The organism is Nitrospinaceae bacterium, from assembly GCA_018669005.1.
GTDB lineage: Bacteria > UBA8248 > UBA8248 > UBA8248 > UBA8248 > UBA8248.
This window is the reverse complement of record JABJAL010000072.1, coordinates 344,740-388,354: the sequence shown is the minus strand read 5'-3', so window position 1 is coordinate 388,354 and position 43,615 is coordinate 344,740. Positions and strand designations below refer to the sequence as shown.

General features: G+C 56.5%; 43 protein-coding genes (1 of these 43 cut by a window edge). 24 read left to right on the top strand and 19 right to left on the bottom strand.

Going from position 1 to position 43,615, the window contains the following annotated elements; genetic code table 11:
- The 4 genes from HOJ95_11515 to HOJ95_11500 all read left to right on the top strand — a co-directional run.
- The coding region (locus tag HOJ95_11515) for an SDR family oxidoreductase (protein ID MBT6395327.1) at positions 1-253 on the top strand (253 nt) is incomplete at its 5' end.
- A 47-nt stretch (positions 254-300) separates the two neighbouring features.
- Positions 301-612, top strand: a complete 312-nt coding sequence (locus tag HOJ95_11510) for an NIPSNAP family protein (protein MBT6395326.1) — start codon at positions 301-303, stop codon at positions 610-612.
- A 100-nt stretch (positions 613-712) separates the two neighbouring features.
- The gene (locus HOJ95_11505; GenBank protein ID MBT6395325.1) at positions 713-1,561 is read left to right on the top strand and encodes a cupin domain-containing protein; all 849 of its coding nucleotides are present in this window, start codon (positions 713-715) and stop codon (positions 1,559-1,561) included.
- A 10-nt stretch (positions 1,562-1,571) separates the two neighbouring features.
- Entirely contained in the window at positions 1,572-2,840 is a 1,269-nt protein-coding gene (locus HOJ95_11500) for an ATP-grasp domain-containing protein (GenBank protein ID MBT6395324.1), read from the top strand.
- 13 nt (positions 2,841-2,853) lie between these two features.
- On the opposite strand, the gene HOJ95_11495 is transcribed toward HOJ95_11500, so the two are convergent.
- The 9 genes from HOJ95_11495 to HOJ95_11455 all read right to left on the bottom strand — a co-directional run bounded on the left by HOJ95_11495 (position 2,854) and on the right by HOJ95_11455 (position 11,645).
- Positions 2,854-3,402 (bottom strand): iron-sulfur cluster assembly accessory protein, encoded by a 549-nt coding sequence (locus HOJ95_11495; GenBank protein ID MBT6395323.1) that lies wholly within the window; start codon positions 3,400-3,402, stop codon positions 2,854-2,856.
- 235 nt (positions 3,403-3,637) lie between these two features.
- Positions 3,638-4,003: a response regulator gene (locus HOJ95_11490; protein MBT6395322.1), complete on the bottom strand. Its 366-nt coding sequence runs from the start codon at positions 4,001-4,003 to the stop codon at positions 3,638-3,640.
- Between the two features lie 31 nt (positions 4,004-4,034).
- Positions 4,035-5,093, bottom strand: a complete 1,059-nt coding sequence (locus HOJ95_11485; GenBank protein ID MBT6395321.1) for an alcohol dehydrogenase catalytic domain-containing protein — start codon at positions 5,091-5,093, stop codon at positions 4,035-4,037.
- Between the two features lie 22 nt (positions 5,094-5,115).
- Positions 5,116-5,973 (bottom strand): cupin domain-containing protein, encoded by an 858-nt coding sequence (locus tag HOJ95_11480; protein ID MBT6395320.1) that lies wholly within the window; start codon positions 5,971-5,973, stop codon positions 5,116-5,118.
- Positions 5,974-6,002: 29 nt separating this feature from the next.
- Complete coding sequence (locus HOJ95_11475; GenBank protein MBT6395319.1) at positions 6,003-6,875, bottom strand: cupin domain-containing protein; 873 nt, start codon at positions 6,873-6,875, stop codon at positions 6,003-6,005.
- A complete protein-coding gene (locus tag HOJ95_11470) occupies positions 6,875-7,909 on the bottom strand; it encodes an alcohol dehydrogenase catalytic domain-containing protein (GenBank protein MBT6395318.1) in 1,035 nt (344 codons plus the stop codon). Before HOJ95_11470 ends, HOJ95_11475 begins: the two co-directional genes overlap by 1 nt.
- 176 nt (positions 7,910-8,085) lie before the next feature.
- Positions 8,086-9,306, bottom strand: coding sequence for a pyruvate carboxyltransferase (locus HOJ95_11465; protein MBT6395317.1), 1,221 nt, complete (start codon positions 9,304-9,306; stop codon positions 8,086-8,088).
- An 89-nt stretch (positions 9,307-9,395) separates the two neighbouring features.
- Positions 9,396-10,712 carry an aminopeptidase P family protein gene (locus HOJ95_11460; GenBank protein MBT6395316.1) on the bottom strand — a complete coding sequence of 439 codons (1,317 nt, stop codon included), beginning with the start codon at positions 10,710-10,712 and terminating at the stop codon, positions 9,396-9,398.
- A 117-nt stretch (positions 10,713-10,829) separates the two neighbouring features.
- Positions 10,830-11,645, bottom strand: coding sequence for a FadR family transcriptional regulator (locus tag HOJ95_11455; protein MBT6395315.1), 816 nt, complete (start codon positions 11,643-11,645; stop codon positions 10,830-10,832).
- A 348-nt stretch (positions 11,646-11,993) separates the two neighbouring features.
- On the opposite strand from HOJ95_11455, the gene HOJ95_11450 reads away from it, so the two are divergent.
- The 8 genes from HOJ95_11450 to HOJ95_11415 all read left to right on the top strand — a co-directional run bounded on the left by HOJ95_11450 (position 11,994) and on the right by HOJ95_11415 (position 19,457).
- Positions 11,994-12,845, top strand: coding sequence for a TIM barrel protein (locus HOJ95_11450; GenBank protein ID MBT6395314.1), 852 nt, complete (start codon positions 11,994-11,996; stop codon positions 12,843-12,845).
- Positions 12,842-13,915, top strand: a complete 1,074-nt coding sequence (locus tag HOJ95_11445; GenBank protein ID MBT6395313.1) for a phosphotransferase — start codon at positions 12,842-12,844, stop codon at positions 13,913-13,915. Before HOJ95_11450 ends, HOJ95_11445 begins: the two co-directional genes overlap by 4 nt.
- Entirely contained in the window at positions 13,912-14,496 is a 585-nt protein-coding gene (locus tag HOJ95_11440; GenBank protein MBT6395312.1) for a GNAT family N-acetyltransferase, read from the top strand. The genes HOJ95_11445 and HOJ95_11440 overlap by 4 nt, the downstream gene beginning before the upstream one ends.
- A 98-nt stretch (positions 14,497-14,594) precedes the next feature.
- On the top strand, positions 14,595-15,653 hold the full coding sequence (locus tag HOJ95_11435) for a GNAT family N-acetyltransferase (protein ID MBT6395311.1): 1,059 nt from the start codon (positions 14,595-14,597) through the stop codon (positions 15,651-15,653).
- Positions 15,650-17,005, top strand: a complete 1,356-nt coding sequence (locus HOJ95_11430; protein MBT6395310.1) for a glycosyltransferase — start codon at positions 15,650-15,652, stop codon at positions 17,003-17,005. Before HOJ95_11435 ends, HOJ95_11430 begins: the two co-directional genes overlap by 4 nt.
- An 18-nt stretch (positions 17,006-17,023) precedes the next feature.
- Positions 17,024-17,710 carry a PIG-L family deacetylase gene (locus HOJ95_11425; GenBank protein MBT6395309.1) on the top strand — a complete coding sequence of 229 codons (687 nt, stop codon included), beginning with the start codon at positions 17,024-17,026 and terminating at the stop codon, positions 17,708-17,710.
- A gap of 42 nt (positions 17,711-17,752) precedes the next feature.
- Complete coding sequence (gene nagZ, locus HOJ95_11420) at positions 17,753-18,874, top strand: beta-N-acetylhexosaminidase (GenBank protein MBT6395308.1); 1,122 nt, start codon at positions 17,753-17,755, stop codon at positions 18,872-18,874.
- A 211-nt stretch (positions 18,875-19,085) separates the two neighbouring features.
- Entirely contained in the window at positions 19,086-19,457 is a 372-nt protein-coding gene (locus HOJ95_11415; GenBank protein MBT6395307.1) for a response regulator, read from the top strand.
- Between the two features lie 36 nt (positions 19,458-19,493).
- On the opposite strand, the gene ychF is transcribed toward HOJ95_11415, so the two are convergent.
- From ychF to HOJ95_11400, 3 genes are all read right to left on the bottom strand, one after another.
- The gene (gene ychF / locus HOJ95_11410) at positions 19,494-20,573 is read right to left on the bottom strand and encodes a redox-regulated ATPase YchF (protein ID MBT6395306.1); all 1,080 of its coding nucleotides are present in this window, start codon (positions 20,571-20,573) and stop codon (positions 19,494-19,496) included.
- Positions 20,574-20,681: 108 nt separating this feature from the next.
- Complete coding sequence (locus HOJ95_11405; protein MBT6395305.1) at positions 20,682-22,901, bottom strand: DUF3604 domain-containing protein; 2,220 nt, start codon at positions 22,899-22,901, stop codon at positions 20,682-20,684.
- Positions 22,902-22,978: 77 nt separating this feature from the next.
- Entirely contained in the window at positions 22,979-23,767 is a 789-nt protein-coding gene (locus HOJ95_11400) for a gamma-glutamyl-gamma-aminobutyrate hydrolase family protein (protein ID MBT6395304.1), read from the bottom strand.
- Between the two features lie 170 nt (positions 23,768-23,937).
- Between HOJ95_11400 and HOJ95_11395 the strand changes: the two genes are divergently transcribed.
- Entirely contained in the window at positions 23,938-24,282 is a 345-nt protein-coding gene (locus HOJ95_11395) for a hypothetical protein (GenBank protein MBT6395303.1), read from the top strand.
- On the opposite strand, the gene HOJ95_11390 is transcribed toward HOJ95_11395, so the two are convergent.
- The 4 genes from HOJ95_11390 to HOJ95_11375 all read right to left on the bottom strand — a co-directional run bounded on the left by HOJ95_11390 (position 24,279) and on the right by HOJ95_11375 (position 27,335).
- Positions 24,279-25,445 (bottom strand): CoA transferase, encoded by a 1,167-nt coding sequence (locus HOJ95_11390; GenBank protein ID MBT6395302.1) that lies wholly within the window; start codon positions 25,443-25,445, stop codon positions 24,279-24,281. The two genes, HOJ95_11395 and HOJ95_11390, sit on opposite strands and share 4 nt — an antisense overlap.
- 27 nt (positions 25,446-25,472) lie before the next feature.
- Entirely contained in the window at positions 25,473-26,258 is a 786-nt protein-coding gene (locus tag HOJ95_11385; GenBank protein MBT6395301.1) for a hypothetical protein, read from the bottom strand.
- A 232-nt stretch (positions 26,259-26,490) separates the two neighbouring features.
- A complete protein-coding gene (locus tag HOJ95_11380) occupies positions 26,491-26,667 on the bottom strand; it encodes a hypothetical protein (protein ID MBT6395300.1) in 177 nt (58 codons plus the stop codon).
- The gene (locus HOJ95_11375; GenBank protein MBT6395299.1) at positions 26,664-27,335 is read right to left on the bottom strand and encodes a hypothetical protein; all 672 of its coding nucleotides are present in this window, start codon (positions 27,333-27,335) and stop codon (positions 26,664-26,666) included. Before HOJ95_11375 ends, HOJ95_11380 begins: the two co-directional genes overlap by 4 nt.
- Positions 27,336-27,501: 166 nt before the next feature.
- Between HOJ95_11375 and HOJ95_11370 the strand changes: the two genes are divergently transcribed.
- The 4 genes from HOJ95_11370 to HOJ95_11355 all read left to right on the top strand — a co-directional run bounded on the left by HOJ95_11370 (position 27,502) and on the right by HOJ95_11355 (position 33,009).
- The gene (locus HOJ95_11370; GenBank protein ID MBT6395298.1) at positions 27,502-28,953 is read left to right on the top strand and encodes an L-seryl-tRNA(Sec) selenium transferase; all 1,452 of its coding nucleotides are present in this window, start codon (positions 27,502-27,504) and stop codon (positions 28,951-28,953) included.
- A gap of 76 nt (positions 28,954-29,029) precedes the next feature.
- Positions 29,030-29,836 (top strand): alpha/beta fold hydrolase, encoded by an 807-nt coding sequence (locus HOJ95_11365; protein MBT6395297.1) that lies wholly within the window; start codon positions 29,030-29,032, stop codon positions 29,834-29,836.
- A 30-nt stretch (positions 29,837-29,866) separates the two neighbouring features.
- Entirely contained in the window at positions 29,867-31,783 is a 1,917-nt protein-coding gene (gene selB / locus HOJ95_11360; protein ID MBT6395296.1) for a selenocysteine-specific translation elongation factor, read from the top strand.
- A gap of 29 nt (positions 31,784-31,812) precedes the next feature.
- Complete coding sequence (locus HOJ95_11355) at positions 31,813-33,009, top strand: aminotransferase class V-fold PLP-dependent enzyme (protein ID MBT6395295.1); 1,197 nt, start codon at positions 31,813-31,815, stop codon at positions 33,007-33,009.
- Positions 33,010-33,094: 85 nt separating this feature from the next.
- On the opposite strand, the gene HOJ95_11350 is transcribed toward HOJ95_11355, so the two are convergent.
- Positions 33,095-33,802, bottom strand: a complete 708-nt coding sequence (locus HOJ95_11350; protein ID MBT6395294.1) for a TonB-dependent receptor — start codon at positions 33,800-33,802, stop codon at positions 33,095-33,097.
- A gap of 503 nt (positions 33,803-34,305) precedes the next feature.
- Between HOJ95_11350 and HOJ95_11345 the strand changes: the two genes are divergently transcribed.
- Both HOJ95_11345 and HOJ95_11340 read left to right on the top strand, forming a co-directional pair.
- Positions 34,306-35,448, top strand: a complete 1,143-nt coding sequence (locus HOJ95_11345; GenBank protein MBT6395293.1) for a c-type cytochrome — start codon at positions 34,306-34,308, stop codon at positions 35,446-35,448.
- A 63-nt stretch (positions 35,449-35,511) separates the two neighbouring features.
- The gene (locus HOJ95_11340; GenBank protein ID MBT6395292.1) at positions 35,512-35,841 is read left to right on the top strand and encodes a YnfA family protein; all 330 of its coding nucleotides are present in this window, start codon (positions 35,512-35,514) and stop codon (positions 35,839-35,841) included.
- Between the two features lie 71 nt (positions 35,842-35,912).
- Here HOJ95_11340 and HOJ95_11335 read toward each other — a convergent pair whose 3' ends face one another.
- Positions 35,913-36,857: a cation transporter gene (locus tag HOJ95_11335; protein MBT6395291.1), complete on the bottom strand. Its 945-nt coding sequence runs from the start codon at positions 36,855-36,857 to the stop codon at positions 35,913-35,915.
- Between the two features lie 240 nt (positions 36,858-37,097).
- Here HOJ95_11335 and HOJ95_11330 point away from each other — a divergent pair, with 240 nt between their 5' ends.
- Entirely contained in the window at positions 37,098-37,577 is a 480-nt protein-coding gene (locus HOJ95_11330; GenBank protein ID MBT6395290.1) for a hypothetical protein, read from the top strand.
- 336 nt (positions 37,578-37,913) lie between these two features.
- Here HOJ95_11330 and HOJ95_11325 read toward each other — a convergent pair whose 3' ends face one another.
- Entirely contained in the window at positions 37,914-39,236 is a 1,323-nt protein-coding gene (locus tag HOJ95_11325; protein MBT6395289.1) for an LLM class flavin-dependent oxidoreductase, read from the bottom strand.
- 539 nt (positions 39,237-39,775) lie between these two features.
- Here HOJ95_11325 and HOJ95_11320 point away from each other — a divergent pair.
- The 4 genes from HOJ95_11320 to HOJ95_11305 all read left to right on the top strand — a co-directional run.
- On the top strand, positions 39,776-40,501 hold the full coding sequence (locus tag HOJ95_11320; protein ID MBT6395288.1) for a PIG-L family deacetylase: 726 nt from the start codon (positions 39,776-39,778) through the stop codon (positions 40,499-40,501).
- Between the two features lie 288 nt (positions 40,502-40,789).
- Positions 40,790-41,587, top strand: a complete 798-nt coding sequence (locus HOJ95_11315) for a heme-dependent peroxidase (GenBank protein ID MBT6395287.1) — start codon at positions 40,790-40,792, stop codon at positions 41,585-41,587.
- 49 nt (positions 41,588-41,636) lie between these two features.
- Entirely contained in the window at positions 41,637-42,899 is a 1,263-nt protein-coding gene (locus tag HOJ95_11310) for an NAD-dependent epimerase/dehydratase family protein (protein MBT6395286.1), read from the top strand.
- Between the two features lie 71 nt (positions 42,900-42,970).
- A protein-coding gene (locus HOJ95_11305; protein MBT6395285.1) for a YeeE/YedE family protein crosses the window boundary here: on the top strand, positions 42,971-43,615 show its 5' portion. Its footprint extends 345 nt past the window's final position; 645 of the gene's 990 nt are visible here — the first part of the coding sequence; its start codon is at positions 42,971-42,973; its stop codon lies off the right edge, out of view.

Here is a 43,615-nt window from a genome sequence, read left to right as displayed (position 1 = left end):
CTCGTTCGCGGTGGACTGGGCGAAGGAGAACATTCAGGTCAACTGCATCTGCCCCAACTTCATCGACACCCCGCTCACGCAGCCCTTAAAAGAAGACCCCGTCATTAACGACGCCATCTGCGGGCGAACGCCAATGGGCCGCTTCGGCCGGATGGGCGAGCTCGTGGGCCCCTGCGTCTTTCTCGCCTCGGCCGCGAGCAACCTCGTAACCGGCGCCTCGCTCATGGTGGACGGCGGCTGGTACTCAAGCTAGGGAACAAAAACAAACATCAACGGGAAATTTCAACAGGAGACGCACCCATGATTTACTCGCTTAGAACACACCATGTCATGCCGGGCAAGATGAACGAGTTCCACGAGCTTCGCCGCGAGGCGATTCCTTATTTCGAGAAACACGGCATCAAGATTGTGGGCTACTGGAAAACCGAAATCGGACCCTCGCCCTCGGTCGTGTCGCTCACAGCCTTTGAGAATTGGGCCCAATACGAGGAGGCGCAAAGCTCCCTCGTCGCGGATCCAGAATTCAAAAAACTCATGAGTCGCTTCCAAGGTCTCAGCCAGCGCACCGACACCGTTATCTTGCGGCCAACCGATTATTCGCCGATAGCGTAAGAGGAATTCAACGAACTCGGCACAAGGATATACTTCCCTAATGGGAAGACTTATCAAATAGAGCCCAAGCAAATTTCGAACTTCATAAAGGAGCGACACTATGCATTCATTCAGAGAAATCACCGATTCGTTGTACGAGACACCCGCGAACTACGCGGGGCATTCGGAGGGTTTTCAGCGGGCCGATCTTATCGGGGCCGCGCAGGGCTCGGTCCATATCGGCTTCAGCATCGCCGCGCTTAACCCTGGCGGGCGAATCGACGCTTGCGTTCACGCTTATGAGAAAGGCATTTTTGTTCTGGAGGGTGAAATTGAGCTCAACCGCGACGGGCAGGTATACCGCCTCGGCAAATTTGAATATGCCCTCATCCCCATCGGGACAGAGCACGCTTTCAGAAACACCTCGGGCGCCCCGGCCAAATGGGTCGAGAAATGCGCCCCCCAGCCCAAGCCGGCGGATGGTTGGCCGGACCTCTTTTTCACCAAAGGGACGGAATGGGGTGAGCCCCTTTCGTTTGACCCCTTAAACCCGGCCAGCCGGATGACCGGGCATTTTGAGTGGGACCAGATTCCTCCTGTCCAGAATGTCGATAAATACATGTGGGGCTGGGCGAAAAAAATGTTGATTGACAAAAAATTCGGCAGCTATCAATTCGATATGTTCATGATCGAGTTTTCAGACGGCGGTCAGACGAACGAGCACGAGCACTCTTTTGAGGAGGCTTATCTTGTTCTTGATGGCGAGTGCACCTTCACCGCCGAGGGGAAGGAATATGTCATCAAGCCGGGAACGATTGCCTGGTCAGGCGTGGGCTCGCCGCACGGGTTTTTCATGAACCGGGGGACACACTGCCGCTGGCTCGAAATCATGACCCCGCAGCCCCCACTCCAGCACAGCAACCGCCGCCTCTCGACCTGGGACGATATCCGGGCCCATATGCAAGGTTGAGCGCATCTAGATGAAACGCGCACTGCTTTTGATGACGGTGAACACCTACCGGGCCTCGGCTTATCTTTCAGCAGCCGAGCGGGCGGGGATTAGCGTCACGGTTGGCACTGATCGGCCAGATGTACTGGCCGATTTGAATCCGGGCGCATCGCTCGCTCTCAACTTCCATGAACCAGAAAACTCGGCGACGGACATCAAGGCGTTTGCCGCCGAGTTTCCGGTGGATGCCATTGTGGCGGTGGACGATGACACGGTGATATCGGGCGCGATGGCAGCCGAGGCGCTGGGCCTCCCCTCCCACACGGTGGAGGCGGCCCGCGCCACCCGAAGCAAATACGAGCTAAGAAAAATCCTCGACGAGGAGGGGCTGCCCTCTCCCGGATTTCGGCTTGTCGGGGCGGATGACGACCCGGCGACCATCGCCCGTTCGGTCTCGTATCCTTGTGTTTTAAAACCAACGTTTCTCGCCGCGAGCCAGGGCGTCATCAGGGCGAACAATGAGGCGGAGTTTGCCGCCGCCTACCTGAGAATCGGAATAATACTCACGGACACCGATACCAAGGAGCGCGGCGGCCTTGAGGCGGACTCGCTACTTGTCGAGGATTACATTCCCGGCCAGGAGGTTGCGCTTGAAGGGCTTGTCGCTGCGGGCGCTCTTCATGTTCTGGCGATTTTCGACAAGCCTGATCCGATGGTGGGGCCGTATTTCGAGGAGACGATTTACGTCACGCCCTCGCGTCTGACCGAGGATATACAAAACAAAATTATCGAGGCTGTTAAGCGCGCCGCCAAGGCAGTTGGCCTCAAGGACGGGCCTGTGCACGCCGAGCTTCGGGTGAATGCTGATGGGGTATGGGTGCTCGATTTGGCGAGCCGCAGTATCGGCGGCAAATGCTCGGGAGCGCTTGAGTTTGGCGACGGGCTAGCGCTTGAGGATTTGATTCTCTCAAAAGCGCTGGGCACCACCCCGCCCTCGATGGCGCGGACCAGCGCGGCCTCGGGGGTGATGATGATACCGATCCCTGGGCGGGGAATTTTAAAGGGGGTCGATGGGATGGCGGCGGCACTGGCAGAGCCGGGCATCACCTCGATAGATATTAGCATCCACACCGGGGGGCTGGTCGTTCCGCTTCCCGAGGGGAATCGCTATCTGGGATTTATTTTCGCGAAGGGGGAGGCGCCGGAGGATGTCGAGGCGGCGCTTCGCCAGGCACATGCACAATTAAAATTCCGGCTCGACCCCGAGGAGGGAGCCGAGCCGGAAGGTGAAGTCGTTTAAATCTAAAAAAAACTTATTTTTTGGTCGGTGCGTAGTAGGGGTTGTCCCCTGAGGCGTGGTCGGTGGTGTCCACCACTTTAAGCTCTGGGTCGATCTGTTGAATACGCGCCTCGACGCCGGACTTCAGCGTGACATCCGCCATGCCGCAGCCTGCACAACCGCCACCCATCTGAACGAAGACGCGCTTGCCCTCAACGTCGAGCAGGTTGATGACGCCGCCATGCGAGGCGACAGCTGGATTAATCTCGGTGTCGATTATTTCCTGAAGCTGTTTGAGCAAAGACTCCTCACCCTCGGCACGCTCGCGCGTGATTTTGAAGCCGCTTGTCGGGCCCTCGGAAATAAAATCTATCTGCGCCAGCTCGGCGCGAGAGAGATGCTCGACAGGAGCGTATACGCCCATTTCAGGGTGCTCAAGTTTTTCGAAATCGCTTGCGTCCTCTTCTTTCACGAGATCGAGCTTATAGCCGCCCTCAAAGCTAACGAGGATTCCGGCGAAGCCGCCCCCATGCTGGTCCATGATTTCCTTGATCTTCGAGACTGCGCCGTCAGTAATATTCATCGCGATTACTCCAGGTAAATGGCCTATGGTTGGCCGCAAATCGTTTATCGAAAAACCAGACCAAATTCATCCAAGATAATACCACTCCGCCTCAAAAAGGCAACGGGGCTCTCAACCTCCGGAGCCCGGCAAATCAGGCACCACGAATCACCATATTTCATTTAATATCAACATGTTAATGAAATAAATAGCAACCCTGCCCTCTGGTATCTGCGGCAGGTGGCAACACGCACCCTCACCCGGCCCCCAAGAATTTTTGGACCCGCCGCGCCACCTCATCAACCTTAAAAGGCTTGACGATATAATCTTTGGCCCCGGCCGCGAGGCAGGTCTGGACGATATCTGACTCGCCTCGGGCGGTCAGCATAATAACGGGAGGAAGAGCGATTTTCTCGAGCCTGAGCTGACTTAATACTTCGACGCCCGTTTTCTCCGGCATATCGTGATCCAGGATGATGAGATCGAAATCCACCCTGCGAATCAACTCATAGGCTTTTCTTCCATCTCTCGCGATAGAGAGATCGTGCCCAGCCCCGCTTAAAATAGATTCTAAAAGGGGGGGAAGCGTCTCATCGTCATCTGCCACCAAAATTGTAGCCATCTCTCACCTCACAAAGATACGCCACCACACCTCAGGGCTCGACAACCACTTTGAGCGCACCGTCTATTCGCTCGCTGAACGTCTCCAGCGCTTTCGCAAATTCTTTGAGCGGAAATTTATGTGTGACAAGACTGGGAAGCTCAAGCGCGCCGCTCTCGACAAGGGCATGCACTTCAGGCAGGGCGTTCGGCGCGGCACGTGAGCCGATGACTTCGATCTCATCCAGAACAAACCGGCGGAGCGGCAAAGGGGCATCCTCCTGGGTAATACCGCCCACGACAACGCGTCCCCCCTTTTTAACCATTTCAACTGCCTGAACGATTGTGCCGGGCGTTCCCGCGCATTCGAGCACGACATCAGGCCCCACGCCGCCGGTCGTCTCTTTAATGAATTGCTCGACATCGGTCTGCTCATAGTTGACCGTCTCGTAGCCCATTCCCGCCGCCTTATCGAGTCGGCTGCCCCGGCCCACAACAATCACGCGGCCAGCACCGAGCGCTCGTGCACATTGATAGGTGACCGAACCAATCGCGCCGGGCCCGATGACAACCACTGTGTCGCCCGCCTCGATACGACCCTGCTTGGCAATATGGAGCGCGATTCCTGCAGTATCGTACAAAGAGGCGGTGGCAAGATCAGAACCGGGCGGGAGTTTGACGAGGCAACGCGCATTCACCGAGATGTATTGTGCGTAGGCGCCGTGCACCGTGAAGCCGTATTGGCGGTGTCCCGAATCAACATTTCCGTAGTTGAGACAAATATTGTAGCGCCCCTGCATACAGTTGCGGCAATGGCCGCAACCCACGGCCGAGCTTCCGGCCACGAGATCGCCCGGCTTGTAGTCGGTAATACCCTGCCCCACCGCCTCAACGGTGCCTGCCCACTCATGGCCGATGATGAAGGGCCATTTGGGCGGCCACATCGGAAAAAATTTCCCGGAGATAATACCGATATCTGTTCCGCAGATAGCGGTCGCGCCGATGCGGCAAAGCACCTCGGCGGGCCCGACCTCTGGCCTGGGCACCTCTCTTTGAAACTCGTATTTATTCGGCTCAAGGACCACCACCGCTTCCATGGTCGATTCGGGCATATCTAACTCCTTAGCACACGGCTTAAAGCGGGGTGCGCGTCTTGATGTCGTCCTCGGTCACGTCGCCCATGTAGACGTAGCCAGTCTCCTCGACGCTCCCCGAGCCGATATACATACCCACCGCCTCAACTGGCTCGGTATCGCTCAGATTGTAGAGCCAGTGCTCAACGCCCTTGGGGATATAGTGAAAATGCCCACCACGCACTTCAACACGATCAGAGCCTGCCCCGGCGAGGCCATGGCCGCTGATGATGTAGTAAATCTCCTCGCAATTATCGTGGCGATGTTTCTTGTGAATAGCCCCCGGGAAAAAACGCGCGCGAAACAACGTGGTCGAACTACCGTTGTGGCTGCCAATCGGAATACGGAAATCCGTGATTGACCAGCCCTCGCCCTCGTTCATATTCTCTTTGGGGACATCGTCGAGGTGAACCAGAATACCCTCGTCAAATCCATCCCTCGGCATGGCGAGATCAGCCTCGGTCACGTCACCAGCGAATTGATAACCCGAGTCCTCGACGCTTCCCGCACCGACATAAAACCCGATTACCAGCGCATCCTCGTCCTTCGTCTCGTTATGGAAAAAGTGCGGCGAGCCTGCTGGCATGAGGCGGCAGTGCCCGGCGCGTACCTCGGCCCGCCCGTCGCCCTGGCCAACAACGCCATTGCCACTCAGATAAACGGCGATTTCGTCCGAGTTCGTGTGAAGGTGTTTTTTATGGGTCGATCCAGGCCTGAAAATAGAGTGGAACACGCAGGTCGAACTGCCGCATTCCTTGGTAATGGGAAGGCGAAACTCCGAGATCGCCCAGCCCTCGCCAGCATTCATGTTCTCAGGAACAACATCATCTACATGGATCAGGGGGTATTGAAGTGGCATGACAGTTTCCTCTTATGAAAAATGGCGTTTTATAACTGGCCCGTGCGCGAGGCGTTTATGTCCTCGTCCGTCACCGGGCCGTTGTAGGCGAATCCGCTCTCATCGAGCGCGCCAACCCCAATATACCAACCAGGGGCAACAAGATCTTCACTATCGCTGATGTTGGCGAGCCAGTGCTCGCACCCGGCGGGGATGAAGTGAACGTCGCCGGGGGCGAGTTCCCCGCGGTCCGCACCCACACCTGCGAGGCCGTGGCCCTTCAATACGTAGCATATCTCCTCGCAGTTATCGTGGCGGTGCTTCATGTGAACGGTTCCGGGGCCGAAGTATCCATACATCCAGCATGAGCCGACTCCGTGGTCCCTATTCAGGGGCTCACAGAAATAATCCTGGGTCCACCCCTCATCCCTCGACACCTTCACCATTGGAACGGCGTCCTGGTGAACCAGGGGATATTGCAGATTGTCGTTGCGCAATGTCCTCGGGGCCCTCAAATCATCTTCAGTGACATCACCGCAAAAGACATAACCGGTGGCCCCCATGTTCGGCGCGCGATCATAGAGCCCAAGAATTATCAGTGGCTCATTCCGGCTGAGGTTCACCAACCAATGCTCCACCCCCTTGGGGATGTAGTGGTAATGGCCGGCGTGGACCTCGACACGATCCGCGCCCGCTCCGGCGAGACCGTGGCCGCTGACGACATAGTATTGTTCGTCACAACTATCGTGCCGGTGTTTCTTGAGTCTGTCGCCAGCCTGGAAGACAGCATGGAACATCGTGGACGAGCAATTTTCTTTCTCACTCAGGACCACCCGAAACTCTGATACGGCCCAGCCCTGAGCCTCATCCATTTTCTCTGGCGCCAGGTCGCCAATGCGGATGTATGGATGCTCAAATGGCATTATGCACCCTCGCCAATTTGAATGACGCCGCGAAGCGTTCCCCCGTCGCCGCCACTCTCAATAAATTCAAAACCCTTTTGAATATCATCGAGCGGAAAATGGTGGGTGACAATCGGCTCAAGATCTATTTGACCCGAGGCCACCAGCGCGATGGCGCGATCGAAATCCTCGGCAAGGCCCGCGCGCGAGCCAATGACGGTGATGTCCTTAAAATAGTAGGACTGCGCCGGAATGCCGCCGACCTCAGTTGGCCCGATGCCAAACTGGAGAATCGCCCCGCCCGGACGAACCATCTCGTAGGCCTGAATCATCGTCTGGTTCGTACCCGCCGTTTCAATCACCACGTCTGCCCCGAGGCCGGAGGTTAACTCCTTAACGCGCGCAACCGGATCGCCCTCGCCTGCGGGCACAATCTCATCGGCCCCAAGTTTTTGCGCCATTTCAAGCTTCCACTTGCTCCTTGTCACAGCGATGACCTTGGCCGCACCCGAAACTTTCGCCAGTTGTGTATGAAGGAGCCCGCTTGAGCCCTGCCCGAGCACGGCCACCGAGCCGCCGGGAATGTAGGGCGCTTTGCGCTGGCTGTACACCACGGTGTAGAGGCCAACGAAATTCGTCGCCGCCGCGAAGGAAACATTGTTGGGAATCTTGTAGGCCTCGGTTTCTTTTACCGCGATAAGCTCGGCGAAGGTGCCGGGAACCTCACGACCCCGCAGCCCGCCGTTCAGGCAAAGATTCGTAAGCGCCCGCATGCAGTAGTGGCATACTCCGCAAGCCGTCACCGGGTTGAGCACCACCCTGTCGCCAAGGGCCAGCCGCGTGACACCCTCGCCGAGGCTGATGACGGTGCCAGTGCACTCATGGCCCGGAATAACCGGAATGTTGGCGGGCATCTTTCCTGCCCAGATGGAAACATCGGTGCCGCAGATAGCCGATGTCGCGACATCCACAATCACCTCGCCGGGCCTAAGCTCCGGGTCGGGCTGTCCCCCCACCGTCATTTTATGTGGCGCTTCGAGCAATGCCGCTTTCATGAAAAACTCCTGATTTCGGGTATCGAATAATTGCAAAGAAAGAGAATAATACCGCCAAACGGGACAAGTCCCAAGGGGGCAACATATATGGTCCGTCCACATGATTGAGCGCCAAAAAAACGGGGGCGGCCCGTGGTGGACCGCCCCCGCTGGTGATGCTTTAGTGAATCTGGCCGCTATTCTGCGCCAGCCAGCTCTTTGAACTCTTCCATCGTGAGGAGGCGGTTCACCTCGAACGCCTTCTCTTTTACGTCCATCAGCAGGGCCATCATCTCTTCCTGGGTGGCCGTGATGCCGAGCTCTTCCAAGAACCAGACAATCGAGTCAATCCCAGAGCCTTTGCCGATAACGGGCTTGGGCTCGGTCTGGCCGACGAGGCCCGCGCGATAGGGCACGAGTTCGGTCGGGAAGTCGACGCCCGCGTTCTTGAGCCAGCTGACGATGATGCCGCTCTCGATGTCATAGAGCTTCTCGCCGACGATGCAGCGGTTCGGCGGAACAGCCACGTCCGCCAGACCGGTGACGAGACGCGAGACCTCGACCATTTTTTCGGTCTTGAGGCCCATGTCAACGTCATACATGGTCTTCATGGCGAGGGTGAGCTCTTCATAAGCGCAGTTGCCAGCGCGCTCGCCAAGGCCGGTGACCGAAGTCTGGGCCACCTGGCAGCCCGCCGCCATCGCCATCAGGGTGTTGGCCACGCCCATTCCATAGTCGTCATGGAAGTGGGGCTCAAACGGCGTGTCTGGGAACACCTCGCGCATTTTCTTGATCAGGTGGGGCACGGTGTGGGGCGCAAGGCCGCCAAAGGTGTCAACGATGGCGAGGGAGTCCATATGGCCCTCGGTCGCAACACGCTTGAGCATGGGGAGCACCCAGTCGAGCGGGGCGCGCGAGAAGTCGATCGGGAAAAAGCAGACATAGAGTCCGTTTTCCTTGGCATACTGCGTCGCCTTGATCGAAGTATCGATGGCCTTGTTGAGGTCCCACTTGTAGGCACGCTCGATGATGTGGGTCGAGCTGGGAACCTCCATGACAATGCCTTTGACGCCGGTATCGACCGAGCGCTTCACATCGTCAACCATGCAGCGTGCAAAGCTGAACACCTCGGTGTCCGAGCCTTCAAGGCGCTTGACAATCTCCTTGATGGCTTCCTCATCAGGCTTCGATACGACGGGCATACCAGCTTCGATGCGGTGAACACCCACCTCGGCAAGCGCCTCGGCGATGCGGATTTTATCATCCTTGGTGAAAAGAACGCCGGTCTGCTGCTCGCCGTCGCGAAGCGTTACATCGTGGAGCTTGGGGCTGGGATCAAAGTTCACCTGATCGCGGACTTCTTTGTCGAAATTCCAGGGACTGGTGAACCACATGTCTGTGTTCCAAGGCTCGCTCATTGCCCAACTCTCCTCTTTAAAAAAGTTATAAGACCCCGACGGACAGCGGCCCGAAAGCTACACTGCCCGCCGAGGAAGGAATGACTCGTTTACTCGAAACGCCCCTCGCCCCGCGATTTATGCGAGAAGTCGAAGAAGGGCGAGTCCTGGATGCACTCGTCGTAGTGCTGCATGCCAGTGAAGATAATCGGGCCGTCGGGGCCGACGAGGACGTTCTCCTCGAGGCGAACCGTCTGCGGCAGGCCCGCATGGCCAGCGAAGGTCTCGATGGCGAAGTACATGTTCTCTTTAATTTCCACCGGATAGTCGAGGCTGTAGGCCCGGCTAATCCACATGCCCTCATAGAGGTCGAGGCCGATGGAGTGGGCAAACTGCTGAAGCGTCACCGTGCCGTACTTATCGTCAGCGTACACGGGGAACTGCGAGGCAACGTCCTTGGTCGTCTTACCAGGCTTGAGGTTCTCAAGGCCTGCGTACATCGAGTCGTAAACCTCACGGTAGAGCGCTTTTTCGGTCTTCGTCCAGTCGCCGCCACATTTGAAGCAGCGCACATAGTCAACGAAGTAGCCGCCAGGACCGATAGCATTAATGTCCACGATTACCAGGTCGCCGTCGCGAATCATCTTGTCGGTGTGCCAACGACGGTACGGGCTGGTGTTACCGCCCGAGGCGACGATGATGTCGTAAACGAAGTCAAAGCCCTCTTCATAAAGCAGGTTATTGACCCACGCCGTGAGGTCGCACTCGCGAATGCCAGGCTTGAGCCATTCGTGGCGGATCTTCCACATGCAGGTGTCACCGATGGCCGAGCTAATCTTCAGGCACTCGATCTCCTCGGGGGTCTTGATGACGCGGGCCTCACTCATGGCCGGCCATGCGTTAACCAGATTCACACCCTTTTCGGTGAAGGCGCTGTAGGCCTGGAAGTCCATGATGTCGATACCAATGCGGCCACCCAGGTCTACTCCACCCTCTTTGAGAACATCGATAACCGAATCAACCATGCGGTTGACCATCATCTGCTCGGCCGTCTCGGACCATTTCCAGGTGATGGCGGGGCGGATGTTACCCTTGAGCCAGGGGGCGTCGATGCGAGCGCACTCAAAGTCGGAGCCAGCCGTCTCGAAGAGAACGGGGGTCTCCGCACCACGGCAAAGCACCGCATAGCGGATGAAGATATTGTTCTTCCAATTACCCTGGAAGACCGAGCAGGTGTAGCGGATGTTCTCGCCCTTGAACATGATGATGGCGTCCATGTCGTGCTTTTCCATCATGTCCTTGGCGCGCTGGAGCCTGTCCTTGCGCATCTGGTCGAAATCGACCCGGCGCTGCCAATCGCTGCCCGTCTGACTGAACACGCGGCGGGGCGACTGATAATGCTCCCGCTGCAGAAAATCCATCGGCATTCCCTGTTTGCTGAGGTCCACCATAGTGAACTCCTCCTTGAAAAGAATGTTGCGGTAAACGCAAAGTGCGGCCCTCTAGTGGGCTACATTTCACAAAATAAAAAATGACTTCCGGTCTTAGGCTAAATTTCTGATTCTCGCTTCTCCTTTTTTTTTGCCCTGTATTTCGCCTTCGGCGATATTATTTGGATGGTTTTTCGGCTCGCTAATTAATCCAGCGCCGCCAGCAGCGATAAGCGCCGCTCGGAGATGCTCTCCCTCGGCATCCATATGCTCGCGCATGGCAGCGCTCGCCGCCTCAGTGTCGCCCGCCTCAACAGCGGCTAGAAGCGCCTCATGCTTAGCAAGGGCCTCGTCGGGCTGGCCGGGGATGCCGATGATGCGGCGCTGGCTCTTTTCAATCAGGCCCGCAATGGCCTCCCAGAGCGTCAGTAAAACAGTGTTCCCTGCCGCCTCGGCGAGGGTGCGGTGAAATGCGATCCCCGAGTGGACAAACGCCTCCGAGGAGGATCTGCGCCCACGCATTTCATCGGTCAGGTTACGGAGCTTTTCAATGTCTGCCGCGCTACACCGCCCGGCGGCAAGTGGGGCTATCTGCCCCTCAAGCCCCCGACGAACCTCCCAGAGTTCAAGCAAGGTTTCCTGGCGCACATCGAGAAGGAACGAGAGGCTCTCTCTGATCGATGCGAGATAGGGATCGACGCTGAGATTTCTGAGAAAGGCGCCCTGGCCGCTTCGGACTTCAATGAGGCCGGTGGAGTCGAGGGTGCGAAGCGCCTCGCGCACCGACGCGCGGCCAATGCCTAGTGTTGCGGCTAGCTCACGCTCGGAGGGAAGCCTGTCGCCCGAACAAAGTTTCTTCGTCCGTATCAAGTGCTCAATTTGGGCGACAACGTCTTCATAGAGACGCGTTCTTTTGACCGGGCGGAGCAAGAATTCCCCTCCTGGGGCCGGGCTTGGTGGCCCGGAAAGAGTGTCCAAAATCTAAGGTCATTCGAAATGCTTCTGGTCAGGTGGTCTGACCAATACTATGGATACTCCCACATGTCAAGAAAATGTCCAAGATTTTTCCTGTATTTCGAGGCGGCCCGAATCAAAGTGCAATTCACCATCCGGCTCAGGCCGCATCAACACGAGAGGGCTTCTCTAAAATGTAGGCCCAGAAGACCAATCGCGCTCTTTTTTCCCACAGTCCTGAGGCGTATTGTTCCCCCTTAGGCCAGGGCCCTATAATGGGCTAAAGGATTGTTTTTCTAACACTCATTCGACAAAGGATAGATTTTGCCACCAACACCGAGTCTCTCAGCCCATCTTTTTGCATACGAGCCCCTCACTTTTGACCATCTCAAAACCACAGCGGAGGCCGGATATTGCCAGGTCGAGCTATGGGCGATGAAGCCCCATCTGGAATATGACAATCCCGGTGCGATTTCCCAACTCGACGAATGGCTCGAGGAGCTTTCCCTCAAAGCCGTCAGTTTTCACGCCCCGTTTTATGAACACTTCAATGCAGCGCGCGCCGGCAAATGGCTCTCCCTGTCCCATTCGGAGCCCGAAAAGCGCCTCGCCGCCATCACCCAGACCCAGACAGCCATGATTGCCATGGCGCGCCTAGGCGCCCGGATAGGCGTTCTTCATCCATCGGCCCCGGGTGCCGCCGGGGCGAGTGATAACCTCGATGGTTTTTGTCAGAGCATCGAGCAGCTGGCCCCCATTGCAGAGCATTTGGAGATGACGCTCGCGGTCGAGAACATCCCTTCACCGCTCGGAGGGGCTGCACAGATTGAAGCGCTGGTCGAGCGCATCGATCATCCGAATGTGCGCGTCTGCATCGATGCCGGGCATGCCCATCTCACCGAGGGCGAGGGTGCGGCAGAGGCCTTTAAGCGCCTCGCCCCGCTGGCCGCCGCCACCCATCTTCATGACAACGACGGCGAGAACGACGCTCACCTCATACCCGGAGAAGGAAAAACGCCGTTTCTTGCTCTGATAGATGCGCTTGAGGAAGCTGGCTATGAGGGACCGCTCACCTACGAGCTTCGCCGCCCGGAGGATGTGCCCTATGCCGAGGTGCTCGCGGAGCTCGGCCGCACCGCCACACTTCCCACACCAAGGGCCGGAGGCAGCGCGTGACGGATAGGGCCTTCCTCGATTCAGGCATTCCCCCCACAGGGGTGGAGCGTCTGATCAAACTCGCCGAGGAGGTCCTTGCTGCACCCGTGGTCGATACCTCGCCAATTACCGGAGACGCCTCGGGGCGCGCCTATATCCGCCTTCGGCATCCGAAGGCACGACCCCCTACTTCGGTCGGCATGATTCTCCCCGAGCCATTCGAGGAGAATGAGCTTCCCTTTATTAATGTGCAGGTCCATTTCCGCTCGGTTGGCCTGCCTGTCCCCGAAATTTTGGGCTCCAACCCGAGCGCCGGTGTGCTGCTTCTTGAGGATGGCGGCGAGCAAACGCTTGAGGATGTCTGGCAGGTAGGCGGATGGGAGACGGCTCGCCCTTATTATGAAGAATCGATCAATCTGCTGATAAACCTCCAAAACTCTCCTAATGACAAAAAGGACTGCATGGCACTCGGCTACGGGTTTGACGCTGCGTTGTTCGAGCGCGAACTGCATATGACCCGTCGCTGCGCCCTGGAGGCGCTTTGCGGCATGAATGCCCCCGAGATGGATTTCGCCAAGCCGTTTTCGGCACTGGCAAAAGCGCTTTGCGATTTGCCCTATGTGCTGACCCACCGGGACTACCACAGCAGAAATCTCATGGCGGCGAGCCCGAAGCTAGAGGCGGCGCAGCTCATCATTCTCGATTTTCAGGACGCGCGCCTCGGCCCGGCAACCTACGACCTGGCGTCCCTAGTTTATGACAGCTACGTTTCCCTCCCAGAGGCCGCCAGGGAGACGCTCATCGAGAAATTTTGGAAGGCATCTAATGCGCGAAATCTTTTTCCAGATCGCCCGGCGTTTGATCGCGCTCTTTCGCTTACAGCCCTTCAAAGAAACCTCAAGGCCATCGGCACATTCGCCTTCCAGAAAACAGAACGGGGAAACCCCCGCTATATCCGGTATATATCCTTGACGGCAGAGCACACGCGCCGTCACCTGTCTGCGCTGGCGGGCCTGGACGGCCTCGCCGAGCAGCTTGAACCCTATATCTGCGCCCTTGAGAATACGGAAGAAAAGGAGACAGTTAATTGAGCGGGTGGCCTTCATTTTTAAGCACCGATGTGGAACTTGGGCTCTACGACTTCATCTACCCAGGGGAGATCCCGGCCAACGAGGCTCGCATTGAAGCCACGTACCAAACACTGGATTCAGAGTCTGCCTATCGCCCGTTGATCGAAGAGGTGCAGGGCGAGCGGATGGTGGACAGGAGATTCGGGCGAGGCGAAATGTGCTTTGTCGCTATCCACAAGGGGTATATCGTCAGCTACATATGGGGCTCTCAAGGAAAGGTAGGCGTCGAGGAGATCTCCCTGGCCGTCAAAACCGCACCCGGCGAAATTTATCTCTACGACGCCTTCACCCTTGAGCCTTGGCGGGGCAAGAACCTCTACCCTTCAGTTCTTCAGCGGGCGCTTGAATATGGCAGAGACCTCAACCTCACACGCTCGACAATTTTCGTTGAGGCGAAGAACACACCCTCGATCCGGGGGGTCACGAAAGCTGGCTTCACGCTTTTTCAAAAGCTGTTGCTCAAAAAGATACTCGGATTCGGCAAGCCCAAGCTGATTCCACCATCGGAAGGACATGAGACCGCAGAATTCGTCCCGCTTTAGGGCCCGTATTGACGCTTCATATAACCGCGTTTAGTATTTGTGGGTTTTTTCTTACGGCGATTTTTACCAATCGCGTTTAAAAAATTACTGGAGAAAGAATGTCTTCATCGTGTTCCACGCCCACGCCTTGCTACACCGCGCCCAGCCCCTCGGGGAAAGAGCCGCTCCAGGTCTGCGTTCATTCCGCCGAGGAGGATTTTACCCGGCTGGCACCCGAGTGGCGCTCGCTGATGGAGGCCAGCAGCCACGCCCATCCCTTCTACGATCCGGCCTGGCTCGCCACCTGGTGGAAACACCTGGGCTCAGGGGAGATCCATATCTGCACAATCGGCAGACAAGGAGAGCCTCTGCTCGCCATTGCCCCGCTTACCCTTCGGGAAGACGGCGTCATGCGTTTTATCGGCGGCGAGGACCTGACGGACTACCTCGACATTATCGCCAGAGAGGGGGCCCACTTCGAGGCCTGGGGAGCACTACTTGAGTACTTGAATAGCTCGGCGGCCCCACCCTGGAAAGAACTCGTCCTCCACAGTACGCCCGAGGACTCGCCGACGGTAGCGTATTTCTCAGCGTCAGAGAACACCGCCACCATCGAGCCAGAAGAAGTGTGCCCGGTGATCACGCTTCCCGATTCGTGGGACGATTACACCGGCATGCTCGGCCAGCGCGAGGAGAGGGAGCTGCGCCGCAAGATCCGCAAGGCGAACATGGAGCCGGGCCTTGAATTTCACCGTACACTTGCCGAAAAAGAACTGGAAAACGATATCGAGGAATTCGTTCATCTTCACAAATTGAGCCAACCCGAGAAGGCAGATTTTTGGAACGAATCGCGGCTAGCCTTTTTCAAGAACATGTCGAGGGAAATGCTCGATCGCGGATGGCTTGACCTCAGTATCATGCGCGTGGACGACCATCCTGTTGCCGCGAACTTCTCTCTCGACTACGGGGACCGAATTTATCTTTACAACTCAGGCTTCGATCCGGGCGAGCGTGAACTGAGCGCGGGCCTTGTTCTGCTCGCACAGAATATCGAGCAAGCCATCCAGGCCGGGCGCACCTCGTTCGACATGCTGCGGGGCGATGAGCCTTACAAATACCGTTTCGCGGCCAAGGATGAGGCCATCAAATGCATCCGATTAACCCGGGAGGGCGCATGAGCCCCGATCAGCCGCTTCGCGCTGCGCTGCTCTCCATGCATACCGACCCGGCGAGCACGCTGGGCGGGGACGTAACCGGCGGCATGAACGTTTACGTCCGCGAGGTGGCAAAAGCCCTGCCCGCCCTCGGGGTGGAGGCCGACGTTTACACCCGGGCCGAGAGCGGAGAGCTTCCGGTGGCCGAGGAACTCGCGCCGGGGGCCTACCTCGTACGCATACCTGCCGGCCCGCTAGAGAGTCTCGACAAAAATCTTCAACTCCAATTTACAGAAGCTTTTGCCTCTGGCATCAACCATTTCGCGGACAAAGAAGGCCTCGCGTACGGGGTCATCTCATCGCACTACTGGCTCTCTGCCGTGGCCGGAAAGACGCTTTCTAAAAATTGGGGCGTTCCACTGGCCCACAGATTTCACACCATAGCGGCTCGCAAAAACGATTCCCTCCCCGGCGGCAAGGGCCGGGAGAGTGTGGAAAGGATCCTCGCCGAGAATAAAATTGCCGGTGAGGCGGATGCCCTCATTGCCTCATCCACTGCCGAGGCCACTGACCTGAGAGAAAAACTGGGCGCCGAGGAAACGAAAATTTTCCAGGTGCCCTGCGGGGTGGACACCGAGCGCTTCACACCAATGCCCCGGGCCGAGGCGAGGGCGACTCTGGGCCTGAGCAGAGATGAAAAAATCATACTCGCCGCCGGAAGAATCGAGCCGGTCAAAGGACTCGACAGACTGGTGGAGGCGCTTGCCGCCATCAAGAAGAGCCATCCCGATATTAAGGTGCGCGTCATACACATCGGCGGAGAAACAACGGAAGAAAACAGAACGTCCCAAGGATTATCCCCTGGGGCCTTCTCCTCTACGGCACAGCGCGAGGAAGTAAGTCGTATTCTCGATATCGCGAATGAGGCAGGCCAAGCCAGAGACTTTCACTTCCTCGGGGCAAAATCTCAGGAGACACTTCGAGCTTACTACTCGGCCGCCGATGCGCTGGCGGTTCCTTCGCGGTACGAAACATTCGGCCTCGTTGCGCTTGAGGCCGCCGCTTGCGAGCTTCCGGCAGTAGCGTTTGATGTCGGCGGGATATCGAGCAATATCGAGACTGGAAAAACAGGGTATATTGTACCCGACGGCGACAACATTGCCTTTGCCGAGGCGATGATGAGAATCATCGACTCGGCAGATGAAAAAAAACGTTTAGGAAACATGGCCCGGAGCCGAGCCGAGAGCCTATCGTGGTCATCGGCTGCAGAGGCGGAAATCCGGATTTGGGAAAAACTTATTCAGCGGCGCGGCGGCGCAGCATCTGCCGCCGACAAAGCGGCCGACGCCGCGAGCCCCCCAGGGGTTCCGGCCTAAGAAAATGGAGATAGCGTTTTGAGCCGATCAGAATTCACGAACATTATCGTTGTAATGGCCCACCACGATGACGCCGAACTCGGCGCCGGTGGAAGTATCGCCCGCTGGGTTGCAGACGGCGCGACTGTGCGCACCATTATCTGCACCAACGGCGACAAGGGCACTAAAAAAGACATTCCTCCCTACAAGCTCACTGAAATCCGTGAAAAAGAGCAGCTTGCTGCCTCCAAAGCGCTCGGGGTGAAGGAGACGATATTCCTCCGCCATCGAGACGGAGAGCTTGAAGACACGAGGGCTTTCAGGAACCAGATTGCGTTTCTCATTCGCCACATCAAACCCGACACCGTCGTGGTACACGACCCCTGGCTGCGCCACTACTCGCACCCCGACCATCAGGCCGTGGGCCACGCGACATTCAAGGGCATTATCTATGCGCGCGACCACCACTTCCTACCCGAGATGACGTGGGCAGGCATCAAGGCCCACCACACGAACGCGCTGCTTTATACGCGCTCGGATAACCCGAATTTCTTCGTCGATATCTCGGAGACCATCGGCAAAAAGATCAAGGCCATCAACGCCCACAAAAGTCAGATTCACAACCCTCGCGCCATGGAAAAGAGGGTGCGCATCCGGGCAGAGGAGCGCGGACAAATATCGGGCCACCCGATGGCCGAGGATTTCATGATTAAAAGAATGCGCTAGTCCACTTCGATAGCCGTACGCCCTGAACAGGTCGAGACCACTATGCCGCACAGCAAATGGACGCCAGAGGAGAAGGCCGGCTCCCACATCATGGCCGGTTTTCCCGGCAGGGCAGCCCCGGCCTCTTTGCTAGAGCGTATCCAAGCGGGGCGGGTCGGTGGCGTCATTTTATTTTCAAGAAATATCGAAAGTGCACCGCAAGTCATCGAGTTAACCCACTCCCTCCAAAAAGCCGCCGCAGATGGCAAAAAGCCGCCGCTGCTCATCGCCATTGACCAAGAAGGCGGCCGCGTAAGCCGCCTATCGGCGGATTTCACTATCTTTCCCCCGGCGCGGGTTCTTGGGCGTATTGGCGATCTCGACCTCATATCCCGATGCGCCCGAGCGACGGCAACCGAGTTGCGCGCCGTTGGCATCAACACCGATTTCGCACCCGTTTATGACATTCTCACCAACCCCGAATGTGAAGTCATCGGGGATCGCGCCTTCAGTGAAGATGCCGAAACTGTGGCTCAGATGGCTTCAGCGGCAGCGACGGGTCTGCAAGCGGGCGGCGTTGCCGCCTCGGCCAAACATTTTCCCGGCATCGGAGACATGGCGCCCGACCCACACGAAACGCTTCCTTACTCCAATCTTTCTATTGAGGATTTACGGGCGAGGGAACTTATCCCCTTCCGGGCGGCCGCTGGCGTCGCCAGCGTGATGATAGCCCACGCGATTTATGAGCAAATTGATCCCGAGCGGCCCGCGAGCCTCTCTCCTCGATTCATGAAGACACTCCTTCGCGATGAACTGGACTACGTCGGTGTGGCAATTACGGACGATTTGGAAATGGGCGCCATTGACGACCCGGTGGGCGCGGCACCCGAGGCTCTCGCGGCGGGGGCCGACATTGCGCTGATTTGTCACTCGGAAGATGTACAGGAGCGGGCCCATGAAGAAATTAAGCGGGCCCTACAAGAAGAAGCACTCCCCGCCGCCGAAGAAAATATCTCTCTTGACCGGATAGCCAGGATGAGGAGCACATACGCAATAGCTACCCAAGGGGGGCCAGGAGATCTCGAAAAACAGCATAAAAATAGCGCATTTCTCGTGGGCTGCGAGGCCCACCGCGCCTTGTTGGATGAAGCCATTAGCCGGGACAATGACCGGGCGCCGTCTTAAAACCTTCATGCACAAAACTCATTGTCAGCTTGAGGACCTTAGTCTTTTCAAAAAAAAACCCAAGAACTTTTCAAGACTAACACCATTGTTGTATTATTTATGATGTCGCTGGAGATTATGTTTTTTTGATAATTAAGGTTATAATTTAATGAATGGCCATTCTCGACTCCCTTTAAAGGGCGCACCTTCACACAACTAGGCGGGTGATGCGTTGGCGAATATTCTCGTAGCCGACAAAGATGAAACTATGCGAGGACTCATGGACGTATCCCTGACCCGGATCGGCCACACTATCCGTTTATCCGATTCCGGAGAGAAAACCCTTGAGTTAATCCGGGAGGAGAAATTCGACCTCGCCATCATCGATTACACCATGTCCGACATGGGCGCGATGGATATCCTGCAAAGCCTGACTGAGAACGACGATGAAATTCCGCAGATGATGATATTGAGCGCCAAAAGCACGGCGGACACTATCAGGGAGTGCATCGAGGCGGGAGCAAAGGATTACGTCGTCAAACCGTTTAACCTTCCCGTTCTCATCGAGCGGATTGAAATCCTTCTCAAAAAAGCGGACTCCTAATACCCTACTCAAGAAAACCGGGGCAATTTCCTTTCCTTACACGTTGAAGCGCACGTGCATGATCTCACCGTCCTGGACTTCGTAGTCTTTTCCCTCTATGCGAAGCACCCCTTTGTCTCGGGCCGCCGCCATTGAACCTGCCGCCACGAAGTCGTCATAGCCAATCACCTCTGCCCGGATAAATCCGCGTTCAAGGTCCGAGTGGATGCTTCCCGCCGCTTTGAGGGCCGAGGTGCCCCGCCGAATCGGCCAGGCACGCACTTCGTCCTCCCCAACCGTCAAGAAACACTCAAGCCCCAAAAGGGCGAAAGAGGCTTGTATCACCCGGTCCCTCGCAGGGCGCTCTAATCCATAGTCAGCGAGAAAAACCGCCTGCTCCTCCTCGTCCAACTGCGCAAGCTCCTCCTCAAGTTGCGCGCCAACCACAACAGGGGGAGCCTCACCCTCGGCCGCCTCGACACCCAACGCCCCTGCCGACTCACCTATTTTATCCTCACCTACATTGAGAACGGCCAGTACGGGCTTGGCCGAAAGAAAGCCGTACCCTCGGAGCAGGGTCTGCACTTTTTCAGGCAAATCCTGGGCGAGAATCGAAACACCCTCTTCAAGAGAGGTTTGGATTTTTTCCAACACCTCGAATTCGGCCGCCTCGGCCGGATCTTTTTTCTTCGCCAACGATTTTTTAAGCCGTTCCACCCGTCGTTCGACAACAGAAAGATCACGCAAAATGAGGTCGAGCCGCATGTCACCCAAATCGCGAGCAGGGTCCACGCTCTGCCTCGGATGGGGCACCCCCGGATCGTCAAAAGCCCGCAGCACCAGCAAGAGAGCGTCCGCCCCCTCAAGTGCCTGGGGGATGCTCTCCTCGGCCGATGTGGATGCGCCATCTCGCCCCTCGCCAAGGCCAGGAACATCGGCGAACTCAACCGTGGCATAGGTCGTTTTTTTCGGCTGAAACATTTCGCTCATGGCATCAACGCGCGGATCGGCCACACGACCAATACCGACGTTCACCTGAGAGGCGCCGTAGCCTCCCGTGTTCGCCTCACCACCTGTGAGCGCATTAAAAAGAGTGGTTTTCCCACTCGAGGCAATTCCGATAATTCCAATTTTCAAAGACTCAACCCCCAAAATGAAAACAGACAACAACTGCCGGGAGACTACAGAAACTTTTCCAAGGGGTCAAAATAAGCGGAGCATGGCGACCCGAAGCCGAACCGGCCCTTAGTGGTTCACGTAAATCGGGCTCGACCAGGCCTGGCCGCCATTGAGCTGAAGCACACGCACCCAGTAGGGGTTGCACCCCGGAGGGATTTCCTCATCAGTGAAGGCAAATTGCGCGCTCCAGTCTTTCGAATGGCTCGATACCTCGCTCACTTGAACTTGAATGTTCACCCCGCCGCCGGGCACATAGTGCGGCTCGTATCCAATATCATCGAGGGGCACCCGAAATCCCACGACATCACTGAAGAAGCTGAGTTCGGCTCCCGGTGGGGCGTCCACGTCTAGCATGACGCCGTCCGGGTCCCCTGAGGTGAACGTCTGAAAGCGAAGCACCTTGTTCGATACGCGCTGAACGCTGTCGTCCCACTGATCGAGGGCGTAGGGGGCGTAGGTGACGATGCTTCCCTTATCAAGAGATATCCCACCGCGCCAGTTTACTTTTTTGTCCCTTCCACTCTTCTGTGTCACACCGCTCCACTGCACCCGGATGCGACGCGAGCCCTTCTTTTCGGTCGGGGGGTGATTCACCGGGAACCGATAGATAGTCTCAAGGCCACGCTTGAGTTCGACATCGAGCAGCGGCGCGGTGCCGTGGACCTCGACTTTGATGGTGGGTGGCCCCGCGCTTGGAATTTCCTCGCCCATCCAGGCCTCTCCACAAGCCGTCTTGAGGAATATGCGCTCGCCGTTCGTGCCGTAGGTACGCCGCGACTGCATGGCGTCCCAGACCGCCTCGCGAGAGAGCTCTTTGGCGTAGAGACCGAGCAGGCCGCCCATGACATCAAACGTGACGACGTTGTTCGTCCGGCGATTGGGATAGACGAGCCCCTGCCGGCCGGTGTGATCGTCGCTTCCACCCGTGATGCCCACCTTGAAGCCTCGCTCAAGGGCCTCCTCGATCAGCCACTCAAAGGTGCCATGGTGCGAGTGGGCCTCGATAAGATGAACAAACTCCGGATCATAATAATCAAGGTTGCAGGCCCGACCGCCGATATGTGCAACCGACATGACATCCTTGCGCCCCCGGAAGGTTTTCCAGAGCTCCGAGATGGGAAACCTATCCGTATCAACATCAGAAAGATCGTCAATGCGCGCGTGCGAGCTTCGGTGAATTTCTGCATCATCGCCCGAAAAATAAATATTGTAGTCGCCCCCGCCCGAGCGCAGCCCCGACCATTCGTAGCCGAGTATGGTGACGAAGCGGCCCGGCTCATTGAAGGCCCGGGTCTCGCGTTTTACCTCCTCCCAGTCCTGTATTCGGACACGGAAGTCGTTTCCCTGCCAGGCGGCGAAATCCACCCCGGCCTTATCACGGGCGAAGCGGAAATACTCCTCCACCGTGCCCGTCCCGACGGTGGAGCGGGTCTGACCGTGCATGTCACCCCAGAAAAGAGAGAGTTCATCCTCGCTCTGCCGTGGGCAAATTGGCGGCCCCAGCGCAGCGAGCCCAAGCGAGTCCTCCACCCGGAGGCGATAGGGGCCCGAGCCGTTCAGGCGAACGCCCGGCACCCGGCACACCCCGCCATCAGCTTCTTTAAGTTCCGCTTCCTTAGGGATGTGATCTGCTTCCTCGCCCGCCGATATGCTTTTTAAAATGCGAACCTTGCCCTGGAATTCCTCAGCGGGATTTCCCCAGCTATCCACCGCCCGAACGAGCACTTCAAACGGCTCGCCCTTAAGCGGGCGCTGCGGGTAAACCAGATGCCAGGTTTCGGGAGCCCCACCAACCACACGAAGCTCGGGGTTTTCGGTCAACTCGTAAAAATAGTTTGCGTTAAAAGTGTCCACGACCACCTTCAGGGTGTGGCGTGCTTCGGGATAGGTCTGGGCGCGGATGCCGGGGCCGCCGCCGCTGGTGTCGCCGAGGATGACTTCGACAATATCGCCGAGGCACAAATACCCCCTGGCCACCCGGACGCAAATAGCCGTTCGCCAGTCGTCTATGTAGCCCTGCTCAAGATAGGACAGGGCAAGCCCGACATCGGGATTCGAGCAGCTTGCTGTCACGTAGCCCGAGGCCGCGGAATCGGTGAACTGGGGAAGCTCCATGTCGCAGGCAAGGCGCTTGCAGATAAGGATGCGCCCCCCCTCGTCGGTGCCGTACTCCCCGGCGGTGTAGATAATTTTGCGGGTGTAGAAGCTGCCGGCCACAACATCCGTATCAGGCTCGATACGGGCCGTGCCCACATCGAAGCGATATGGATCGAGGCGCTGGTCCATGAACGGAGTACTCCCCGCAGGAAGAAGAAAAAATTTCGGTGGCTGGCAGCCACCGCACTAGGAATGATTAATTAAAACTACGCCAGCTCGAAACGGCGGGCGCCGGAATCTTGTGCGAATTCGCGCGCCTCATCGATAAGGCGCGCAAAAATATGATCAGAGGCCTCGCTGTCGCCGTATCCGTAGGCCGACATGGATTCGGGGTGCCACTGAACACCGAGAACAAACCGACACGAGGTGCATTCAATCGCTTCAATGACCCCGTCGGTGGTTTTCGCCGTAATGCGCATGCCGGAGCCGAGCTCTTTGACGGATTGATGGTGGTGGCTGTTCACGTTGTAGGGGCCAGACCCAATGGTGGCCTCCAGCGCAGAGGAAAGCACTTCAATCGGGTGGTACGTATAGGTTTCTTTTTTGGGGTCTATTGGGACATGAGAAAGCGGCTCCTCAAGCTGCGCAACAATGTCCTGAACCAAGGTTCCACCGGCGGCAACGTTTACCGCCTGCATTCCCCCGCATATTCCCAAAATTGGGACATCGCGAGAAAGAGCACCCCGGCACAACGAGAGCTCAAAATTGGCCCGCTTATCGTTCGCAGGGCCGCATTCAGGTATACGCCGCTCGCCAAATAATTCAGGGTCAATGTCGTGGCCACCACCCGAAATAACAAGCGCATCAAAAACATCTATAAGAGCTAGGGCGTCGCTTTCATCTTCAAGCGAGGGCAAAAGAATGGGAATCCCACCCGCCTTGGTAATGGCCAGAACATATGCGTCCATCAAAGTATGGCGGTCACGCTCGACAGGCTCTTCGGGAAATTCTCGTTGATTTAAATCACAAGTGATGCCAATCCGGGGACGAATCATGAGTCAATACCTTTGATGCCAGTTATGAAAAATCCAAGATAATCTATAACCATTCATACATCCTAAGGATTTCACATAAAAAAACAACCACCACAAATTTTAAAAAGTAACGTGGATCACATCCTCATCTACGGTCTATATTGGTCCCCTGACAAGAGGAGACGAAAATTGTGTTTCGTTTGTATCTGACGCGCTTGGTGCTGCCCATCGTATTTGTAGTGTTGATGATTTCAATACCTTTCATATGGTTTCCTGAAATGGGCTCGCGCCCCAAAACCACGCCAGCCGCCATGGTCGCCGGACAATCGACCACCCCGCAAAGCAAGAGCGCCCCTCGAAACCAGACACCCTTGCAGCGGGTCATGGTATTAGGATTTATGCTGATATTGATTTCGATCACCGTGGGAGGGGTAATGCTTTACGGCATCACGCGCCGACAAACGCTGAGTTTTGGGAGGAGATTCGCCCCTAAAGAGGGGAAAAAGAAAAAGACCGACGACACGCCTTCCTCTTAAACCGAATTTTCCTCCTGAAATTTCTTTATCTCATTTTCACTGTAGCCAAGCTCCGAGAGAATCTCCTCGGTGTGTTCTCCCACAAGTGGGGCTGGTCGTGAAAAATCAAGATCACCTTCGCTGAATTCAATCGGAGAGTTTGGAAACAGGGCCGGCCCGGCAGTCGGATGCACCACCTCGATAAAAGCCTCTGGAAAACGCTCCTTCATTTGCGCCACATCGTTGATGGCGCTTACCGTGACACCCTGAGGAATGAGTTCAGCCTCCCACTCCCCGGTGGTCTTTTCCATCAAGATATCCTCGAGCACCCCTCGCAAGGCATCCTCGTTCTCGACGCGATCCTGGTTTTCTGTGAAACGGGGATCGCCCGCCAGTTCGGGGCGGCCCAGGGCTTCCACCAACACCCGGTAGCGATTTGTGTTCGATATCGCAACAAAAATGAGACCGTCCCGCGTCCGATAGCCCGAAAATGGGGAGACGACCGGGTGCGAGAGACCCTCGGGCTCCGGTACCTTGCCCTCAAAACTGTGCCGGGCAACAGGGTTTTCCATGATGTTGACAGTCGAGGCCAGCATCGAGGCATCAACGCGGCGGCCCTCGCCGGTGCGCTCTCTTTGCCAGAGCGCCGAGAGAATCCCTGAGAGCAAAAAAAGCCCGCTCGTGATATCGACAATGGACACGCCGACCCGCACCGGCGGGCCGCCCACCGGACCAGTCACGCTGATGAGGCCACCTGCGGCCTGCAAAAGACTGTCGAACGCCGGGCGCTTGGCTGACGGGCCCCGCTGGCCAAAGCCCGAGACTGCGCCGTAAATGAGCCCGGGATTTTCACGGCGAAGCACGTCATAACCCACACCGAGGCGGTCCATGACGCCCGGCAGATAATTTTCCACCACCACATCCGCCGAGCGGGCAAGGCACTTGAACACCTCTATGCCACCAGGGCTCTTGAGGTTGACCGTAATCGAGCGCTTCCCGCGGTTCAGGCTCATGAAATAGCTGCTCTGGCCCTCTTTGAAGGGGCCGATGGCGCGGCTGTCTTCTCCGCCAGGGCGCTCCACCTTGATAACATCGGCGCCATAGCCCGCCATATACAGCGACACTATCGGCCCGGCATTGAATTGGCTGGCGTCGATGACCTTGAGCCCATCGAGAATTTTCATGGAATCTTCAGGCAAGACTATTCAGGATTAGCGCTTTTTGCCCTTGGGGGCTTTCGACGCTTTTTTCTTTGTAACTTTCTTTTTTGTGGGTTTTTTCTTTGCAACTTTTTTCTTCACAACTTTCTTTTTCACCATCGCTTTTTTCTTTGCAACTTTTTTCTTCACAACTTTCTTTTTGGCTGTTTTTTTTGCCGCCGCCTTTTTCTTAACGACCGTCTTTTTCTTTACAGCCGTTTTTTTAACGGCCTTGGTCTTAGCCACCGCAGGTGCTTTTTTTCTTCTCCCCTTCGACTTCTCCTCCTTAGCCACCTCTATTTCCGGCTCATCTGGTTTTCTTCTGCCCGTCACCAAACGGAAAGCATATCCGACAACCATCTCTTCATCATCGTTTAAACCCATCTCCTGGAGCACCAACTCCACCGGTGAGCCTGGAGAGAGCATGGACCGATACCCATCCCATCCAATGATGAGAGAGTTAATCTTGATGCCTTCCTCAAGAAGTATCACCGCTGAGGCACGCTCACGATCTCCCGCCCCCTCGGCTGTCTCCCGCATGATAGTCGCTGAGAGAATCTTCCCCCTGCCGCTCAAATTGGTTGTGCTCGTGCTTCGTGGGCAAAACGGATTATCGCAGGTGGCTTTTTGGCCCATCTTCGGGAAGAAATGCTCCTCGCACTCCTCACAAACGGAGCCTATTAGCGTCGGCTTTTGACGTGCATTGGTTGGAATGGTGAAAACATCCCGCATGAAAGGGACAATATTCTTGTGAGTGCCGGGAACATAGAGCCGTAAATTATCTGAGGATGTATTCATTCGGTATCCTGGTTGGACGGGGCTATAGCCAAATTGCCAAAATCAGGACCATATAATTATAATAATACAAATAGCTATACTTACGCTTCAATATCTACCAATTTCTTGGCTTAAATCTTGGCGGGAAGGTAACAAGGTGGGGCGAGAGTGTCAATATAAGGTATCAACACCTAAAAATTAGCTATTTTTAATGAAAGGCAAAACATTTACAATTTTTTCTCTACTAAAATATTCATTCCGTGCGATTCATCCTTAGCTGCAGCAAATCTAATCGACGACGGTTCGACTCACAATGAAACGAGAGACTCTCTAGCTTGGTGACCATATCTTTGGACACCTTCTGGGTGGAGTCCCGCTCCTCGCGAATCAGAGCATTCACATCCTGCAGCAATTCTAAAAGCTCTTTCATACGGAATTTCCCCCCAACGGCTCTATCAAATGTTCTCTGATTATACCAAGAAATAGATCCAGATTATAGGACTCTTGAGCCTCGATGTTGACCTGAAATTCAGAACCATCCGGACTCAAGACAAGAAAATAGCCGTGTTTTTCATGCAGGAACGATGAGGAAAATTCCCGGAATTGCTCAGGAGAGAACTCGGGAAAAACGCGCGACAAGGAAAGAAGCGGCACCGTCACCTGAACATCGCTCACCCCGAGAGACAAAATCAGGGCGGGAAGATCGCCCCCCTCGCGGTCACGGATGTTCATCGAAACATCGCCAGACTCAAGCTCTTCCTCCTCAAGCATAGGGGAGAACTGCCTCAACTCCCCGCGCAGCTCGGCAAACAACTCCTCGGCACGACCCACGACCCGAGGTCCTGTGATCCGGGGGCTCTCGACACTGGAGATGTCCACCTCATTTCCACCCTGCTCTTGGATGATAAGCAAAATATCTGTCATACGCCCCAGCGTCTCATTTATCTTGTCCAGCCGCTCCCCATTTTGGGCCAGCCGCCGCCTGATCCCATAAAGGGAAAACGGTAACATCGCCCAGACGATGAGAAAGAAAATCACCAGCGAGGCCAGGAGCAGAAAAAACGGGCTCGAAAGAATTTCAAACATCGGGTTTTGCATATCGTTTCTATTCCTTACTTAAGATCGCCAAAAAAGCCTACACCAAACCCGCAGGGCAAAATAGATGTCCCCTGCTGTAATACAGCCCTTCCGAACCTCCCGGCTTGACCGCTCAAATCGGGCGCGCGTATAGTCTGGATCTACCCTGAAATGGAGACACGGGGAGATGACATCGCCCGAAAAACCCATTGATAATACTCGATTTTTGCGGAATTTACCTTCCGTCGATGAACTGATGGATGAGTTGCGCCAAGAAGCAGATGGCGAGGCCATTGGGGAGGCCTCAGGGGCCGCCCTGGCCGAGGTGGCGCGCGAGGCCATCGAAATCGAGCGGCGCCGCATTCTGGCTGGTGGAAGCATCGATAATGGCGACCCCAGTGATATCAGGGCAGCGCTTCGAGACAATATCATCAAGGAAACCAAAGCGCTTCACGCCGCCAGCCGAACCCCCGATCTTCGCCATGTCATCAACGCCACTGGCATCGTCCTGCACACCAATCTCGGCCGCGCCCCGCTGAGCGAGGCCGCCTGCGAGGCGCTACTCGCGGTCTCCAAAAGCTACTCGAATCTCGAATACGATCTTGAAGCAGGCCACCGAGGAAGCCGAGCCGGTGCAATCGAATCGCTCCTTCAAAAACTCACCGGCGCCGAGTCCGCCGTTGTCGTAAACAACAACGCCGCCGCCGTCATGTTCGCCATTCGCTTTATGGCCGAGGGCAAGGAAGTTGTCATTTCCAGGGGCGAGCTCGTCGAGATCGGCGGCTCGTTTCGTATCCCCGAGATCATGGCCCAGAGCGGGGCACAAATGGTCGAGGTGGGCGCCACCAACAAAACCCACCTTGCCGATTATGAAAAAGCCATCGGTCCCAATACCGGCCTCCTCCTCAAGGCCCACACCAGCAACTACCGCATTATCGGCTTCACCGAAGAAGTGCCCCGCGAGGCGCTCGCCGCCCTTGCTGGTGAGAGGGGCATCCCGTTTCTTGAGGATCTGGGTAGCGGCTGCCTCATTAATCCGCCCGGCATCCCGCACGAGCCCACGGTGGCTGCCTCGGTCGCGGCTGGCGTGGATGTCATTACATTCTCGGGCGATAAGCTCATGGGCGGGCCGCAAGCGGGCATCATCGTTGGCAAGGCCGCCTGGGTGGACAAGCTCAAGAAACATCCAATGATGCGGGCGCTGCGCCTCGACAAGCTCACCCTCGCGGCGCTTGAGGCCACGCTCAGAGCCTACCTCGACCCGGAGCGTGCCATGCGCGAGGTCCCTGCACTCAGAATGCTCTCAGAGGACGCCACAGCCGCCGGTGGCCGGGCAAAAGCGCTGCTAGAGGCGATGGGAGGAAAAATCGCCGGGTGGCTCCGCGCCGAGATGATCGATACCGTGGGGCGCGTGGGAGGCGGCGCGATGCCGACCGCCGAGCTAAAAAGCTGCGCCCTGGCTCTGTCTCCCGAGGGGATATCCGCAGGCAAGCTCGACACCCTGCTTCGGAAAGCGGCGCCGCCAGTTGTCGCCCGCATTCATGAAGACCGCCTCCTGCTCGACATGAGGTGTGTCTCGGATGCCGAGATCGAACCGCTGGCGGAAATAATCAAAAAACTGGCCCAAAAGGCCGATTAACAAAAAAATCAAATTATCGTGCCACACTTTCGGTGGCTTGTTTTATTTTCTTGTATGAACATCAAGGAGCGCTACCATGCCCATCGTGAATTCCGGCGGAGTGGACATCGACTATGAAATCCTGAACGCGGACTCCTCAGCGACACCCGTATTCTTTATCAGCGGGCTGGGCGGCGGTCGCGAATCGTGGCCCCTTCAGGCCGAGCCATTCTCGAAAGAGCGCCCCGTCGTTCTTCACGACCATCGGGGAACCGGAAAAAGCGCCAAGCCCCCTGGTGTCTATAGTGTGCCGAACATGGCGGGCGATGTGGTAGCCATCATGGACGATGCCGGAATCCCCAAAGCCCACCTTGTCGGAAGCTCGACCGGCGGGGCGATTATCCAGATCATGTGCATCGATCATCCTGAAAAGGTGCAGAGCGCGGCCATCACCAGCTCGTGGCCCAAGTCCGACGCTTTTTTTATCCGTCAGTTCACGATGCGCAAAAAAATCCTGCTTGAACTCGGTTGGGATGACTACACGCGGATATCGGCCCTCTCGCTTCATTCACCCAAATTTTTCACCGACAATTTTTCCCGGATTGAGGACAAGGAAAACCTCATGATCAAAAACGCGCCGCCCGCCGAGATCATGGCCGAGCGAATCGACGCCATCATCGCGCACGATCAAATCGATCGACTGGGCCAAATCACGGCGCCCACCCTCGTCGCCGTGGCACAGGACGATGCCTGCACCCCGCCCTACTACTCGGACCAGCTGGTCAGTAAAATACCGGGGGCCGAGCTTCACGTTTTCGAGTGGGGCGGCCATTTTGTCTACCTGGCGAACACCGAGGAATTCAATCGCGTGATTCACGCGTTCATCGAAAAACATGACGGCTGAAAAAAAGCCCATCAACATGGATAAGCATTCGTGAAACACATCATCATCGGCACGGCTGGCCACATCGATCACGGGAAGACCTCCCTCGTGCGTGCGCTGACGGGCACCGACACTGACCGGCTAAAAGAGGAAAAAGAGCGCGGCATAACGATTGAGCTTGGATTCGCCCAGCTCGACATCGGCGAGTTGAGCGCGGGCATCGTAGATGTGCCGGGCCACGAGCGTTTCGTGAAGAACATGCTCGCAGGCGCTGGCGGAATCGATCTGGTTATCCTCGTCATCGCGGCCGATGAGGGAGTGATGCCCCAGACGCGGGAGCACTTGGCCATCTGCCGCCTTCTTGGAGTGAAGGCCGGGCTCGTCGCGCTGACCAAGTGCGACCTGGTAGAGGCAGACTGGGTTGAGCTGGTCACGGACGATCTGGCGGATTTCGTTAAAGGCACATTTCTAGAGGGCCAGCCCGTGGTGCCTGTGTCCTCGTCAACGGGCGCGGGCCTTGATGAACTCCGAGACGAGATTGTCCGGCTCGCAGAGAACACCGCCACCAAAAGCGGCGAGGGTATTTTCCGGCTACCCATCGATCGGGTATTCACCATGAAAGGGTTTGGCGCGGTTGTTACCGGAACTTTGTTCAGCGGGGCGGTTCGCGTGGGCGAGCGCGTGCAGATATTCCCCGGAGATGCCGAGGCTCGCGTGCGCGGCTTGCAGGTGCATGGCGAGGCGGTCGAGGAGGCTGTTGCCGGAACGCGCACCGCCGTCAATCTCCAGGGCGTCGAGCGAATGGATATCGAGCGCGGCGGTGTGCTGGGCCGCGCAGGCGAGCTAAAGGCAACCTATATGCTCGATGTGCGCCTTGAACATATCCCCGACGCTCCTCGGCCGCTCAAGACCCGCGACCGGGTGCGCTTCCACACGGGCACCTCGGAGGTCATGGGCCGCATCTCGGTCATCGGAGCCGAGACCATTGAGCCCGGCGAGAGCGCCTTTGCACAAATTCGTCTTGAGGCCCCCGTCTCCGCCCTGCCGCGCGACCGCTTCGTTATCCGAAGCTACTCGCCTGTTGTCACCATCGGGGGGGGCGAGATTCTCGATGTTGCCCCGAAAAAACACCGCCGCCTTCGTGTCTCATCGATGGCGCATTTCGATGCGCATCTGGGCGCCGATGAGACCACCCGTCTCCAGCTTCTTCTGGCCGATGCGGGCCCTGCCGGAGCTGATGTTGCCACTCTCACCGGGCGGCTCACGCTGACCCCCGATGAAATTCGCACACAGCTCGCCGCCCTTGCCAAATCGGGCCGGGCCCGAATCGTCGAGGCCGAAACGAGCCTTACGCTATCGAAGGCGCATTTCACCGCTCTTCAAAACGCCATCACCGACTTTCTCGCCGAATACCACAAGACCAACCCGCTTAAACCCGGCGCCCCGCGCGAGGAGGTTCGCGGCAAGGGAGGCGGTGCGGGCGAGCGGGCCTTCGCAGCGGCACTCAAGACGCTGGTCCATGCAGGAACCCTCATCGAGGAAGGCGCGCAACTTCGACTCGCCACCCACGAGGTAAAAGTCGGGGAAGATCTGGCGAAGGTAAAAACGAAGCTGGAAGATTTTTTCAAATCAGCAAACTTTCAGCCACCGGTGCTAAAATCAGTTTTCAGCGAGGCCAGCGTACCCGAGGGGCCGGGCAAGGCGGCCATGCAGGTTCTCGTGGACGAGGGGGCGCTCATTCGCCTAAAGGACGACCTCATCTACCACAAGGATGCGGTGGACGGGGCAAGATCGCGCCTTGAGAGCTATCTGGGCGAGAACGACAACATTTCGGCCTCGGAGTTCAGGGATCTCCTCGGCATAACGCGCAAGCACGCAATCCCAATTCTTGAATATTTCGACACCGCGCGGATTACCCTCCGCGTTGGCGACAAACGGGTCCTTCGCCCCCAAAGCGGGACGAATTAACACCTACGAACTCGAACAGGAGGAACATCTTGGCTATCAACTCCGGATCAATCCGAAAGCTCAGGGGGCAAATCCCCGCGATGAAGGGGCAGGTCTACGTCAACTGGGGAGGCAGCGGCCCCTCGCCGACACCGGTGCTCCGCGAGGTGGACTGCATTTTAAAGCGCGAATCAAAACTGGGCCCGTTTCACCCCATTCTACGCGATGAGTCGAAGGAAGCTTTTGAGGCGCTTCGCACCTCGGTGTCAAAGCTCATGGGCTCGCGGGCCAATGAAATAGCCCTGATGGACAATACAACCTCAGGGATAAACATTGCGGCGGCTGGCATTGAGTGGCGGGCTGGGGACGAGGCAATTGTCACCGACCTTGAGCACCCGGGGGGCTATCTGCCCTGGTTAATGTGGCGCGGCAGGCGGCGAACCAAGGTTCGACTATTGGAAACGGGAGCGACGGATGATGAACTGCTCGCGAACTTGGACGCAATGCTTACCACGCGGACGCGGGCCGTATGCGTAAGCCACATCGCCTGGCTGACGGGGCGGCGGCTGCCGCTTCGGGAGATTGGCCGGCGCTGCCGGAAAGTAGGGGCGCTGCTTGTTGTGGACGGGGCGCAATCGGTGGGCCAAATTCCCATCGATGTGAAAAAATCGCTCACCGATGTTTACACCCTATCGGGGCAGAAGTGGCTCATGGGACCGCAGGGCACGGGCGCTGTATATGTACGAGCCGGGCTGAGGAAACAGATTAGGGAATCCGGCATTGGCTACCGCTCGGCGCTGACTCGGAACCTGGGCACGCTCTCCTACACGCCCCAGACGAGCGCGGCGCGCTTTGAGGTCGCCACCATCAGCCCGGCGCTTTACTCGGGCCTTCGGGTGGCCGTCGATCAGTGCCGCGCTAGCGGGCCCGCCGGCATCGAGCGACGAAATCGCACCCTGGCGAACCGACTATTAAAGAGCCTCCGGAATACCGCCGGGGTTGAGGTCATCACCCCGCCCGGCCCGGCACAGTCGGGGCTCGTCGCGTTCCGTATAGAGGGGATGGATGCCGGGGCGGCGACCGATGGGATGCTCAAAAAGCACAAGGTCGTACTCCGGGCGGTAGATTCGGTGCCGCCTGCGCTTCGGGCCTCGATTCATTATCTCAACACCGAGGATGAGATAGACCGCATTGCCGATGGCGCGGCCGCCCTTGCCCGCGTTGCCGGGAAAAAACGGCGTCGCTAGAGGCAGTTAGATCAAATTCACCTTCAAACGCAAAAAAGGCGGCGGGAAACAAATCCCGCCGCCTTAGTGCATTCAGACTATGAGTTTAGCTACCGAGCGAGGCGTCCAGCGTGGTGTCGCCCTTGACGGTGACTTTCACTTTCTTGGTGCCGAGTTTCTCGTGCCAAATCTCGACCTGATAGGAGCCATCCGGCACGCCCGAGATTTTGAACTTGCCGCCGTCACCCGAGACTGCAACAAACGGGGACTTCGTCGCAACGACCCAGCCCGTCATCCAATCATGCACATCGCAGGTGACTTTGACGATGCCCGGCTTCTTGAAGTAGCGCTTGGACATCTTGAGCTTTTTCTTAAACTTGGGCTGCGCGATGTTCGCGACCTTGTTGCCAGTCTTGGCCGGGTGAGTGTGAACGTTGTGGAGAATCTTGTCGCTGTTCTTGACGATGAGTTTGGTGCCCGCTTTCATTATTGTAACGCGGGGATTGTAGACACAACCATTCTGATCAACGGTCGCCTTGGTCATCGACTTGGGAAACTTACCGCCCTTGGCGCCTTTAATGGTGATGACCACGTTGGCGAGGCCGCCGCCCTTGACGAGAATGCTGTTGTCCATGATCGGATTCTTGCCGCAAACTTTCACATCCTTGTTGACGGAGAGCTTCTTAGCTGCCGGGGCGGCGCCCTTGAACTTGATGGTGCCCGAAACCGAGCCCGCAAGAGCCGGGCCAGCGAAGGCGAGAGACATCGCCACTGCGGCGATAGTGGTCTTCAACGATAAATGTTTGATGTACATGTTCGCTCCTCTTCTTCGATTGTTGACAAAATCTGTTACGAGAAAAATTCCGGTATTTGATGATTAACAGGGCCTCGTTTAAAAACATGGCCCGGAACCATTGTCAGTATAGGGCCACCCCTCGGATGGCCACCACCCGGATAGATAAGGGAAATTGGCACGAAAGAAAAGCCCCTCCCGAATCCCAGCCGACCAAAAGCGACAACAAACATAAAAACAAATAGATGTGGTGATAAATCAGACATCTTATTCTCCGAATTTACCCCAATTTCTAAAAACGGAGCGCATTTTTTCTGCCCATTACCGCCCTTTATGACGCTGAAAATCTGAGAAGGTTCCCTTTTATATTTCACGCATCAGGCCCTCGCCCCTCTTCATCTATATGCCTCATTCATCCAGTTCCCTCCGGCACGGCAGTTCAATACCGCTGGCCAGCGGCCCGAGCTGGCGTATACTTATTTTGATGGAGCGCCGCTTTAAGATTCATAAAAGGAACCCTCGTAATGGCAACCCTATCTTTATTTGCTCTTATGCTTTCGTTGATCATCACCACCTCCGCCGGGGCAGCAACGGGCGAGCATCCGGGTGAGCACCCGGGTGAGCGCCTCGTCCGCGAGAACAACTGCGCCGCCTGCCACAACATTGGCAACACACCTGTCAGCATCGCCGCCCCTCAGGTAGGGCCTCCCTGGCGGCGCATCGGCATGCGAGCTCGACCAGGCTGGCTGCTGGAATATCTCATGCAGCCGAAAAAACTCCGCCCGGCAGGAAAATCGCGCATGCCAAACTTTCGTCTCTCGCTACCCGAGGCCACTGCCCTCGTAGCGCATCTGGCCCAAATCAAATCCCCGTGGCCCACACCCGCACAAGATAAAAACGCTAAGGAGAACGAGAAACCAATCGGCTTTGCCGCGCTCTATCCCACCCTCACAAAAGGCTATGCCGCGCGCGGAAGAAAACTTTTTCTCGACATGGAATGCGCCAAATGCCACGGCGACCCCAAAAAAGGAAACCAACCCGATTCGGGCAAGTCCGAGGAATGGGGCCCCGACCTTCGGGAGATGTCCCGAAAGCTCACCCGCAAGGGCGTCGCCTCGATTCTTTTCTCGCCGGAGGCGACCTACCCCGGCACAAAAATGCCGAACTTTTTTTATGACGAAGGAGAGGCGTTGGATAAAAACGCTAGAGGTCAGCTCGCCAACATGACCGCCTACATCGAATCACTAAAAGGCGACAGCGCGCCTCGGGATGAAACCTATAAACGCGCCCGGAAAAAATTTCCCAATTCAGGTCCCGGGGCGGGTCAACGCATCGCCTGGCAGTTCAACTGCACGGGCTGCCACGAGGGCACCGGCGTCTCGGCAAGAGACCCCGTCCGCCTGGCCCCGCCATTCGGCTACCGGAACGCACCCGATCACTACACCCAGAAAGTCGTCTCCGACTGGCTCACAGCCCCGGTCAGCATCCGCATGCACGAGCGGGGGCACCAGATGGGCCGGATGCCTTCCTTTGGCTTCTCGCCGGACGAGGCGGCACAGATCGCCGATTGGCTCTTCACCTTCGATGGCCCTCCCGGTCGCCGGGGCGGCGGCATGATCATGGTCGACAACTGGCGCAAAAAAAAGCGCAAGCGCCAGGGACGCTAGGCATTAAGATAAACCAACGACTGTTCATTTTTCCTAACTTTTTTTGTGGAGGTAGTTCTGAGCATGGTACTCGCGGCGAAATCCATCACCCTTTTTATGGTGGCAGGGCTTCTCGAAATCGGCGGCGGCTATTTCGTCTGGCGATGGTGGCGAGGCGGCTCTCCTTTAATGATAGGTCTGCTCGGCATGGTGGCCTTGAGCCTGTACGGCATTGTCCCCACCTACCAGCCGGCCCATTTCGGGCGCGTCTATGCGGCTTATGGCGGCTGGTTCGTTGTGCTCTCTATTCTATGGGGCCAGGTCGTGGATAAAACACCGCCGGATCGTTTCGACATCATCGGCGGCGCCCTTTGCCTTGTTGGCGTGGGCATTATCATGTATTGGCCCAGGTAAACCTGGGCCCCAGCGACACCCTTGCGGCTACATTAATTCCCCGCGCTCATTTCGATGGGCACCTCTAAGCATCAAGAGATGCCTGCCTCGAAATTATCTGGGTCGGGAATAGAAATGGGCACATCTGGCTCGACATGAACGATCACCTCAGAGACTTCACCCACCCTCGAGAGCACGGCGTCTTGCCCCCGGTGGGCAATAAGGTGGCCAGCAGCCACGCTCAATGTAGCGTCCACCTGAATGTGAACGTCCACAAAAAATTGGGGGCCTATCCGGCGGGTTCTGAGAGCGTGGACGCTTTTCACTCCTTCCACCTCTTCAATCGCCGCCCGGATACGCGCCAGCATCTCTTCTGTCGGGGCCGTGTCCACGAGATCATCGAGTGACTCGTGGGCAATACGTACTCCGGCCCAGATGACCAAACCCGCCACGCCTGCCGCCGCAAGGGCATCCGCCCACCAGTAGCCCGACAACGCAAAAGTTACGCCAACCAGGGTAGCAATCGAAGAAATTGCATCAGAGCGGTGGTGCCATGCATTAGCGATAAGGGCCTGGTTGGATGTACGGCGACCCACCCGGAGCGTGAGCCAGTAGAGGCCCTCCTTGAGGGCTATCGCAAGTACGATGAAGGGAAGAGCGAGGAAGTTCAGACTATATGGCCGGGGAATCCAAAGATCGCCAAGCGAGCGGTAGAGCATGTAAACCCCGGCCAGGAGCAAGATGAGGCCAATGCCGAAGGCCGCAATGGTCTCCATCCGGCCGTGGCCGTATGGATGTTGGTGATCGGCCGGCTCCCCTGAAAAATGGAGCGCAAAAAGCACAACCGCGTCGCTGGCCAAATCAGAAATTGAGTGAAGTGCATCCGCGAGAAGAGCTTGGCTTCCGCCCAGAACGCCGCCCACTGCCTTGGCGAGCGAGAGCGCCGCATTCACCCATACCCCAATCCAGGTTACCCGCTGTCCTTCGCGCGCCCGGCGACGAATAGTATCGGCCCGGTTTGAGGTGGAATTTGCCATTTTTGAAAATACCCACATGGGAAAAATTACTGGGCCAGGTCGCAAGCGACAACGTTAATCAATCTAGCACAGACGGAGAAATATACTTCCTGGGACGGGCACTCTCGCATCTCGCACTTCCCACCCTCGGCCCGCTTGACTAGCAATTCGCCATGGGAAAAGAACTGTGTTGTCGCATTTTCATGATATGCTGAAAAAATACCTGGATGGTGCTGAGGCTATCCCACTCGGAGGAATTTTATGAGCATCAAGCTCCTTGATTCGCTCGCCCGGCAATATCTTAAAAAAGGTTTCCAGATATACGGCCATCTCAGCGGGCGACCGCAGGCCCCCGAGAATTGGGAGGGGCCATTCCCCGACATGATCGCAGAGAAGGGCAGCGAGCGGATCGCCTTCCTCGGCACGCCCCATAACGTTTGCTTTGAACAGTTTGACCGGAGAAGGCTCGACGCCGCTCTCGATAACCAGGGCTGTTCGGTTCACCTTTTATCGACCTGCATAAATTGTACTTGTGGGGTCGACGAGTTGGTCAATACCCTCCCTGGGGAGAAGTCCCACCGAGTACTGGTGAGGCGCTTCGCCTCGGGCAAGGTAATGTTCCCCGAAATTTCTCCGGTAATCATCGCCGGTCTCAAATGGAAGGCCCTGTTCCTACTTTTATTCTTCATCGCGACCGGGCTGGCAATTTCATGGACCTACATCTGCATTAACTGTGCTTGATTGCCTGTGTATGGCGAGTCACTAATTCTAAGCCCCTAACAGACCAACAAGGCTTCCAAATTCTAGTGCCTATAGAGGAAGTGTCTCAAGGCAACTCAGTACCACTCAGGCTCATACCCCGAAAAGACCCTTACATGGCATAGGTCGCAGGTTCGATTCCTGTCCTGCTCACCAAATTTTGATGCTCTCCGGGTTTCGAGCCGGGAGACGTTTTTTTCGTGGACAATTCACCGGAAATACTTAATACGAGTGGCAATTCAGCGGAGCGTTTTCTTTTACAAAGTAACAGCTCACAACCCTCGTAGGGAGTGGTGTCAGTTTTGGGGACAGATCAATCTACCAAAACCGCCCAGCGGGTCGATCGAGTCCATAGTGCTCCCGCAACGTCTTGCCTTTATATTCTGTCCGGAACAGGCCGCGACGCTGAAGAATTGGAATCACCTCTTCAATAAAAACATCCAGCATTGTGGGAAATAGCGGCGGCATCATATTGAAACCATCGGCGGCCCCATCGCGGAACCAGTCCTCAATCAAATCGGCAACCTGCTCGGGCGTGCCAGAATAAGTAAAGTGGCCGCGAGCACCGGCAAAACGGGCCAGAAGTTGGCGCAAGGTAAGGCCCTCGCTGCGCACAAGATTGACGACCAACTCCGTCCGACTACGCGTGGTTTCGAGACTGGAGGGTTCAGGGAAGTCATCCGGCGTCAGCGGCCGGTCTAGCGGCAAATGCGAAAAATCATGTCCGCCGAATCGGTTGGAGAGCGTTCGGCGACCGATTTCCGGGTCAGAATTCTCATTAAGATCCTTCTCCATCCGCTCTGCTTCGCTCTCGGTCGACGCAATCATTGGGCTCAGACCAGGCAGAATCAGGACTTGGCTCGCATCACGACCTGCGGCAACCGCTCGCTTTTTAATATCCGTGTAAAACGTCTGCGCCGTCGCCTTTTCGAGGTGGGCTGTAAATACGGCCTCGGCGTGGCGCGAGGCAAAGTCACGTCCGGCATCAGACGATCCGGCCTGCACCAGCACCGGTCGCCCCTGCGGGCTGCGCGGTATGTCCAGCGGCCCCGCGACGCTATAGTACTCGCCGTTAAAGTCGATAGAACGAATGCGATCACTTTTGGCGTAGACGCCACCGCTGCGGTCATCCACCACGGCGTCATCGGCCCAGCTATCCCACAAATCTTTGACGACCTGGACAAATTCTTCGGCCATGACGTAGCGGTCCGCATGACTATTCTGACCGGCATCACCGAAATTGCGCGCGACCTCCTTCCTCCAGGTGGTGACAATATTCCAACCGGCACGGCCATTGCTAATGTGATCGATCGAGCTGAACTGCCGCGCCAGGTTAAAGGCATGAGAATACGTACTCGTTCCCGTCGCGATCAGCCCGATCCGCTCGGTTGCCATGGCGAGTGCCGCTAATAAAGTGATGGGTTCAAGCCCGACTCGTCCAGACTGCGGCGCATCCGTAGTCAACACCGGTGAATCAGCGAAAAAGATCGAATCAAAAAGTCCTGCCTCCGCACGTTGAGCGATATCCACATAGAAATTTACATCGGTAGGCAAGGCTGGCGAAGAATCGGGATGGTTCCAGGCGGCTTCGTGGTGGCCCCGAAATTTCAGGAACAAATTGAGGTGAAGTTGTCTGATCATTGTATAATGGCACCTGTTAGGGAAAGGCAGGATCGTTAAACAAAAAAACTTAATTTACGAATAGGAGCACAAACCCGGCAAAAAAACTAGGTTGTTGTTGGCGAGGGGCATACCTCTTTACCGCTCAAGCTGGATTCTTCACTTCGTTCAGAAGAACAAACATCGGCAATTGGGCAGAAACCCCGCCTCGCACTCAGCCACCCCCCGCCCATTGATGCCTCCCGCCGATCTCCTAGAATACCCGATACAACATCAATTAACCCTCCGACACGAGAGCGAAAAGACCCGGTACTTTACAAGGCATAGGCCGCATGTTCGATCCCTGTCCCGCCCACAAAATAGTGTCGCCCTCCAGGCATCGGTTCAGGGGGCGTTTTTCTTAACAGAAATATGGAGTAGTGCTACTATCGAGGACAAGTCGGAGGTGGTTGATTAATAATCGCCCCGCCAAATATAGGCATTGAAAATCCACTGGAATTTCTTTATTGATGTTATGGATTGGGAAGTGCTGAATTTTCACCTAAAGGGAACTCTATTTAATGAGCAAACAGATTCTTGATTCATTGCCTGAGGATTGGAACTGCGCTCTCGCCATTGTGGCGCATCCTGATGACATGGAATTTGGTGCGGCCAGTGCCGTTGCCCGTTGGACCTCACAAGGGAAAAAGGTTGTCTACATTCTGATGACAAGCGGCGAGGCGGGTATTGATGGAATGTCACCGCACGAAGCAGGTCCCCTTCGAGAAGAGGAAGAGTATCGGAGCGCTCGTGTCGTGGGCGTCGAAAAGGTTGAATTTCTTGGCTACACAGACGGAATCCTAGAATACGGACTTCCCCTGCGTCGGGATATTACCCGCCAGATTCGCATTCACAAACCCGACGTGTTAATCACGCTCTCGCATCGCCTGACTTGGCCTGGCGGCCCTTTAAATATGGCAGACCACAGATGGTTAGCCTACGGTGTAATGGACGGTGCCAGAGACGCCGGAAACCGTTGGATTTTTCCTGAGTTGCTTGAAGAGGGGTTGGATCCGTGGTCCGGCGTTCAGAAGGTGTTGCTTAGTGGCTCCCCTAAGCCCACACACGCTGTCGATATTACGGGTTTTTTGGAAAAAGGGATCGCCTCATTGCAAGAACATAAAGCCTACATCGAAAATCTCGCGCAGGGCTTTGACCCGGTAAATTTTCTTACAAACTCTGCCGAGATGACCGGAAAACGATCCGGATTCCCTCATGCGGCATCTTTTGAAGTCATCAATATTTAATTAGATTCATTTTTCATGTTTGGATTCTTTCGTATCAGTGAGGCAAATTGTTTCATTGGCCCATCGAATCTGTTGTCCATATAGGTGTCCATAACCGGTGTGCATCAGTACCAATCAGTTTCACTCAGGCTCACTTCAGTTCCTACCCAACCTCCTTAATATCTTTCATGTCTCGCCTCACCCTCGGCCCATTGATGCCTCCCGCCGGTCTGCTAGAATACCCGCAACGACATCAATTAACCCTCCGAGACGGGAGCGAAAAACGTGAGTGATAACAACAATCAGGCGGTGGTGCCCGAGGTACTGGACGGGTGGGCGGTGCTCCACCAGATTTTTAGTGTGGACTGGCCACGGTGGAACGCTGTGGCGGCGGATGAAAAAGCGGCGATGGTTGCCGGGGCGGCAGGGTTCTTTGATAAAATCGCCGGGGCAGAGGATGGCGAATCTGCGGTGTTCAGCCTCCTTGGGCACAAGGGGGATCTTCTCTTTTTGAATTTTAAAAATACGCTGGACGAGCTGAACGAGGTGGAGCTTGGTTTTAAGCGCTTGCCAATTTACAGCTACCTTCAGGAGACGACTTCGTATCTATCGTTTCTGGAGCTTGGGCTCTATGAGATGACGATTAAGTTTCATGGGGAATTGATCGCCGAGGGTTTAAAGCCGGGGAGCGATGACTGGAAGGCACGCTGGAGCGCCGAGATGGCGGACCAAAGAGAGCGCATGATTGGCCGGCTCTTCATGGAGATTCCCGATGAGCGGTATCTTTGTTTCTACCCGATGAGCAAACAGCGGGGCGAGGTGAAGAACTGGTATGGCCTGCCCATCAAGGAGCGCCAGCAGATGATGCGCGACCACGGCATGGTTGGGCGAAAGTATGCCGGGCGCGTGCAGCAGATCATTACCGGGAGCATCGGGCTCGACGATTGGGAGTGGGGGGTGTATCTGTTTGCGCCGGACCCGCATGTGTTTAAAGAGCTGATTTACGAGATGCGCTTTGATGAGGCGACGGTGTGGTATGGGGAGTTTGGACCGTTCTACAACGGGCTGCGCATTAAGCCCGGGGATCTAGCGGGCATTTTAAAATAACGCGAACTAGCGGCCACAGGCCGGGACGGCCACTGGCCGGGGAGAGCGCATGGCGCGGGTTCTTATCGCGGGTTGTGGCTATGTGGGCTCGGCGCTGGCGGGGCGATTGGCAAAGGCGGGCCACGCGGTTTGGGGCCTAAAACGAAAGGCTGGGACCTCGCCCGATGCGGGTTCGCCCGGGGCGAGCTTGCCCGATGCGGGTTTGCCTGAAGCGGGCTTGCCCGATGTGGGTTTGCCCGAGGGTGTTGTCGCCATCGCAGCCGATTTGTGCGAGCCGGGTACGCTTAATAATCTTCCCGCCAATCTTGATTTTGTTTTCTACACGGCGGCGGCGGACGCCTCTGACGAGGCGGCCTACCGGGCGGCTTATATCGATGGCCTCGGAAATATTTTTTCTGCACTGAAATCTCAAAACCAAAAATTAAAAAGGTTTTTTTTCACCTCAAGCACGGCGGTCTACGGCCAGGATGCGGGCGAGTGGGTGGATGAAAATTCGCCCACGGAGCCAGATGGCTCCTCAGCCGGGGGCTTTCGGGGGCAGATTATGCGAGAGGCCGAGGCGTTGGCGCGGGGCTCGGATTTTCCGGCTGTGATTGTTCGCTTTGGTGGAATTTATGGGCCGGGGCGAACACGGTTCATGAAGCGGGCACTCCGGGCGGAGGCGGCAGGTAATACGACTTCTGAGCAGGCGCTTGGGGGAGAGGGGCATCTTGGGGAAATAAGCGAGGACGCGGCCAAAGCGCACGAAAACCTAGGGGGCGTGAGTAAAGGTGCGGTCAAGGTAGGCGAAAACCAAAGGAATGTCGGCGAGGGTGCGGCAAAAGGGAGCGAGGGCGCGGCTCATGAGCGATGGGGGAACCGGATTCACCGGGACGATTGCGCTGGCGTGCTTCATCACCTGATGGACATAACTCAAGTTAAATCAATATATTGCGCGGTTGACGAGGCGCCTGCACCTCAGAGCGAGGTGGCCCGTTGGCTATATGAGCGGCATGTGGCACTCAAAGCACCGGGTAGGCCCGCACCGGGTAGGCCCGAACCGGGTAGGCCCGAACCTGCTCGGGCAGCCGCAATCGACCGCCTGGAGGGGGTATCCGGAATTGCCCGTCAAGAAGGGGATACAGGTGATGATCGAGATATCCCCCCTACTGGTTCGGCTCCCGCCGGATCGGCCCGGTCTCGTGGACTTGCCTCCTCCGGGATAAGGGGCAAACGCTGCTCAAACGAGCAAATCAAAGCCTCAGGCTACAAATTTCGCTATCCTACTTATCAAGAGGGCTACGAGGCGCTACTCCTCGGAGAGGAAATCTAAACACTCTGGAAGAAATCGGTGTTCTCCTTTGTTTAAGTCACAGAGGCCTTAGTGAAAGAGGATTTTTCTGAATGGAACAGAGCATACTTAAATCTCTAGCCTTAGGCCTTCCCGTCGGCTTGCTATTCGGTATCGCACTCCAACGGGGGCGTTTTTGCATGTACTCCGCGTTCCGAGATTTGCTTTTCGCACGGGACACCACCTTATTTCGCGCTTATATTTTGGCCTTACTCGTCCAAATATCCATTATTCACGGGTTGGATACAGTAGGATTCCTCACCGTCCGGCATTTCGAATTCACTTGGTTAGCTGCCATCGTAGGCGGCACAATATTCGGCGTCGGCATCTCTCTCGCTGGCGGCTGCGCCTCCGGTAGCTGGTACCGTGTCGGAGAGGGCATGGTGGGCTCGATTCTGGTAGTTATTAGTTACGCCTTAGGAGTGGCAGCAACGTTCTGGGGGGCATTCCGGCCGATTACTACCTATCTGCGTTCCTTCCATGCTCCCTATGAGCTAGGAGGCCTCGACGGACTCTTCAATCTGCCACGATGGATACTCATTTCCTTTTTCCTTGTCATAGGCGGCTCATGGCTCTGGTGCTCCCCACGCCCTAAGGTTTACTCAGGATGGTCTTGGACTAAAACCGGCATAATTATAGGCTTGATCTCCGCCCTTGCCTGGATCTCCTCAGCGGGAGTGGGCCGAAATTATGGTATG

What these genes read in the sequence shown, in the direction of transcription:
- HOJ95_11510 (MBT6395326.1), top strand. Translation starts at nt 301, where the DNA reads ATGATTTACTCGCTTAGAACACACCATGTCATGCCGGGCAAGATGAAC.
- HOJ95_11505 (MBT6395325.1), top strand. Translation starts at nt 713, where the DNA reads ATGCATTCATTCAGAGAAATCACCGATTCGTTGTACGAGACACCCGCG.
- HOJ95_11500 (MBT6395324.1), top strand. Translation starts at nt 1,572, where the DNA reads ATGAAACGCGCACTGCTTTTGATGACGGTGAACACCTACCGGGCCTCG.
- HOJ95_11495 (MBT6395323.1), bottom strand. Translation starts at nt 3,402, where the DNA reads ATGAATATTACTGACGGCGCAGTCTCGAAGATCAAGGAAATCATGGAC.
- HOJ95_11490 (MBT6395322.1), bottom strand. Translation starts at nt 4,003, where the DNA reads ATGGCTACAATTTTGGTGGCAGATGACGATGAGACGCTTCCCCCCCTT.
- HOJ95_11485 (MBT6395321.1), bottom strand. Translation starts at nt 5,093, where the DNA reads ATGCCCGAATCGACCATGGAAGCGGTGGTGGTCCTTGAGCCGAATAAA.
- HOJ95_11480 (MBT6395320.1), bottom strand. Translation starts at nt 5,973, where the DNA reads ATGCCACTTCAATACCCCCTGATCCATGTAGATGATGTTGTTCCTGAG.
- HOJ95_11475 (MBT6395319.1), bottom strand. Translation starts at nt 6,875, where the DNA reads ATGCCATTTGAGCATCCATACATCCGCATTGGCGACCTGGCGCCAGAG.
- HOJ95_11470 (MBT6395318.1), bottom strand. Translation starts at nt 7,909, where the DNA reads ATGAAAGCGGCATTGCTCGAAGCGCCACATAAAATGACGGTGGGGGGA.
- HOJ95_11465 (MBT6395317.1), bottom strand. Translation starts at nt 9,306, where the DNA reads ATGAGCGAGCCTTGGAACACAGACATGTGGTTCACCAGTCCCTGGAAT.
- HOJ95_11460 (MBT6395316.1), bottom strand. Translation starts at nt 10,712, where the DNA reads ATGCCGATGGATTTTCTGCAGCGGGAGCATTATCAGTCGCCCCGCCGC.
- HOJ95_11435 (MBT6395311.1), top strand. Translation starts at nt 14,595, where the DNA reads ATGTCTTCATCGTGTTCCACGCCCACGCCTTGCTACACCGCGCCCAGC.
- HOJ95_11430 (MBT6395310.1), top strand. Translation starts at nt 15,650, where the DNA reads ATGAGCCCCGATCAGCCGCTTCGCGCTGCGCTGCTCTCCATGCATACC.
- nagZ (MBT6395308.1), top strand. Translation starts at nt 17,753, where the DNA reads ATGCCGCACAGCAAATGGACGCCAGAGGAGAAGGCCGGCTCCCACATC.
- HOJ95_11405 (MBT6395305.1), bottom strand. Translation starts at nt 22,901, where the DNA reads ATGGACCAGCGCCTCGATCCATATCGCTTCGATGTGGGCACGGCCCGT.
- HOJ95_11400 (MBT6395304.1), bottom strand. Translation starts at nt 23,767, where the DNA reads ATGATTCGTCCCCGGATTGGCATCACTTGTGATTTAAATCAACGAGAA.
- HOJ95_11390 (MBT6395302.1), bottom strand. Translation starts at nt 25,445, where the DNA reads ATGAAAATTCTCGATGGGCTCAAGGTCATCGACGCCAGCCAATTCAAT.
- HOJ95_11385 (MBT6395301.1), bottom strand. Translation starts at nt 26,258, where the DNA reads ATGAATACATCCTCAGATAATTTACGGCTCTATGTTCCCGGCACTCAC.
- HOJ95_11380 (MBT6395300.1), bottom strand. Translation starts at nt 26,667, where the DNA reads ATGAAAGAGCTTTTAGAATTGCTGCAGGATGTGAATGCTCTGATTCGC.
- HOJ95_11375 (MBT6395299.1), bottom strand. Translation starts at nt 27,335, where the DNA reads ATGCAAAACCCGATGTTTGAAATTCTTTCGAGCCCGTTTTTTCTGCTC.
- HOJ95_11370 (MBT6395298.1), top strand. Translation starts at nt 27,502, where the DNA reads ATGACATCGCCCGAAAAACCCATTGATAATACTCGATTTTTGCGGAAT.
- HOJ95_11365 (MBT6395297.1), top strand. Translation starts at nt 29,030, where the DNA reads ATGCCCATCGTGAATTCCGGCGGAGTGGACATCGACTATGAAATCCTG.
- HOJ95_11350 (MBT6395294.1), bottom strand. Translation starts at nt 33,802, where the DNA reads ATGTACATCAAACATTTATCGTTGAAGACCACTATCGCCGCAGTGGCG.
- HOJ95_11345 (MBT6395293.1), top strand. Translation starts at nt 34,306, where the DNA reads ATGGCAACCCTATCTTTATTTGCTCTTATGCTTTCGTTGATCATCACC.
- HOJ95_11340 (MBT6395292.1), top strand. Translation starts at nt 35,512, where the DNA reads ATGGTACTCGCGGCGAAATCCATCACCCTTTTTATGGTGGCAGGGCTT.
- HOJ95_11335 (MBT6395291.1), bottom strand. Translation starts at nt 36,857, where the DNA reads ATGGCAAATTCCACCTCAAACCGGGCCGATACTATTCGTCGCCGGGCG.
- HOJ95_11330 (MBT6395290.1), top strand. Translation starts at nt 37,098, where the DNA reads ATGAGCATCAAGCTCCTTGATTCGCTCGCCCGGCAATATCTTAAAAAA.
- HOJ95_11325 (MBT6395289.1), bottom strand. Translation starts at nt 39,236, where the DNA reads ATGATCAGACAACTTCACCTCAATTTGTTCCTGAAATTTCGGGGCCAC.
- HOJ95_11320 (MBT6395288.1), top strand. Translation starts at nt 39,776, where the DNA reads ATGAGCAAACAGATTCTTGATTCATTGCCTGAGGATTGGAACTGCGCT.
- HOJ95_11310 (MBT6395286.1), top strand. Translation starts at nt 41,637, where the DNA reads ATGGCGCGGGTTCTTATCGCGGGTTGTGGCTATGTGGGCTCGGCGCTG.